Source organism: Streptomyces sp. NPDC048111, assembly GCF_043202815.1.
Lineage (GTDB): Bacteria > Actinomycetota > Actinomycetes > Streptomycetales > Streptomycetaceae > Streptomyces.
In genome coordinates this window covers 1-57,671 of sequence record NZ_JBIDBD010000030.1, presented here as the reverse complement: position 1 = coordinate 57,671, position 57,671 = coordinate 1, and the positions used below count along the sequence as shown (strand labels likewise).

Sequence of the window (57,671 nt, the reverse complement as noted above, 5' to 3'; positions counted from 1 at the left end):
TCCAAGCGGGACTCCAACACCCCTGACCGGCTGGGCCTGTTGGGCGATCTGCGGCGCGCGCTCGACGCGGGGGACGTCGATCTCCACTACCAGCCCAAGGTGCAGTTCGACGGACAGGTCGCCGGACTCGAGGCCCTGGTGCGCTGGGTGCACCCCGAGCGCGGGCAGGTCCCTCCGGACGAGTTCATCGCCATCGCCGAGTCCAGCGGGCTCATGCCGCACCTCACCGAGTACGTCCTGGAGACCGCGCTCGCGCAGGTGGCCCGGTGGCGTGCCCAGGGCCTGAACGTGCCGGTCGCCGTCAACGTCTCGCCGCGCGACGTGCACACCCCGGGGTTCGCGGGGTCCGTCGCGGCCCGGCTCGCCCGGCACGGCGTACCGGCCGGGTCGCTCCAGCTGGAGATAACCGAGCACGTCCTCCTGGAGGACCCGCAGCGCGCCGCGGACACCCTGGCCGGGCTGACCGCGCACGGCGTCAAGATGTCCCTCGACGACTTCGGTACGGGGTACTCCTCGCTGGTCCACCTCCGGCGGCTGCCGGTCAGCGAGCTGAAGATCGACCGGTCGTTCGTGGCGCGGCTCGCCATCGACAACGAGGACGCCGAGATCGTGCGCTGCACGGTCGATCTCGCGCACTCGCTGGGGCTGTTGGTGGTCGCGGAGGGGGTCGAGGACGACGAGACGTGGGAGCGGTTGCGGGATCTGGGGTGTGATGCGGTGCAGGGGTGGCTTGTGGCTGCGGCCATGCCGCCCGCTGAGGCCACGGCCTGGTTGCTTGCCCGGGGGGACACGGGGTGGCATCGGCCTGCCGAGATCGCGGCGGCCGAAGCGGCGGCCCGCCGGGCCTCCAACCAGCCTGTGCAGTAACCCCCCCGGGGCTTCGCCCCGGACCCCGAGGATGCTGCCCACCCGCCCGCCCGTGCAGGGGGTTGAAGGGTTCGGGCCCAGAGGCTGCGCCCCAGACCCGCTGAGGGGCTCCGCCCCTCGGACCCCGGCGGGGGCTGCGCCCCCTGCACCCCCGGGGGGTTTGCCCACCCGCCCGCCCGTGCGGGGGTTGGAGGGTGCCTGGCCCTGGGGCTGCGCCCCAGACCCGCTGAGGGGCTCCGCCCCTCGGACCCCGGCGGGGGCTGCGCCCCCTGCACCCCCGCGCGGGGACTTCGTCCCCTGCACCGCTCTCGGGGGCTCCGCCCCCTGCACCCCCGGGCGGGGACTTCGTCCCCTGCACCGCTCTCGGGGGCTCCGCCCCCTGCACCCCCGGGTCGGTCGGGGCGGTGTCTGGGGTGGTGTTGTGGGGGTGGTCGGGGGTGTGGGGGGAATGCGTTTCGTGGTGGGGGTGTCCCGACCCATAGGATTGGGCCCACACCACACTCACTCACCCCTGAGGATCGCTGCATGCCTGGCATTACGCGCGAGGAGGTCGCCCACCTCGCCCGGCTGGCGCGTCTTGAGCTGAAGGGCGAAGAGCTCGACCACTTCGCCGGACAGCTCGACGACATCATCGGCGCGGTCGCCCGCGTCTCCGAGGTCGCCGACCAAGACGTACCCCCGACCTCCCACCCGCTGCCGCTGACCAACGTCATGCGTGCGGACGAGGTCCGTCCGTCGCTCACCCCCGCGCAGGCGCTCTCCGGCGCCCCGGCCCAGGAGCAGCAGCGTTTCAAGGTGCCGCAGATCCTGGGGGAGGACTAATCACCATGACGGACATCATCAAGCTCACCGCGGCCGACATCGCCGCGAAGATCGCGGCCGGCGAACTGACCGCCGTCGAGGTCACCGAGGCCCACCTGGCGCGCATCGAGGCCGTGGACGAGAAGGTCCACGCCTTCCTGCACGTCGACCGCGAGGGCGCGCTCGCGCAGGCCCGCGCCGTCGACGCCAAGCGCGCGGCCGGCGAGAAGCTCGGCCCGCTGGCCGGTGTGCCCCTGGCGCTGAAGGACATCTTCACCACCGAGGGCATCCCGACCACCGTCGGCTCCAAGATCCTCGAAGGCTGGATCCCGCCGTACGACGCGACGCTCACCAAGCGCCTCAAGGACGCCGACGTCGTCATCCTCGGCAAGACCAACATGGACGAGTTCGCCATGGGGTCGTCGACGGAGAACAGCGCGTACGGGCCGACCGGCAACCCGTGGGACCTGACCCGCATCCCCGGCGGCTCCGGCGGTGGCTCCTCCGCGGCCCTCGCCTCCTACGAGGCCCCGCTCGCCATCGGCACGGACACCGGCGGCTCCATCCGCCAGCCCGCCGCCGTCACCGGCACGGTCGGCGTCAAGCCCACCTACGGCGCGGTCTCCCGCTACGGCATGGTCGCCTTCTCGTCCTCCCTCGACCAGGGCGGGCCCTGCGCCCGTACGGTCCTGGACGCGGCGCTCCTGCACGAGGTCATCGCCGGGCACGACCCGCTGGACTCGACGTCCATCGACGCGCCGGTCCCGCCGGTCGTCGAGGCCGCGCGCAACGGCTCGGTCGCCGGGATGCGCGTCGGCATCGTGAAGCAGTTCGGCGGCGAGGGCTACCAGGCCGGCGTCGTCCAGCGCTTCAACGAGTCGGTCGAGCTGCTCAAGTCGCTCGGCGCCGAGATCGTCGAGCTGGACTGCCCGTCCTTCGACCTGGCGCTCTCCGCGTACTACCTGATCGCGCCGTCGGAGTGCTCCTCCAACCTGGCCCGCTTCGACGCCATGCGCTACGGCCTGCGGGTCGGCGACGACGGCACGAAGTCCGCCGAGGACGTCACCGCGCTGACCCGCGAGGCCGGCTTCGGCGACGAGGTCAAGCGCCGCGTCATCCTCGGTACGTACGCCCTGAGCTCCGGCTACTACGACGCGTACTACGGCTCGGCCCAGAAGGTCCGCACCCTGATCACGCGGGACTTCGAGAAGTCGTTCGAGCAGGTCGACGTGATCGTGTCGCCGACCACGCCCACCACGGCGTTCCCGATCGGGGAGCGCGCCGACGACCCGATGGCGATGTACCTCGCCGACCTGTGCACCATCCCGACCAACATGGCCGGCAACGCCGCCATGTCGCTGCCCTGCGGTCTCGCGCCGGAGGACGGCCTGCCGGTCGGGCTGCAGATCATCGCCCCCGCCATGAAGGACGACCGCCTGTACAAGGTGGGAGCCGCTGTCGAGGCCGCCTTCGTGCAAAAGTGGGGACACCCGCTGCTTGAGGAGGCTCCGTCGCTGTGAGTGCACTGACCAAGGCCAAGGGTTTCAAGAAGTCCAAGGCCGGCACGTACCTGTCCATCGGCACCACCGCGTTCGGCGCGATCAGCGTGGTCAAGCAGGCCAAGAAGGCCCGCACCGACCACGACACGCTGAAGCTGCTCGACGCCGTCGTCTCCGCCGCCGCCATCGCCACCGGCGTCGCCCTCCTGCTGCGCGAGCTCAAGCGCATCGGTGACGACGACGTCCTGTTCGGCTGAGAGGGAAGTTTTTCACCGTGACCGTCACCGATCTGGTCTCGTACGAGGACGCCCTCGCGACGTACGACCCCGTCATGGGCCTTGAGGTCCATGTCGAACTCGGCACCAAGACCAAGATGTTCTGCGGCTGTTCGACCGAGCTGGGCGCCGAGCCCAACTCGCAGACCTGCCCCACCTGCCTCGGCCTGCCCGGCTCACTGCCGGTCGTCAACGCGATCGGCGTCGAGTCGGCCGTCAAGATCGGTCTCGCGCTCAACTGCGAGATCGCCGAGTGGTGCCGCTTCGCCCGGAAGAACTACTTCTACCCGGACATGCCGAAGAACTTCCAGACCTCGCAGTACGACGAGCCGATCGCCTTCAACGGCTACCTGGACGTCCAGCTGGAGGACGGCGAAATCTTCCGCGTGGAGATCGAGCGCGCCCACATGGAGGAGGACACCGGCAAGTCCACGCACGTCGGTGGCGCGACGGGCCGCATCCACGGTGCCTCGCACTCGCTCCTGGACTACAACCGCGCGGGCATCCCGCTCATCGAGATCGTCACCAAGCCGATCGAGGGCGCGGGCGAGCGGGCCCCCGAGGTGGCGAAGGCGTACGTGGCCGAGCTGCGCGAGGTCATCAAGGCGCTCGGCGTCTCCGAGGCCCGGATGGACAAGGGCCAGATGCGCTGCGACGTGAACCTGTCGCTGCGCCCGCACGGCGTGGAGAAGTTCGGCACCCGTTCGGAGACCAAGAACGTCAACTCGCTGCGTTCGGTCGAGCGGGCCGCCCGCTTCGAGATCCAGCGGCACGCGGCCGTGCTGTCCTCGGGCGGCACCATCGTGCAGGAGACCCGTCACTTCCACGAGGAGGACGGGTCCACCACCTCGGGCCGCATCAAGGACAACGCCGAGGACTACCGCTACTTCCCCGAGCCGGACCTGGTACCGGTCGCGCCCGCGCGTGCGTGGGTCGAGGAACTGCGGGGCGCCCTTCCGGAGATGCCGCGTGCGCGGCGCAACCGGCTCCGCGAGGAGTGGGGCGTCTCCGAGCACGACATGCAGTCGATGCTCAACGCCGGTGCGGTCGACCCGATCGTCGCGACGATCTCCGCCGGGGCTGACGCGGCGGGGGCGCGCAAGTGGTGGATGGGCGAGCTCGCCCGCCACGCCAACGAGTCGGGCGTCCCGCTCGACGAGCTGGCGATCACCCCCGAGCAGGTCGCGCGGGTCGTGGCGCTGGTCGCCGCGGGTGACCTCAACGACAAGCTGGCCCGCCAGGTCATCGAGGGCGTCCTCGCGGGTGAGGGCGAGCCGGACGCGGTCGTCGAGAAGCGCGGTCTGAAGGTCGTCTCCGACGAGGGGGCGCTGGGGGCTGCCGTGGACGAGGCGATCGCGGGGAACGCGGGGGTTGCCGAGAAGATCCGGGGCGGGAAGGTTGCGGCTGTCGGGGCGTTGGTCGGGGCGGTCATGAAGACCACCCGGGGGCAGGCTGACGCGGCTCGCGTCAAGGAGCTCATTCTGGAGCGCCTGGGCGTCGAGGCCTAGCCCCACCCCACCCCAGGGCGGCCCCCCACCCGGGGAGGCCGCCCTCCGGCGTCTCCGGGCGGCCCGGCTGAGCCCCGGGGTTCAGCCCCAGACCCCGGGGGCGCTTGCCCACCCGCCCGCCCGTGCGGGGGGTTGGCTGGGCCCGGCTCCCTGGGGCTCCGCCCCAGACCCCGAGGGGTTTGCCCACCCGCCCGCCCGTGCAGGGGGTTGGCTGGGCCCGGCTCCCTGGGGCTCCGCCCCAGACCCCGAGGGGTTTGCCCACCCGCCCGCCCGTGCAAGGGGTTGAAGGGTTCGGCTCCTGGGGCTGCGCCCCAGACCCCCTGAGGGGCTCCGCCCCTCGAGCCCCGGCGGGGGCTCCGCCCCCTGCACCCCTGCGCGGGGACTTCGTCCCCTGCACCCCTTTCGGGGGCTGCGCCCCCGGACCCCCCTTCGCGCCTGAACGGCGCTCGTCCTCAATCGCCGGACGGGCTGAGGATGCGCATGCTGGCCGGCACCGGTGCAGTTAGGGGCGCGGGGAACTGCGCGAGGCATGCCGGGCTACGCATGCGGGCCGACACCAGTGCCGCCAGGGGCGCGGGGAACTGCGCGACCAGCCACGCACGGTCTGCGGACGAACGCGGGTTTGGGGGCGCGGGGAACTGCGCGAGAAGCGACCGCGGCCCGCACATGACCGAGGGGGCCAGGGGCGCGGGGGACCCCCGAAACCCGTCCATCCCCAGCCCTGCCAGGGGCGCGGGGAACCGCGCACACCCCGCCAGCGCCGGGGGCCGCCCCCAAAAAAAGACTCCCCCCTTGGACTTTCCGCAAGCGAAAGTTGGACGTTCATCCGCGAGCCGGGGCGGGGTCTTCTGGGGGACACCCCGGGTCGTTAGCGTGCCCCCGTACCGAGAACGCACCGCACGGGAGGCCCAGTTGCCCACGGACACCACAGACCGCGGCATGTCGCGACGCCGGCTCTTCGCGCTGGGCGGGGGCGCCCTCGGCGCGGCCGCGGCCGGGTCGTTGTTGCCGCCCTCGCTGCAGGCGGCCATGGCCGCCGGGCCGCCCGCCGGCGGGATGGGCGCCGTCAAGCACGTCGTCATCCTCATGCAGGAGAACCGCAGCTTCGACCACTACTTCGGCACCCTCCGCGGCGTCCGCGGCTTCGGCGACCGCAACGCCGTCCAACTCCCGGGCGGCAGGCCGGTGTTCGAGCAGCCGGGCCCGCTGGGCAGCACCGTCCTGCCGTTCCCCGTGCGGGCCGCCGCGGCGGCCCAGCACAAGGACCTGCAGTACATAGGCGCCCTCGACCACTCGTGGAGCGGCGGCGCCAAGGCCTGGAACAACGGCTGGATGGACAACTGGGTCTCCGCCAAGACCTCGGCGACCATGGCGTACTACGACCGCCAGGACATCCCGCTGCACTACGAACTCGCCGACACCTTCACCGTCTGCGACGCCTACCACTCCTCCATCCACAGCTCCACCAGCCCCAACCGCAACCACCTGTGGAGCGGGAAGACGGGCTTCGAGCCCAACGGGCAGCGGGCCGTCGGCAATGACGCGTACGACGAGGGGACGCACCCCGGATACGACTGGGGCACCTACGCCGAGCGGCTGGAGAAGGCCGGGCGCAGCTGGAAGACGTACACCGAGTGGGAGAACTTCACCGACAACCAGATCGAGTTCTTCACCACCTTCAAGGCCGTCGCCCGAAAGGCGCTGGCGAAGACCGGTGGGCACACGTTCATGGAGTCCTTCTACGGCGCCGTGCGCGACGCTTCGGCGGAGGCCGAGCGGCAGCGGCTGCTCGGGCTGCTCGACCAGGGCGTCGCCACCCTCACCAAGGCCGAACGCAGCCTGTTCGAGCGGGGGTTGAGGCGGGTGCCGACCGGCACGCTGGCCGATGCCTTCGGCAAGGACGTCGCCGCCGGGACCCTGCCGGAGGTCTCCTACCTGGTGCCCTCCGCGCTCGACTCGGAGCACCCGAGCGTCTCCTCGCCGGTGCACAGCGCCACGATCGTCTACAAGGTGCTCGACGCGCTCGGCAAGCACCCCGATGTCTGGCGGCACACCGTCGTGCTCATCAACTACGACGAGAACGACGGCTTCTTCGACCACGTCCCGCCGCCCGTCGCCCCGCCCGAGGTGGCCGACGAGCAGTGGCAGGGGCGGCCGACCGGGCTCGGCGCGCGGGTGCCGATGCTCGTCGTGTCGCCGTGGAGCGTGGGCGGATACGTCTGCTCCGAGGTGTTCGACCACACCTCGGTGATCCGCTTCCTGGAGCGCCTGACCGGGGTGCGCGAGCCCAACATCAGCGGGTGGCGGCGCACCGTCGCCGGCGATCTGACCTCCGCCTTCGACTTCAAGCGCGGCCGGCCGCAGCCCGCGGTGTCCCGGCCGGCCCCGATCCCGCCGCTGAGCGGGCGCTGGCGGCCCGAGCCGCCCGCTCAGCAGCGCATGCCCGTCCAGGAGGAGGGCTCGCGGCCGGCCCGGCCGCTGCCCTACCAGCCGGACGCCTGTGTGAAGGTCGCCGACGGCGCGCTCCAGGTGCAGCTCAGCAACAACGGCCCGGCCAGCGCCCACTTCGCGCTCTACCCGTACGCCGGTGAGTTCCCGGCGCCGCAGCACAAGGACGTCCGGGGCAAGGGCCGGTGGAGCGTCCCGCTCGCCGGGCGCGCGGACGGCTACCGGTTCACGGTGACCGGGCCCAACGGGTTCCGGCGCGAGTTCGAGGGCGCGGGCGCCGCCGACACCGCCGAGGTGACCTCGTATCTCGACCACCACGACCGGGACGTCCACCTGACGCTGCGCAACCGCGGCCGCCGCCCCCTCACCTTCGTCGTCCGGCCGCTCGGCTACGCCGACGAGGCCGATCTGCGGGACTGGAGGCGGACCGTCACGGTCAAGCCCGGGCGCAGCCGCACCCTGGTGCACTCCGCCGCCGACGCGCACGGCTGGTACGACCTCGAAGTGACGACCACCGACGGCGCGACCGCGTTCCGGCGCCGCCTGATGGGGCACATCGAGAACGGGCGGCCGAGCGTCTCCGGCTGAGGGGGCGCGAAGTTCCTCGGGCGGGGGGCCTGTGAGGAAGGCCACGAAAGGGACAAACGATCACTATTGACTGCCAGAGTGGCTGAGGCGCATCCTGCGCACCGCCGTTCTTTGCGGGCTGTTCCCGGTCAAAGAGCCAAAGATCAACCGGGAGCACTCCGTTGGCCGCCCTCGCGCGCTGGTGTCTGAGGCACCGCCTCGTCGTCGTACTGCTGTGGCTCCTCGCGCTCGGTGCCACCACCACGGCGGCGGCCGTCGCCGGTTCCGCGTACTCCAACGACTACGAGGTCCCCGGCACCGAGTCCGGCCGTGCGGGCGCCCTGCTCGACGCGGGGTTCCACGGGCGGGGCGGCGACAGCGACGCGATCGTCTGGCACACCCCGTCGGGCTCGGTGCGCGACGACGGCGTCCGGCGGACGATGCGGGGCGTCCTCGCGCAGGTCGCCGGGCTGCCCGGCGTCGCCTCCGTGAGCGGCCCCTACGGACCGGGCGACGGCGGGCGGATCAGCGCCGACGGCCGCACCGCGTACGCGACGGTCACCTTCGACCGGCAGGCCGACGACCTTCCCGCAGGTCAGGCCCGAGCCGTCGTCACCACCGCGAGGGCCGCCGCGTCCAGCTCCCTCGACGTCGAGCTCGGCGGGCCCGCCACCGGGCTCACCGAGGCGCCGTCGGCGCGGCTGAGCGAGGTCGTGGGCGTGGTCGTCGCGGCCGTCGTACTGCTGCTCGCCTTCGGCTCGTTCGCCGCGAGCCTGCTGCCCATCGCCACCGCCCTGACCGGTGTCGGCACCGCGTACGCGGGCATCACGCTGCTCGGCCACCTCATGACCGTCGCCGACTTCGCCCCCATGCTCGGAACCCTCATCGGGCTCGGTGTCGGCATCGACTACGCCCTGTTCATCGTGACCCGGCACCGGCGGGGACTGCGCCGCGGCCTCGGTGTGGAGGAGGCGGCGAGGACCGCCGTCGCGACCACCGGGCGGGCCGTCGTGTTCGCCGGGGCGACGGTGTGCGTCGCGCTGCTCGGCATGCTCGTCCTGCGGCTCGGCTTCCTGAACGGCGTGGCCGTCGCCGCCTCCCTCACCGTCCTGCTGACCGTCGCCGCCTCCGTCACGCTGCTGCCCGCGCTGCTCTCGTTCATCGGGATGCGGGCGCTCGGCCGGCGCGAGCGGCGCGTGCTCGCCACCCACGGTCCGCGGCCCGAACCGCCCGCCGGGTTCGCCGCCCGCTGGGCCGCGTTCGTGGAGCGCCGCCCCAAGCTGCTCGGCGCCGTCGCCGCACTCGTGATGCTGGTCCTCGCGCTGCCCGCGCTCTCCCTCCACCTCGGCACCTCCGACCAGGGCAACAACCCCGCGCAGAGCACCACGCGCAAGGCCTACGACCTCCTCGCGGACGGATTCGGGCCCGGGGTGAACGGGCCGCTCACCCTGGTCGCCGAACTCCAGGGCCCCGGCGACCGACTCGCCCTGCAGCGGCTGCCCGACGTGCTGCGCGCCACCGGCGGGGTCGCCCGGGTGAGCCCCGTGACGTACAACGGCAGCGGCGACACCGCCGTCCTGACGCTCGTGCCCGGCTCGGCGCCGCAGTCACGAGCCACCAGCGAACTCGTGGACCGGCTGCGGAGCGACGTGCTGCCGGCCGCCGAACGCGGCAGCTCGCTGCGGGTGCACGTCGGCGGGGTGACCGCGAGCTACGACGACTTCGCGGAGGTCGTCGTCGGCAAACTCCCCCTGTTCGTCGGCGTGGTGATCGCTCTGGGCTGCGCCCTGCTGCTCGTCGCCTTCCGCTCGATCGGGATCCCGGTCAAGGCGGCCGTGATGAACGTGGCGGCGGTGGCCTCCGCCTTCGGCATCGTCGTCGCCGTCTTCCAATGGGGCTGGGGGAGCGAATCCATGGGCCTGGGGCGGGCCGGGCCGATCGAGCCGTTCCTGCCCGTGATCATGGTGTCGGTGCTCTTCGGGCTGTCCATGGACTACCAGGTCTTCCTGGTCAGCCGCATGTACGAGGAGTGGCTCGAAACGCGCGACAACCGGCGGGCCGTGCGGATCGGGCTCGCCGAGACCAGCCGGGTGATCAACTCCGCTGCCGTGATCATGATCGCGGTCTTCCTCGCGTTCGTGCTCAGCGGGGACCGGGTGATCGCCATGTTCGGCATCGCGCTCGCCGCAGCCGTCGCCCTCGACGCGTTCGTGCTGCGCACCCTGCTCGTGCCGGCCCTGATGCACCTGCTCGGCGGCGCCAACTGGTGGCTGCCCCACTGGCTCGATCGGCGGCTGCCCCGGATCAGCATCGAGCCCCCGGAATGCCGCCGTGCGAAGATTCCGGAGCAGCCGGCGGCCGGACGGGCCGGGCGGCTCGTGCCGTAGAGGGCACGCGTACGCGACCGAGGAGCGGGATGTTCGCAGTAGCGCTGGGTGACGACGGGGCGCGGCTGCGCCCCCTGGAGCCGTGGCAGGCCGAGGAGTTCCTCGCCCACATGGACCGGGGACGCGACTTCATCGGCACCTATGTGGCGCTGCCCGACATCGTGACCGATCCCGCCTCCGCCCGCGCCTACCTCCAGACCTACGCCGACAAGACCGCGGCGGACACCGGGCGTCTGTACGGCATCTGGCTGGACGACACCCTGGTCGGAGGGGTCATGTTCCGGCTCTTCGACGCGGCGCAGGGCACCTGCGAGGTCGGCTGCTGGCTGGAGCGGGCGGCGATCGGACGCGGCCTGGTCACCCGGGCCGTCACCGTGCTGATCGACTGGGCCGTGGACGTACGCGGCCTGCACCGCGTGGAGTGGGTGGCCTCCAGCGAGAACACCCCCAGCATCAACGTGGCCAAGCGCCTCGGCATGACCAGGGAGGGGGTGCGCCGCGAGAGCTACCTCTACCGCGGGGCGCGCCACGACAGCGAGATCTGGGCGGTGCTCGCCGACGAGTGGCGGGCCGCGCGCACCGCACGCTGACGGTACGGGCGGGGCGTTGCCGACGGTACGGGAGAGACGTTGCCGACGGTACGGGCGGGGCGTTAAGGAAGCTCTCAGCGGGCTCTCAGAAACGGCCCCTAGCGTGCCGGGCATGAACGCCACCCCCGCCACGACGAAGACCGACGCCGAGCCCGAGACCGATGCCCGGGCCGAGACCGACGCGCAGCCCGAGGCCGGGACCGGGACCGGGAGCCGGTCCGTGACGGACGCCGCTACCGCACCCGCCGCCGAAGCCGCGGACACCACCGGGGCCCCCGAGGGCGGCGCCACCGACCCCGCCCTCGACGAGGACGAACCGGATGCCGAGGCCGCCCCCGCCCGGGCGGGCTTCGGCGCGGGCGCCGCGGCCGTCGTCTCCGGCGCGCTCGGCGCGGTCGCGCTCAGCGGCACCTGGATGGGCAAGACGCTGTCCGAACGGGCCACCCTCGTCGGACAGATCAAGACCTCGCAGAGCGGCACCGCCGCCCAGCAGATCCAGGAGATCTACGGCAACTCCTGGCACACCACGGCCCTGGTCAACGGCGTCTTCGCACTGCTCGCCCTGATCGTCGGCGCGGTGGTGCTGGCCCGGCCCGCCTTCGGGACGCCGGGCCGGGCCGAACAGCCGGTGTGGATCAAGGCAGTTGCCCTGGCCGGTGTCGTGCTCGGCGTGGTCGGCCTGCTGATCTCGGCGGGCATGTACCTCGACCTGTTCGCGGCACTGCCCAGCACCAAGGGCTGAGGCGTCCGGGCGGGGCTCTAAGGCACCCCGCCCCCTGCCTTAGCCGGCCCCGGCCCGCCGCCGGGGCCGCCTAAGGCATCCCCTCCGTACGGATGCGGCACTCTCCCCATGCGCGAGAGGCCCCTGGGAGACGAGAGTTGAGGCATCGCAAGGAGCCCGGAAGACCGGGCCCGAGCGGACCAGAGCCCCACACCTCACTCCCAGGAGCACCGACATGCTGGACTACGAGATGCACAAGACCCACGAGGCCGAGTTGCTGCGCCAGGCCGAGCGGGAGCGCCTGGCCGGCCAGGCCCGCCGGGCCGGACGCCGCTTCGGCCGCCGTGATGGCGGCAACGGGCCGGAAGGGCGGGTGAGTTCACCGAAGCACCGGTTCGTACGGGCCGCCTGAACCGCCCGGCCGCCCGTCATGCACACCACCTCACCCGATCCCGCCACCACCCCGCCGACTCCGTCCCCGGCCCCGGCCCCGACCTCCTCCGGGACCGCCGTTTTGGCCGGGGACGGCCCGCACGGGCCCGGCACCCCGGCGGGCGAAGGACCGTACGGCTCCGCGCTGTCACACCCCTGTGCGATGCTCGGCAGCGTGGAGACCAGGTCAGTCAGCCCCGTGTTCGTAGGCCGCGCCGGTGAACTGCGGGTGCTGAACGAAGCACTAGCCCGTGCCGGCGCCGCCGACGAGCCGCAGGCGCTGCTCGTCGGCGGCGAGGCCGGCGTCGGCAAGAGCCGGCTCGTCGAGGAGTTCACCGCCGCCGCCCGCGCGTCCGGCGCCGTCATCGCCATCGGCGGCTGCGTCGAAGTGGGCGCCGACGGGCTGCCGTTCGCGCCCTTCTCGGCCGCCCTGCGCGCCCTGCACCACCTCCTGCCCGGCGAACTGGCCGCCGCCGCCGACGGCCAGGAGGAGGAGCTGGCCCTGCTCCTGCCCGAGCTGGCCAGAACGAGCCCTCTCGCCTCCCGCGAGGACGGCACCGCGCGCCTCTTCGAGCTCACCGTACGGACGCTGGAGCGGCTCGCCGCCGAGCGCACCGTCGTCCTCGTCCTGGAAGACCTGCACTGGGCGGACGCCTCGACCCGCCATCTGCTCGCCTACCTCTTCCGCACCCTGCGCCGGGGCCGCCTGGTCGTCGTCGCCACCTACCGCGCCGACGACATCCACCGCCGCCACCCGCTGCGCCCCCTGCTCGCCGAGCTGGACCGGCTGCGCAGCGTGCGGCGCATCGAACTGCCCCGCTTCACCCGGGCCGAGGTCCACCACCAGCTGACCGGCATCCTCGCCGCCGAGCCCGAACAGCGCCTGGTGGACGAGATATTCGAGCGGTCCGACGGCAACGCCTTCTTCGTCGAGGAGCTCGTGGTGTGCCGCGACCCCGACGGCAGCTGCCCCGACCTCAGCGACTCGCTGCGCGACCTGCTGCTCGTACGCGTCGAGAGCCTGCCCGAGGACGCCCAGCGGGTGGTGCGGATCGCCGCCGAGGGCGGCTCCACCGTGGAGTACCCGCTGCTCGCCGCCGTCGCCCGGCTCCCCGAGGACAAGCTCATCGAGGCGCTGCGGGCCGCCGTCGGAGCCAACATCCTGCTGCCCGCGGGGGGCGGCGGGGGCTACCGCTTCCGCCACTCCCTGGTCCGCGAGGCGGTCAGCGACGACCTGCTGCCCGGCGAGTGCTCACGCCTCAACCGCCGGTACGCCGAAGCCCTGGAGGCCGACCCGTCGCTGGTCAGGCCGGACGAGCGGACCACCCGGCTCGCCACCTACTGGTACCACGCCAACGACGCCGCCAAGGCGCTCCCCGTGGTGCTGCTGGCCGCCGTGGAGGCCCGCCGTCGGCACGCCTACGCGGAACAACTGCGCCTGCTCTCACGGGCGATGGAGCTGTGGGACACCGTCCCCACCGACATACGCGGGGGGCTCAGACCGCTGGACCACGCCGGCTCCTACCCGGCGTGCGGCTGCGCCCCCGAGACCCCGGCGTCGCTGCGCTACCTCGACCTGCTGGCCGAGTCCGTGGAGGCGGCCCGGCTCTGCGGCGACCGCGAGCGCGCCCTCAAGCTCGCCAGGAGGGCGCTGCGCCTCATCGAGGACGGCGGCGATCAGGCCTCCGGCAGTGATCCGCTGCGGGCCGCCTGGTTCTGGCTCCAGCGCTCCCGCCTGGTGCAGAACCTCGGGCGCGGCGACGGCTGGGCCGAGATCAGCACCGCCCAGGACCTGGTGCGCGGGCTCGCGCCGTCCCCCGTGCACGCCGAGGTCCTCGCCACCGCGGCCGGCTGGAGCATGCTGCACAAGCCCGGCCCCGAATCCCTCGCGGCGGCCGAACAGGCCGTGGAATACGCCCGGTTGGTGCAGACCGAGGACATCGAGCTGAACGTGCGGCTCACCCTCGGCAGCCTCATGGTCGACTCCGGCGCCGTCGACGAGGGCATCGTCACCATGCGCGCGGTCATCGACCGCTCCCTCGAACTCGGCCTGGTCGGCGAGGCCACCCGCGGCCATGTGAACCTCTGCTCGGGGCTCGAAGCCGTCGGCCGCTCCACGGAGGCGGTGCGCGTCGCCGACGACGGGGTGCGCCTGGCCCAGAAGTACGGCCTTCCCGACAACGAGGCCTGGGTGCAGGCCAACCGCGCCGAGTCCCTGTTCGCCCTCGGCCGCTGGGAGGAGGCCGCCGATTCCATCGAGCGGGTCCAGCGCACCGCGGTCAGCACCAAGCCGCTCGGCAACGCCCTGATGCGCCGGGCCGATCTCGCGCTGTTGCGGGGCGAGTTGGAGCCGGCGGCGGCCTCCCTCGCCGACGCCCACGCGGCGTTCGGCACGTACGACCCGATGGCCCAGCACGCCATTCCGCTCGCCCGGATCGCGCTCGGCGTCGAAGCCGCGCGGGGCCACATCGACCGCGCCCGCGCCGAGCTGGCCCGCGCTGTCGAGCCCGGTTTTCCGCCCGGCACCCAGCGCTACGCCTGGCCGCTGCTCGCCGCGGCCGCCGCGATGGAGGCCGATGTGCGCGGGCTGCCCTCGGCCGAGCCCGGCCGCGCCGAAGCCGTCGCGCTGATCCGCACGGCGGCCAAGCGCCTGCCGACCGGAGCCCCCACCTGCGAGGCCCTCGCCCTGGTGGTCGCCGCCGAACTGGAGCGCGCCGAGGGCCGCGACGAGGCGGCCCGCTGGGAGGCGGCCGTCCAGGCCCTGAGCGAGGTGGAACGCCCCTACGAGCTGGCCCTGGCCTGCCACCGCTGGGCCTCGGCGCTGCTCGCCGAGGGCGGCGACCGCGAGACCGTCGCCACACTGCTGCGCCAGGCCTACGCCGAGACCGGCCGGCTCGGCGCCCGTCCCCTGCGCGAGCAACTGGAACTCCTGGCCCGCCGGGCCCGTCTCTCGCCCACCGCACCTGACCCGGTCGCCACCGATGCCCCGGCGGACCCCGCCGAGGCGCTCGGCCTCACCAGCCGCGAACGCGACGTACTGCGGCTGGTCGCGGCCGGCCTCAGCAACCGCAAAATAGCCGAGGAGCTGTACATCTCACCCAAGACGGCAAGCGTCCACGTCTCCAACATCCTGGCCAAACTGGGCGTGGCGGGCCGAGGAGAAGCAGCGGCCCTGACCCACCGCCTGAACCTGTTCCCCACCAACTGAGGGACGACGGGCGAGAGTTGACCTTACGGACGGCCATGCCCACGGGGGGTTGAGGGGCGCGGGGAACGGCGTGAGAAGCGCCCGCGACGGACGGACGACAGGGGGTTGGGGGCGCGGGGAACGGCGCGAGTAGCGCCCACGGCGGGCAGCCGACAGGGGGGTTGGGGGCGCGGGGAACTGCGCAACAAGGCCCCGCGCACAACGGCCCCGAGCCCAGCCCGCATCACGTGACGGCGAGCTCCAGCACGCGATCGTCCCCCGGCTTGGGCACCCCCCGGGAATCCGTGTTGTCAGTGAGCACCCACAGCTTCCCCGCCCCCGCCCCCAGCACCGTACGCAACCGCCCGAACTCCCCACCCAGAAACCCCTCCGGCGCCCCCAGCGGAGCAGCCCCGTCCAGCGGGATCCGCCACAGCCGTTCGCCCCGCAGCGCGGCCATCCACACCGAACCGCCCGCGATAGCGATCCCGCTGGGCGAGGCCTCGGAGGTCTTCCACTGGGCGACCGGATCCACGTACCCGGCCTTGCCGGCCCGGCCCTCCACCGCGGGCCAGCCGTAGTTCCCGCCCGGCTCGATCAGGTTGAGCTCGTCCCAGGTGTCCTGGCCGAACTCGGAGGCCCAGAGCCGGTTCTGGGCGTCCCAGGCCAGGCCCTGTACGTTGCGGTGCCCGAGGGAGTACACCAGCGAGTCCGCCTCCGGATTGCCGTACGCGGGCTGTCCGTCGGGCGTCATCCGCAGGATCTTCCCGCCGAGCGACTTCCTGTCCTGCGCGAGCCCGGTCTGCCCCGTCTCGCCGGTGCCGGCGTACAGCATCCGGTCGGGACCGAACGCGATCCGGCCCCCGTTGTGGATGCTGCCCTTGGGGATGCCGCGCAGAATCGTGTCCGGCGCACCGAGCTGCTGGCCCTCGGGCCGCTGCGGATCGTAGATCATCCGGGCGATGCGGTTGTCGGACTCGGTGGTGAAGTACGCGTACACGAGGTGGTCCGAGGCGTACGAAGGCGAGAGGGCGAGGCCGAGGAGTCCCGCCTCGCCCTGGTGGGCGACCCCGGGCACGCTGCCCACGGCGGTCTTCTTGCCGGTCGTCGTGTCGACGCGGACGACGGAGCCGTCGTCACGGGAGCCGATGAGGAGCCCGCCCTCGGGCAGGGCCGCCATGCCCCACGGCGACGTGAGGCCGTCGGTCACGGTCCGCACGACCTTCACCGAGCCCTTGACGGGCGGGAGTTGGGCCGCGGGCGCGGACGCCGAGGGCGCCCGGCTGCCGGCGGCGGAGCCGGCGCCCTGTCCCTGCGGCCGCGCGGGTCCCGAGGAGCAGCCGGCCGCGAGCACGAGCGCGGCTGCGGCCAGAGCGGTTGCCGCGGTGGTTCGTCGCACGGTTCGGGCTCCCTTCGGGTGGGTCGATGAGCCGGGTCCATTCTGCGGCCTGCGCGGCGTCCCGAGCGGGTCCAACTCGGCCCGGGGGCACGGTTCGTGGCCCGCAGCCCGGCCCGGCCCGGTCCACCCGCCCCGACCCGCGCCCGGCCGCGAAGCCCGCGCTCAGTCCCGGGCCGGCGGCAGTGCGGCCAGTTCCGCGAGGTCCCGCGGGGTCAGGGCCAGGCCGGCCGCGGCGGCGTTCTCGCGGACCCACTCCGGCCGCTTGGCGCCCGGCACCGGCACCACCTGCTCGCCGAGGCGCAGCAGCCAGGCGAGGGCCACCTGGCCCGGCGTCGCGCCGTGCCGCTCGGCCACCCGGCGCAGGCCCACCACCACGGGCTGGTTGGCCGCCATCATCTCCGCCGTGAACCGGGGGTGGCGGGCCCGGATGTCGTCCGGCTCGAAGCCCTGGCCCGGCGTGAGCGTGCCCGTGAGGAACCCGTTGCCCAGCGGCATCGCGGCCAGCAGGCCCACGGCCCGGGCCCGGCACCAGGGCAGCAGCGTCCGCAGCGCCTCGCGCGACCACAGCGAGAGTTCGGCCTGCACGGCGGCGACCGGGAACACCTGCTGGACGCGGTCGAGCAGCCGCACCGTCTCCTCGTACCGCTCCACGTCGAGGCCGTGCACCCCGGCCGGCTGCGCGGTCCTGCGCACCGCCCTGGCCCCCATGGCGCTGAGCCCCAGCGCCCGCACCTTGCCCGCGGTGACGAGGTCGGCCATCGCCCCCCAGGTCTCCTCGACGGGGACCTCGGGGTCGGCGCGGTGCAGCAGATAGAGGTCGATGACGTCGGTGCCCAGGCGTCGCAGCGACGCGTCGCAGGCCCTGCGCACGTAGCCGGGGCGCCCGTTGGCGACGACGTGCTGGTCGACGCCGACGAGCAGCCCGCACTTGGTCGCGACGAACGCCTCGTCCCGCCGCTCCTTGAGCACCCGCCCGATCAGCAGCTCGTTGGTGAACGGGCCGTACATGTCGGCGGTGTCCAGCAGGTTCGCGCCGGTGTCCAGAGCGGCGTGCACGGCCCGCAGGGAGCGTTCCAGGTCCTGCTGCGAGCGGGTGTAGCCCCAGCTCATCGGCATGCAGCCGAGTCCTATCGCACCCGCCCGCAGGGCCCCCGCCCCGATTGTCCTGCGCTCCACCTGGCCGGATCCCTCCCTCGTCGCTCCCCAAACTAACCTCTGGCCCCCGCGGCCCTTCGCATAGCCTCCTGACCATGACTGCCGACGTGTGGATCCCCTTCGACCCGGCCGACGTCCCGGGTCTGCCCGCCTCGCTCGACTACCGGTTCTGGGACGGCGGTCCGGACTTTCCGGCCGACCCCGCCGACTGCGCGTTCTACGTCGTCCCGTACATGAAGCCGTCCGAGACCGCGGTGCGCCCGCTGGCCGGCATGACGGGCGTCCGGGTCGTGCAGACCCTGACCGCGGGCATCGACCACGTGCAGCCCGGGCTCGGTCTGCTGCCGCCGGGCGTACGGCTGTGCAACGCCCGCGGGGTCCACGAGGCGTCCACCGCGGAGCTGACGCTCGCCCTGGTCCTCGCCTCGCTGCGCGGGATCCCGGGGTTCGTACAGGGCCAGGAGCGCCAGGAGTGGCGGGCGGGCTTCTACCCGGCGCTCGCCGACAAGTCGGTCCTGATCGTGGGGTACGGATCGATCGGCGCCGCCATCGAGGACCGGCTCGTGCCCTTCGAGTGCGCGCGGGTGGCGCGCGTCGCGCGCTCCTGGCGCACCACGGAGCGCGGTGAAGTGCGCGCGTGGACCGATCTGCCCGCGCTGCTTCCCGAGGCGGACGTCGTCATCGTCTGCACGCCGCTCACCGAGCAGACGAAAGGCCTGGTGGACGCCGCGTTCCTGGCCCGCCTCAAGGACGGGGCGCTCCTGGTGAACGTCGCGCGCGGGCCCGTCGTGGACACCAAGGCCCTGCTCACCGAACTGGAGTCGGGACGCCTGCGCGCGGCGCTGGACGTCACGGACCCGGAACCGTTGCCGGTGGGGCATCCGTTGTGGCATGCGCCGAATGTCCTCATCAGCCCGCATGTGGGCGGTTCGAGCTCCGCCTTCCTGCCCCGCGCCAAGCGGCTCCTCGCCGCTCAGCTGACCCGCTTCGCGGCCCAACAGCCGCTCGCCAACGTGGTTCTGACGACGGATCAGTAACGCTCCGGAGTGGTTCGGGTGCGCCGGGTGCCCTCGCGGTTGCGGGCTGTCACTGAGCGTATAAGGACTATGTCCCTGAGTGACGAGACTGGTGTATCGTCCCGACCGGGGGGCCGGCGCCGTGCGTCTACGGCGCGGGGGAGCGATCACTGCGAGGGGGGCGACGGGCGATGCACGGCCAATGGACGAACGATCCGACGCGGTGGAGCCGGCGGCGGCAGCCCCGCGGCGCGCATCGCGCGACGATGCACCGCGGTGGCGTGGCGACCACCGGGGCGATAAGTGGAACAACGACGAACGGCGCCCGTCGGCACGGCCCGCGGGCCGTCGATCGGGGCCACCTGCCCCGGCCGGGCGCGATCGTGTGGCGGGCCCGGTGGCGCGGAGCGGTCCGGTGAGCGCCCCGGGTGCGGTCCTGACCAGGCCCCCCCTGACCGGAAGTGGCGGGACCGGCATGGTTTCCCAACTCGTGCTCGCAGTCGTCTGGGCCGGATATGCCACCGGCGCATTCTTCGGCTGGGGATCCCAGCGACTGGCCCAGATCATGGGCGACTTCGGGCTCTCCGTCGCCGCCCTGATCGCCGCGGTCTCCTGCTTCCGCTACGCGCGCGGCGGTGCGACCGGCAGCGAGAGCAGTTTCCGTCCCGCCTGGCTGCTGTTCTCCTTCTCCTCCGCCATGGCCGCCTGCGGCAACGGCGTCTGGGGCTGGTACGAGGTGGTGCTCGGGCGCGGAGTGCCCCCCACCCCGTCCTTCGCGGACTTCTTCTTCCTGTGCTTCGCGCCGCCCGCCATCGTGGGCCTGCTGGTCCTCGCCAAGCGCCCCGTCACCAAGGCGGGCTGGGTCTGTCTGGCGCTCGACTCCTGGCTCATCGGCGGCTCGCTGCTCACCCTGTCCTGGAGCCTCGCGCTGGCCCGCACGGCCCGCGAGGGCGAGCAGGAGGGCCTCGCCAACGCCACCCTCACGCTCGCCTATCCGCTCCTCGACATCGTCCTCGTGAGCATGGTCCTCGCACTGCACTTCCGGCGCTCGTCGGCCAACCGGTCGGCGGTGAACACCGCCATCGCGGCGCTGGCCCTCACCGTCCTGTGCGACGCCCTGTTCACCTCGCCGCTGCTGCGCGAGCACTACCACTCCGGGCGCCTCCTCGACGCGGGCTGGTTCGCCGGCTCCCTGCTGCTCGCCTACGCCCCGTGGGGGGCCCGCAGGCTCTCCGCGCCGCCGCCGCGCAGGCCCGCCGTCGCGCCGCGGGGCGCCGCCCGGCCGGCGGGCGGCGGGCCCCGCCCGCAGCCGGTGCCGGCCACCCGGCCGCTCGCCAGCTCGCTGGCCGCGCTCACGCCGTACCTGGCGGCGGCCGTCTGCACCCTCGGCATCCTCTACAGCGTCATCGAGGGCCACCGGGTCGACCGCATGGTCGTGTTCACCGGCTGCACGGTGGTGCTCGCCCTGGTGATCCGCCAGGGCATCATGCTGCTCGACAACATCGCGCTCACCCATGAACTGGCCCAGAAGGAGAACCACTTCCGGTCCCTGGTGCAGGGTTCGAGCGACGTCATCATGATCGCCGCGCCCACCGGCATACTGCGCTACGTCAGCCCGGCCGCGGCCGGCGTCTACGGGCGGGACGCCGAGGAGCTGGTCGGCTCCGAACTGGCCTCGCTCATCCATCCCGAGGACCTGGGCCGGGTGGTGCACGAGGTGCGCCGGTTTCTGGCGGCGCCGCCCGCCGAGGAGCCCACGACGCGGATCGAGTGCCGCTTCAAGTCGGGGACCGGCGAGTGGCTCAATGTGGAGTCCACCGTCAACCGCCACCAGGGCGGGCTGATCCTCAACAGCCGCGACGTGACCGAACGGGTGCGCCTGCAGGCCCAGTTGGAGCACAACGCCGAACACGACCCGCTCACCGACCTGCCCAACCGCGCCCTGTTCACCAAGCGGGTGCGCAAGGCGCTCGGCGGCCGTCGCGTCACCGACCCCGGCACCGCCGTGCTCTTCATCGACCTCGACGGCTTCAAGCAGGTCAACGACACCATCGGTCACCAGGCCGGGGACGAACTCCTCATCCAGGCCGCCCGCAGGCTCCACGAATCGGTGCGGGCCGGCGACACCGCGGCCCGGCTCGGCGGCGACGAGTTCGCCGCCCTGATCCTCGGCGACGGCACCCGCGACCCGGCGGCCCGCGAGTACCACGTCCGCGAGATCGCCGACCGGCTGCGCCTGACCCTGTCCCAGCCGTACCTGATCGACGGCAACGATGTCCGGGTCGCCGCCTCCATCGGCGTCGCCTTCGCCGAGCCGGGCATCGGCGCGGGCGAACTGCTGCGCAACGCCGACCTGGCGATGTACCGGGCGAAGAAGGGCGGCAAGAACCGGGTCGAGCTGTACGCACCGCAGATGCAGGCCGAGGTGGTGCGCAAGTCGGAGCTCGCCGCCCGGCTGCGCACCGCGCTCAACGACGGCGAGTTCGCGGTGCTGCACCAGCCGGTCGTCGACCTGGCCACCGGTGAGGTCGCCGCGGTCGCCGCGCAGGCCAGGTGGAGGTCGGCCCAGGGCATCCTGTTCACGCCGGCCGAGTTCCTCCGGGCGGCCGACGAGAGCGAGCGGGCCGCCGAGCTCGGCCGCTGGCTGCTCGAAGAGGCGGTGGTCCTGGCGGCCGAACGGATGCGGGCCGGCCATGTCGTGCCCGTCTCCGTGCGCCTGTCGGCCCGCAGGCTGCTCGACAGGTCGATGCCGCTCGGCTCCCTGGAGGCGCTGCTCGTGCGGCACGGGCTGCCCTCCGGCGCACTGATCATCGAGCTCGCGGACAGCGACCCGAGGATCTCCTTCGACGAGCTGGAACGGCGCCTGGTGGGGCTGCGCAGGCTCGGCGTGCGGATCGCGCTCGACGGCTTCGGCAGCGGCTACGCGGCGATCAACGCGCTGCGCCGGCTCCCCATCGACCTGCTGAAACTGGACCGGGGCCTGGTCGAGGGCGTCGTGGAGTCGGCCCGGCTGCACAAGATCACCGCCGGTCTGCTCCGGATCGCCGGCGACCTCGGCATGCAGTCCGTCGCCGACGGGGTGGACGTGCCGGAGCAGGTCCTGGCCCTGCGCGCCATGGGGTGCACGCACGGCCAGGGCATGGCGTTCTCCGGAGCGCTGGACGAGTACCGGCTGCGCCGCGCCCTGCTGCGGGGCGAATATCCGGTGCCGGGCGGGGTCGCGCTGCCCGTGCTCAGTGGCGGAAGCCGTCCGCTGCTCGGCTCACATAATGAGACGCCCGTCCCACCTACTTGACACCACCTGCGCGCCGGGGGGAGGGTCAATGCCATGCGCACCCGAATTCTCGTACTTGGAAAGCGCGTCGGCTGAAGCGGAGCCCCACGAGGCTCCGCAGACCCCACCCGACGCGCTCCCCTCGCCTGCCTCACGGCACGAGGGGTTTTTTGTTGCACTGGCACCCCTCAAGCACCACCGCGATCTCGACTAAACCACCGCAAAAACCCTCAGCTTCGAGAAGAGAATGCCGATGACCGAGCAGGCCACCGGGGCCCACCATCCGCAGCCGCGGCCCCGTAACGGCGGACACCAGTCCGCGACCGTTGAGCACGTCACGGGCGCGAAGTCCCTCATCCGCTCTCTCGAGGAAGTCGGGGCGGAGGTCGTGTTCGGGATCCCCGGCGGCGCCATCCTCCCGGCGTACGACCCGATGATGGACTCCACCCGGGTCCGTCACGTCCTGGTCCGCCACGAGCAGGGCGCGGGCCACGCCGCCACCGGATACGCGCAGGCCACCGGCAAGGTCGGGGTGTGCATGGCGACCTCGGGGCCCGGCGCCACCAACCTGGTCACCCCGATCGCCGACGCCCACATGGACTCGGTGCCGCTGGTCGCCATCACCGGCCAGGTCTCCTCCAAGGCGATCGGCACGGACGCCTTCCAGGAGGCGGACATCGTCGGCATCACGATGCCGATCACCAAGCACAACTTCCTGGTCACCAAGGCCGAGGACATCCCGCGCACCATCGCCGAGGCCTTCCACATCGCCTCCACCGGCCGCCCGGGCCCGGTCCTGGTGGACATCGCCAAGGACGCCCTCCAGGCGCAGACCACCTTCGCCTGGCCGCCGGCCACCGACCTGCCGGGCTACCGCCCGGTCACCAAGCCGCACGCCAAGCAGATCCGCGAGGCCGCCAAGCTGATCGTGGCGGCCAAGCGCCCGGTCCTGTACGTCGGCGGCGGCGTCCTGAAGGCCGGCGCCACCGCCGAGCTGAAGGTCCTCGCGGAGCTGACCGGAGCGCCCGTCACCACCACCCTGATGGCGCTCGGCGCCTTCCCCGACAGCCACCCGCTGCACGTGGGGATGCCCGGCATGCACGGTGCGGTCACCGCCGTCACCGCCCTGCAGAAGTCGGACCTGCTCATCGCGCTCGGCACCCGCTTCGACGACCGCGTCACCGGCAAGCTGGACAGCTTCGCGCCGTTCGCCAAGGTCATCCACGCGGACATCGACCCGGCCGAGATCGGCAAGAACCGCGAGGTCGACGTCCCCATCGTGGGTGACGCGCGCGAGGTCATCGCCGATCTGGTCCAGGCCGTCCAGGCGGAGTACTCCGAGGGTCACACCAGCGACTACACCGCCTGGTGGAAGGACCTCAACCGCTGGCGCGAGACCTACCCGCTGGGCTACGACGAGCCGAACGACGGCACGCTGTCCCCGCAGCGCGTCATCCAGCGCATCGGCGAACTCGCGGACGCGGACACCATCTACGCGGCCGGCGTCGGCCAGCACCAGATGTGGGCCGCCCACTTCGTCAACTACGAACTGCCCTCCACCTGGCTCAACTCGGGCGGCGCCGGAACCATGGGCTACGCGGTGCCGGCCGCCATGGGCGCCAAGGCCGGTCAGCCGGACCGGATGGTCTGGGCGATCGACGGCGACGGCTGCTTCCAGATGACCAACCAGGAACTGACCACCTGCGCACTCAACAACATCCCGATCAAGGTCGCCATCATCAACAACGGCGCCCTCGGGATGGTCCGCCAGTGGCAGACCCTGTTCTACAACCAGCGCTACTCCAACACCGTCCTGCACTCCGGTCCCGGGGACGGCATCGCCGAGGAGGGCCGCCCCAGCGGCGGCACCCGCGTCCCGGACTTCGTCAAACTGTCCGAGGCGATGGGCTGTTACGCGATCCGCTGCGAGCGCCCCGAGGACCTGGACAAGGCGATCCAGGAGGCCAACTCGATCAACGACCGCCCGGTCGTGATCGACTTCATCGTCCACGAGGACGCCCAGGTGTGGCCGATGGTCGCCGCCGGCACCTCCAACGACGAGGTCATGGCCGCCCGCGGAGTCCGTCCCGACTTCGGCGACAACGAAGACGACTGAGAGCTGTAGGAAGAGGTAAGAGGCTCATGTCCACCAAGCACACGCTCTCGGTCCTGGTCGAGAACACCCCCGGCATCCTGGCCCGGATCGCCGCCCTGTTCTCCCGCCGCGGCTTCAACATCGACTCGCTCGCGGTCGGTGTCACCGAACACCCCGACATCTCCCGCATCACCATCGTGGTCAGTGTCGAGGACCTGCCCCTCGAGCAGGTGACCAAGCAGCTCAACAAGCTGGTCAACGTCCTGAAGATCGTCGAACTCGAGCCCAGCGCCGCGATCCAGCGCGAGCTCGTCCTGGTGAAGGTGCGTGCCGACAACGAAACGCGCTCCCAGATCGTCGAGATCGTCCAGCTGTTCCGCGCCAAGACCGTGGACGTCTCGCCCGAGGCCGTGACGATCGAGGCCACCGGCGGCGCCGACAAGCTGGAGGCGATGCTGAAGATGCTGGAGCAGTTCGGCATCAAGGAGCTCGTCCAGTCCGGCACGATCGCCATAGGGCGTGGCGCCCGGTCCATCACGGACCGCTCGCTGCGCGCCCTGGACCGCAGCGCCTGAGCCCGCCGGCAGGGGCCTGACCCGCCCGTATCGCGAGACTCACCCGTTCCTTACTCATTCCCACCGATACGGTGGGCGCACCACCAGCACACCAAGGAGATATCCCAGTGGCCGAGCTGTTCTACGACGACGATGCCGACCTGTCCATCATCCAGGGCCGCAAGGTCGCGGTGATCGGGTACGGCAGTCAGGGCCACGCCCACGCGCTGTCGCTCCGTGACTCGGGTGTCGACGTCCGCGTCGGTCTGCACGAGGGCTCCAAGTCCAAGGCGAAGGCCGAGGAGCAGGGCCTGCGCGTGGTGACGCCGTCCGAGGCCGCCGCCGAGGCCGACGTCATCATGATCCTGGTCCCGGACCCGATCCAGGCCCAGGTCTACGAGGAGTCCATCAAGGACAACCTGAAGGACGGCGACGCGCTGTTCTTCGGCCACGGCCTCAACATCCGCTTCGGCTTCATCAAGCCCCCGGCCAATGTGACCGTCGCGATGGTCGCGCCCAAGGGCCCCGGTCACCTGGTGCGCCGCCAGTACGAAGAGGGCCGCGGCGTGCCGTGCATCGTGGCCGTCGAGCAGGACCCGCAGGGCAACGGCCTGGCGCTGGCGCTCTCGTACGCCAAGGGCATCGGCGGCACCCGCGCGGGCGTCATCAAGACGACCTTCACCGAGGAGACCGAGACCGACCTGTTCGGCGAGCAGGCCGTGCTCTGCGGCGGCACCGCCGCGCTGGTCAAGGCCGGCTTCGAGACGCTGACCGAGGCGGGCTACCAGCCGGAGATCGCGTACTTCGAGTGCCTGCACGAGCTGAAGCTCATCGTGGACCTCATGTACGAGGGCGGCCTGGAGAAGATGCGCTGGTCGATCTCCGAGACCGCCGAGTGGGGCGACTACGTCACCGGCCCGCGGATCATCACCGCCGACACCAAGGCCGAGATGAAGAAGGTCCTCGCCGAGATCCAGGACGGCACCTTCGCCAAGAACTGGATGGACGAGTACCACGGCGGTCTGAAGAAGTACAACGAGTACAAGACCCAGGACTCCGAGCACCTCCTGGAGACCACCGGCAAGGAGCTGCGCAAGCTCATGAGCTGGGTGCAGAACGACGAGGCGTAAGCCGTACGTCAGCGGGGTCGGGCACGGTGGCCGTGTCCGACCCCGCTGGTTGCGCACGACCCTGGACACCACGTCCAACCCCCATCGGGTGATCCTGCCTTCGCGGCGGAGACCCGGCGGGGGAGCGGCACTACACTGCTCAGCAACACCTACGCGTCAGGCCCACAGCGTCGTGCGTCTACCACGCGGCTACTCCACCGCCTGCGGCCGTCGGGACGGCCGTCCGCAAAGGATTCAGTGAGGACCCACGTGAGCTCGAAACCTGTCGTACTCATCGCTGAAGAGCTGTCGCCCGCCACCGTCGACGCCCTCGGGCCGGACTTCGAGATCCGGCACTGCAACGGCGCCGACCGCGCGGAACTGCTGCCCGCCATCGCCGGCGTCGACGCGATCCTGATCCGCTCGGCCACCAAGGTCGACGCGGAGGCCATCGCGGCCGCCAAGAAGCTGAAGGTCGTCGCCCGCGCCGGCGTCGGTCTCGACAACGTCGACGTCTCCGCCGCCACCAAGGCCGGCGTGATGGTCGTGAACGCCCCGACCTCCAACATCGTCACCGCCGCCGAGCTCGCCTGCGGCCTCCTCGTCGCCACCGCGCGCAACATTCCGCAGGCCAACACCGCGCTCAAGAACGGCGAGTGGAAGCGGAACAAGTACACCGGCGTCGAGCTGAGCGAGAAGACCCTCGGCGTCGTCGGCCTCGGCCGCATCGGCGTCCTGGTCGCGCAGCGCATGTCCGCCTTCGGCATGAAGATCGTCGCGTACGACCCCTATGTGCAGCCCGCCCGCGCCGCGCAGATGGGCGTCAAGCTCCTCTCCCTGGACGAGCTGCTCGAAGTCTCCGACTTCATCACCGTGCACCTGCCCAAGACCCCCGAGACGCTCGGCCTGATCGGCGACGAGGCGCTGCACAAGGTGCAGCCGCACGTGCGGATCGTGAACGCGGCGCGCGGCGGCATCGTGGACGAGGCCGCGCTGTACTCCGCCCTCAAGGAGGGCCGGGTCGCCGGCGCCGGTCTCGACGTGTACGCGAAGGAGCCCTGCACGGACTCCCCGCTCTTCGAGCTCGACCAGGTCGTGTGCACCCCGCACCTCGGCGCGTCCACCGACGAGGCCCAGGAGAAGGCGGGCATCGCCGTCGCCAAGTCCGTACGCCTCGCCCTCGCGGGCGAGTTGGTGCCGGACGCGGTCAACGTGCAGGGCGGTGTGATCGCCGAGGACGTCAAGCCGGGCCTGCCGCTCGCCGAGCGCCTCGGCCGCATCTTCACCGCGCTGGCCGGCGAGGTCGCGGTCCGTCTCGACGTCGAGGTGTACGGCGAGATCACCCAGCACGACGTCAAGGTGCTCGAACTCAGCGCGCTCAAGGGCGTGTTCGAGGACGTCGTGGACGAGACGGTGTCCTATGTGAACGCCCCGCTGTTCGCGCAGGAGCGCGGCGTCGAGGTCCGGCTGACCACGTCGAGCGAGTCGCCCAACCACCGCAACGTGGTGACGGTGCGCGGCACCCTCTCGGACGGCGAGGAGGTGTCGGTCTCGGGCACCCTGGCCGGCCCCAAGCACCTCCAGAAGGTCGTCGCGATCGGCGAGTTCGACGTGGACCTGGCGCTCGCGGACCACATGATCGTGCTGCGCTACGAGGACCGCCCGGGCATCGTGGGCACCGTCGGCCGGGTCCTCGGCGAGGCCGGGCTCAACATCGCCGGGATGCAGGTCGCCCGTGCGGAGGAGGGCGGCGAGGCGCTCGCCGTGCTCACCGTGGACGACACCATTCCGCAGAACGTGCTCGCCGAGGTCGCCGCCGAGATCGGCGCCAACTCGGCCCGCTCGGTGAACCTGACCGACTGATCCACCCCGCTCCGGCGGCTCCCGTACCCGGCCCGCGGATGTCCCTAGACGCTTGTCTTAGACGGATGTCTGTATGCCGGGTACGCTGCTGTCATGGGACACCGTGAGGATCTTCTCGAAGGCGCCAAGCGCTGCCTGCTGGACAAGGGGTTCGTGCGCACCACGTCCCGCGACATCGTCAAGGAGTCGGGCACCAACCTCGCCTCCATCGGCTACCACTACGGGTCGAAGGACGGGCTCCTCGCGGAGGCGTACATCTCGCTGGTCGAGGGCGTCTCCGACGACTTCGACGCCACACCCGCGTCGACCGAGACGGCCGCGGGCTCGCTCGAACGCTTCCAGGAAGTCTGGACGAACGTCATCGCCACCATGGCGCAGCCGGGCTCGCTCTGGCGGCTCAGCATGGAGATCGTCGTCATGGGCGATCAGGTCCCGGGCGTGCGCGACCACTTGGCGCAGGCGCAGCGCGAGGGCGCGCGCGGCATCATCCCGATGCTCATGGGGGGCGAGGAGTCCGAGGTCGAGGAGGAGACCGTCGACACCCTCGGAAAGTTCTACATGACGCTGATGATGGGGCTCATCGCCCAGTGGACCTTCGACCCGGCGACGGCCACCCGCGCCGAGGAGCTGACCGAGGGGCTGCGCCAGGTGATGGCCGCCGCGCGCGGCGCATCCTGACGTCCGTACCGTCGCCGGGGCGCTAGAGCCGCGCCGCCTTGAGGGCCATGTGCAGCAGGAGGCGGTCCTCGCCCCGGTCCAGGTCGAGGCCGCTGAGGTGCTCCACCCGCGAGAGCCGGTAGTAGAGCGTCTGGCGGTGGATGCCGAGTGCCGCCGCCGCCCGTCCGGCCTGGCCCGCGCAGTCGAGGAACACCTCGGCGGTGCGGGCCAGTTCGGTGTGCGCGGGCCTCAACAGCGCCTGTACGGAGGGGTCTTGAGAACCCGCGGGCAGTGCGGCCAGCATCCGGTACGGCCCGATGTCCGACCACTGGGCGACCGGACCGAGCCGGGGCTCGGCAAGTGCCGCCCGTACGGCGGAGGTTGCCTCGTGGTGGGCACCGGCGAGCTCGCCCAGACCGCGCCGGGCCACCGCCACCCCGGCCGCCGCCCCGCCCCCGGCGTCCCCGCGCAGCCGCTCCGCCGCGGTCCGTGCCGGGGCGAGCGCGTCGGCCGAGCGCAGCCGCACCAGCGCCGCCAGACAGAGCCCGCCGCCCGCCCACGGCACCGTGCACACCGCCGCGGCCCCCGGCACCGCACGCACCGAGGGCGCGTCCTCGGTGGGCCACGGCGCCACGCAGACCAGCGCGTGCAGGCCCTGGGCGTCCGGGCCGAGCGCGGCTTCCAGGGCGGTGGTCGCCGTGTCGCGCGGGCCCCCGGGCCCGGCGGTCAGGACCGCGCGGAAGGCACGGGAGAGGTCGGCGCCGGCCTCCGCCTCGTCGGCGAGCAGCACCCCGATCCGGGCCGCGACCTCCATCGCGGCCGCCAGGCGGTCCTCGGCGGGGCCCGGCTCGGCGTCGAGCAGCCAGACGTAGCCGAGGGCGACGCCGCGGTGGCGGACCGGCAGACAGATCCGGCCGCGGAAGACCCCCGCGTCGGGCGCGGCGGGAATGCGGACCGGTCCGGTGGCGCGGGTGATGCCGAAGCCCTCGAACCAGGCGCGGACGGCGGGCGTCGACTTGCGGGTGAGGATCGAGCGGGTGCGCACCGGGTCCATGGCCAGGTCGTCGTCGGAGTCGTGCGCGCCGAAGGCGATCAGGCCGAAATCCCGGTTCTCCAGCGTCGCGGGGGCGCCGAGCAGCGCCGAGATCTCATCGACCAGGTCCTGGTAGTCGCCCTTCACGAGAGCCATTCTCGCTCATGCCCGGGGCCGCTTCAGACATCTGTATGAGATCTGGGCCACGGATGCGTGACAGCTGTCGATGGCAGAGGGTCGGGGAGATCCATAGGTTTCACGGTGGTTCTCCGTGCCGTCACCGGTTCGCCCCAAGGACGTCAACCGTCCCGAAGTCGCTGGTCACGGTCCTCATCCCGTTCTTTCCGTGGAGGTGCCCCGTGCTGGGTCCCGTGATCCTCGCCGCGTCGCGCAGCGACAGGATGCGCAAGCTTGTTTCCGCCGCTCCGGTGACCAAGCCCGTGGTGAATCGCTTCATCCCCGGCGAGACCGTCGACCAGGTCGTCCCGATCGTCGAGGAGACCGTCGGCAAGGGCCTCGAACTCACCCTCGACGTGGTGGGCGAGGACATCACCACCCCCGAGCAGGCCGCCCACGCCCGCGACGCCTACCTGGCCCTCATCGAGCGCCTCAAGGACCTCGGTCACGGCACCAAGGCCGAGATGTCGGTGAAGCTGTCCATGTTCGGGCAGTCCCTCGAAGGCGGCCACGAGCTGGCCCTCGCCAATGTGCGCCCGGTCGTCGAGGCCGCCGCCGCGATCGGCACCACCGTCACCCTGGACGCCGAGGACCACACCACCCTCGACTCGATGTTCGCCATCCACGACGAGCTGCGGAAGGACTTCCCGCAGACCGGCTGTGTCATCCAGGCCTACCTCTTCCGCACCGAGGCCGACGCCCGCCGCCTGGCCGCCGCGGGCAGCCGGGTGCGCATCGTGAAGGGCGCCTACAAGGAGCCCGCCGAGGTCGCCTACCAGGACAAGCGCGAGATCGACAAGGCGTACGTCCGCGTCCTGCGCATCCTGATGGAGGGCGAGGGGTACCCGATGATCGGGTCCCACGACCCGCGCCTGATCGCCATCGGGCAGGAGCTCGCCCGGCGCGCCGGGCGCAAGCTGGACGAGTACGAGTTCCAGATGCTCTACGGGATCCGGAGCGAGGAGCACCTGCGGCTGGCCGCCGAGGGACACCGGATGCGCGTCTACACGGCGTACGGCACCGACTGGTACGGCTACTTCATGCGGCGCCTCGCGGAGAAGCCGGCCAACCTGCTGTTCTTCGTCCGCTCGATGATCACCAAGAACTAGTCGACCGGACCGGCCGCCGAGCCACCGTTCCCCTCGGAACACTCCTCACGCCCCACGTCTCACGCCCCACGCCACACGAAGGAGTCAAGGAATCATGGACGCTGTGACCCAGGTCCCCGCCCCGGTCAACGAGCCGGTGCACGGCTACGCCCCTGGTTCCCCGGAGCGCGCCCGTCTGGAAGCCAAGCTCAAGGAACTGGCGGAGAACCCCGTCGACCTGCCGATGACCATCAACGGTGAGAAGCGGATGGGCGGCGGCGAGCGCTTCGACGTCGTGCAGCCGCACAACCACCGCGCCGTCATCGGCACCTACGCGAACGCCACCGAGCAGGACGCCCAGGACGCGATCGACGCCGCGCTCGCCGCCGCCCCGGCCTGGCGCGCGATGTCCTTCGACGACCGCGCCGCGATCATCCTGCGCGCCGCCGAGCTGCTCTCCGGCCCCTGGCGCGAGACGCTGGCCGCCTCCACCATGCTCGGCCAGTCCAAGACCGCCCAGCAGGCCGAGATCGACACCCCGTGCGAGCTCGTCGACTTCTGGCGCTTCAACGTCCACTACGCCCGCAACCTGCTCGCCGAGCAGCCCCCGGCGAACTCCCCGGGCGTGTGGAACCGGATGGACCACCGTCCGCTCGAAGGCTTCGTCTACGCGATCACGCCGTTCAACTTCACGGCCATCGCGGGCAACCTGCCCACCGCTCCGGCCCTGATGGGCAACGTCGTGGTGTGGAAGCCGTCCCCGACGCAGACCCACGCCGCCGTGCTGCTCATGCAGCTCCTGGAGGAGGCGGGCCTGCCCAAGGGCGTCATCAACCTCGTCACCGGTGACGGCCTCGCCGTCTCCGAGGTCGCCCTGAACCACCGCGACCTGGCGGGCATCCACTTCACGGGTTCGACCAAGACCTTCCAGCACCTGTGGAAGACCGTCGGCACGAACATCGAGAAGTACCGCACCTACCCGCGCCTGGTCGGCGAGACCGGCGGCAAGGACTTCGTCGTCGCGCACCCCAGCGCCGACCGCGCCGTCCTCAAGACCGCCCTGACCCGCGGCTCCTTCGAGTACCAGGGCCAGAAGTGCTCCGCCTCCTCGCGCGCCTACGTCCCGGCCTCGATCTGGAACGACGGCTTCAAGGAGGAGTTCGCGGCCGAGGTCGACGGCATCTCCATGGGTGACGTCACCGACCTGTCGAACTTCATCGGCGCCGTCATCGACGAGCGCTCGTTCGCCAAGAACAAGGCCGCCATCGACCGCGCCAAGGCCGACGCCTCCTGCACGATCGTCGCCGGCGGCAGCTACGACGACTCGGTGGGCTACTTCGTGCGCCCGACCGTCATCGAGTGCACGGACCCGGAGAACGAGGTCTTCACGACCGAGTACTTCGGCCCGATCCTCGCCGTCCACGTCTACGACGACGCGAAGTACGACGCGATGCTGGAGCAGATGGAGTCGGCCTCCGACTACGCCCTGACCGGCGCCGTCATCTCCAACGACCGTGCGGCGGCGGCCCACACGATGGAGAAGCTCCGCTACGCGGCGGGCAACTTCTACATCAACGACAAGTCGACCGGCGCCGTCGTCGGCCAGCAGCCCTTCGGCGGCGGCCGTGCCTCCGGCACCAACGACAAGGCCGGCGCCCCGCAGAACCTGATGCGCTGGACGCTGACCCGCGCCATCAAGGAGACCCTGGTCCCGCCGACCGACTACTCCTACCCGCACATGGGCTGACCGCAGCCGCCCCCAGTCCCCGCCCCCGTCCTTGGTCCCCCAACCGAGGACGGGGGCGGTTTCCATGCCCGGCCCGGGCGCGGCTCAGACTTCGACGAGCACCTGGTCGAGCGCCTTGCGGACCAGGTCGGGGACCTCGCAGTCCTCGGCCGGGTAGCCGACCGGGACGACGGCGAAGGCCTTCTCGTTCGCGGGCCGCTCCAGGACCTCGGACAGGAAGCGCATCGGGCTCGGTGTGTGCACGAGGGCCGCGAGGCCGCACTGGTGCAGGGCGGAGAGCAGCAGGCCCACCGCAATGCCGACCGACTCGTCCACGTAGTAGTGCTTGTGCTTGGTGCCGTCCTCGGCCAGCCAGTAGCGCTGCTGGAAGACGACGATCAGCGCCGGGGCGTCGGTGAGATGGGTCTTGACCGCGTCCGTGCCGATCGGGCGCAGCGCCGCGAGCCACTCCTCGCCGAGCCGCCCGTCGTAGGAGATCCGCTCCTCCTCCTCGGCCGCCTCGCGGATCCTGCGCCGTACGTCGGCGTCCTTGACCAGGACGAACGTCCAGGGCTGCTGATGGGCGCCGGAGGGGGCGGTCGCGGCGCAGGCGATGGCGTCGCGGACGGCCTGCTCGGGGATCGGGTCGGTGGAGAAGCTGCGCACGGTGCGGCGCTCGTCCATGCGCGCGCGCAACTGGGCGGCGCGCGCCAGGGTTTCGGTGCTCGCCATGCGCTGCGGCCGGTAGGGGACGGGCCGGTAGGGCTCGCCGTGGACGGGGGTCCAGTGCTGCTCAGTGGGTGTGGGCATGCGCAGAGTGTCGCGGCCGGGCTGGTCCGGTCCAAGTCCCTTGGCGCACAAGTGACTTGAATGCGCGGGGAATCGGCGCGCGGGGAAGTGGCAGGGGGTGGGCCGTTGCGGCCCCGGGTCTCGTCGCGGGGAGCGCGTCGGCGCTGCGGGGGGCGGTGGCAGGTGCGGCGGGCGGGTGCGCCGGACGCGGGCGTCAGGCCCAGGACGCCACGATCACGCCGAGCCCCCCGGCGAAGCCGCCCGCGAGCAGCCCGGCGTACACCCCGTACCAACGCCGCCAGCGGCGGGCGAGCAGCGCGGCGCCGCCGAACGCCACGCCCACCGTCAGGGTGCGCGAGCCGCGTGACAGGGCGGCCGAGCCCAGCCAGGGGCCCGTGGCGACGCCGGCCCGGCCGGCCTGCGCCGCGTACACCTTGAACGGGATGCCGTTCCACGGCTGGTGGCGGACGGCCGCGGCGCCCTCGGCCGACAGCTCGTGGCGGACCTCCGTCCTCATCCGCTCCGTGGTCAGCGGCGCGGGTACATGCACGCCGGACGCGGCCAGCTGGAGGGCCAGGACGCTGCCCACCAGGCTGCCCGCGAGGGCGGTGAGGGAGAGCGGGACGGCCCGGCGCGGAGCCGCCGCACACAGCGCGGCCAGCAGGAGTTCCGGCATCAGGGGCCAGCTCAGGGCCTCCGCGAAGGCCCAGGCGAAGGCGAGCGCGAGTCCCCGGCGCGAGCCGGCGAGGCGCGCGGCCCGGCGGCGCAGCGGGGAATCGCGCAGAGCCTCGGCGTTGGTGCGGGCGTGCAGGGCCGCGACCGCCTCGCGCGCCTGCTCCGGGGTGACCGACGGCGGCAGCGGCGCCCCGATGCGCACCCGGATCAGGGCCGAGCGGAACCGGCCGTGCTTGGGCAGCAACCGGTCGGTGCCCGCGATGCCGACCGGCACCACCGGCACGCCCGCGTGCTCGGCGAGGACGAGCGCGCCCCGGTGGAAGGAGCCCACCGTGCCGTCGCCGCCCCGGGTGCCCTCGGGGAACAGGACCACGGCCCGGCCGGCGCGCAGTCCTTCCGCCATGGCGAGCAGGTCGTCCATGCCGCCGCCCGAGCGGCGCACCGGGAAGCCGGACGCCAGCCGGCTGCAGATCCGGCGCCGCCACGGCGAGGCGAACCAGTAGTCGGCCGCGGCTCCGATCGCGGGGGTGTGCCGGGCGTCGAGGGCTGCGAGCAGGGCGGCGGTGTCGGCGTGCGAGGAGTGGTTGGCGACCACCACGCAGCCGCCGCGCGGCAGCCGGCCGCGGCGTTCCACACCGCCGGTCAGGGTGAGGGTGCTCCACCACAGGGCGCGCCGGGCGAGGGCGGCGAGCCGCGGCCGGGTGCGGGTCCTGGTCCGTGTCCGGTGCACCGGGGTCGGGGCCGGGGCCGGGGTCGTCATCGGGTCACCACCGTCGTGAGCAGCAGGGCCGGCAGGAGGGAGTCGACGCGGTCGAGCAGACCGCCGAAGCCCGGCAGCCAGCTGCCCGCGTCCTTCACCCCGGCCTCCCGCTTCACCAGGGATTCGAGCAGGTCGCCCAGGACGCAGCCGACCGTCACCGCCGCCCAGAGCAGTGGGCAAAAGGCCCCAACGGCCAACAGGGCGAGGGCGGTTGCGGCCCCCGCGCCGAGCACGCCGGCCCAGGTCTTGTTCGGGGAGAGCGGCGAGAGCGGACGGGACAGCGCCCCCCGCCGGCCCAGGGACGTGCCCGCGCACCACGCGCCCACATCGCCGAGCGCCACCGCCACGCCCACCGCCGCGGCCGTCTGCCCGAGCGTGACCAGACCCGTCAGCGGGACCGCGATCCACAGCAGGGCGAAGACGGTGCGCGCCGCCTGGGTGAACCCGGTCGCGGCGTTGCCGCCGAGCAGGGCGGGCAGCGCTGCCGCGAGCAGGAGCAGCCCCGCGGTGCGCAGGTCGAGGAGTGCGGGCGCCGTCAGGGCGAGGGCCGGGAGCGCGATGGCCGCCGCGCACAGCACCGCGTGCTCGGCCCGGCCGAGGCCCGCCATCCGCGCGTACTCCGTCATCGCGACGACGCCGAGCGCCGCGGCCAGCGCGCACGCACCGCCGCTGCCGACGAAGAGCGCGCCCAGATACAGCGGCCCGGCGAGGGCCCAGGTCCGCCAGCGTCTGCGGACCTCGGCCCGCAGCCGGATCCGGGCCGGCAGCGCCGCCACCGCGAGCCCGCTCACCGCGAGCACCCCGGCGCCGACCAGGGCCGTACGGCCGTAGGTGCTCATGCGCCGAGCTCCCGCCACAGCCGGGCGCAGCGGAACACCGCCGTGAGCGCCGAGCCCACCGCGACGACCAGCAGCACCGGCGTCACCAGGCCCGAGGCGGCCGCCGCCACCACCACGAGCAGGCAGCGCTCGGTCTTGCCGAGCGGGCCGCCGTTGAGCCGCGGAGCGCCGGCCGCCGCACCGGCGAGGGCGACCCACGACGGCAGCGTCGCGGCCAGCGCGGCCGTCGCCACCAGCCACAGCGGGGCCAGCGGCAGGAATCCGGCCAGCATCGCCAAGTCGGCCGCACGGTCGCCCAGTTCGTTCAGGAGGGCGCCGCGCCGTGTGGTGCGTCCGGCGTCGCGGGCCAGCGCGCCGTCGAGGTTCGCGCAGGCGAGCCGGGCCGCGAGGAGCACCGCGACCGGCAGGGCGGCGAGCGGTGCGGGCAGCAGGGCGAGCGCCGCGGCGGCGCCCCCCGCGGACACCACGCCCGCCGCGGTCAGGGTGTCGGGCGACACCCCGCGCCGGGCGAGCGCCCCGCGGACGCCCGAGAGGCGGTCCGCGTACCAGGGCTTGAGTGCGTAGAGGCCGTTCATGGCCTCCACTGTCCTTGCGGGGGCCGGCCGCCACATGAGTGCTCGTACTCAGAAGCGGCGCGGGAGCGCTGCCGCCGGGGTGAGTGCCCCGGGGGTGGTCAGCCGGTGACCGAGGGGGCGCCGGTCTCGATGTGCCCGGCGTAGCGGCGCGACCAGGTGGTGTCGCAGTCCGCCGTGATCGTGAAGTCGTACCAGCCGTCCTGGTAGGCCACCGCGTTGAAGAAGTCCTCCGTGGCGGAGCCCGCCGGGACGGTGTACGTCCAGGTGCCGCTGCGGTACTGGTTCGAGGTGATGGTGAACTTCACCGACGCGGCGGAGGTGTTGGTCATCCTGAACCAGACGGCCATCCTGCCGGTACCGGACTCGACGGCGTAGCGCGCCGCCACCTCGACGGACTTGCCCGCCTTGGTGGCATCGCCCACGAAACGGCGGTGGAAGCGGTTCGGGCCGGTCATGGTGAAGTCGTACCTGCCCGCGCCCGCGGCCGTCCCGATCTGGAAGAAGTCGGTGGCGGTGCCGCCCGCGTCGATCGTGTACTGCCACGGCGTGGTGTCGCGGTAGGCGTTGGGGTGGATCGACAGGTGGGCGGCGCTGGTGGCGGGGGCGCCCTGGTTGGCCATGCCGAACCAGGCCAGGATCTGCCCGGCGGCCTTGAACTCGAAGCGGTCGAGGTTGCCGTTGGGCTGGTAGGGCAGCGCGCGGGCGGGCCGGGTGCCGGACTCCTGGGCGGGCAGCGCGTTCGTCTGCGGCGCCGGGTTGGGCAGCGGTCCGCAGGTCGCGATGCCGATCACCTTGGTGGCGGGGAGGCCGGAGGGCATGCCGTAGACGGGGGAGGCGAAGTCGAAGACGCCCGTCAGGTCGCCCGTCACCCTGCGGCGCCAGGCGCTGATGTTCGGGCAGGCGGCCGGGGTGCCGAGGGCGGTCGTCCACCTCTCCAGGAAGCGCAGCACCGAGGTGTGGTCGAAGACCTCGGAGGAGACCCAACCGCCGCGCGTCCAGGGCGACATCACGATCATCGGCACCCGGAAGCCGAGTCCGTACGGGATGCCGTTCAGGAACTCGCCCGCCGTGCCGGCCGGTGGCGACGGCGGGGGCACGTGGTCGAAGAAGCCGTCGTTCTCGTCGTAGTTGAGGAGCAGGACCGTCGAGTCGAAGACCTCGGGGTTCGCGGCGAGCGCCCGGTACACCAGGTCGACGAAGTGCGCGCCGTCGCCGGGCGGGGCGTAGGGGTGCTCGGAGAAGGCCTGGTTGGCCACCACCCAGGACACCTGGGGGAGCGTTCCGTTCAGCGCGTCGGCCCGGATGGCGGCGGCGATGTCGTCGGGGGTCGAGCCCGTGACGGCGGGCACCGAGCCCATGCCGCGGTCGTGCAGCGGGTCGCCCGGTCTGGCGGCGGCGAACTTCGCGAAGTACGCGAGCCCGTTGTCGCCGTAGTTGTCGTTGGCGTTCTGGTAGACCTTCCAGCTCACCCCGGCCCGCTGGAGCGCCTCGGCGTAGGTCTCCCAGGTCAGGCCCGACTCGTCGCCGCCGTCGTTGCTGGTGGCGTCGACCCGGCCGCTCCACAGGAACGTGCGGTTGGGGCCGGTGGCGCTGAGCGTGGAGCTGAAGTAGGCGTCGCAGATGGTGTAGTTGTCGGCCAGCGCGTAGTGGAACGGGATGTCGTCGCGGTCCAGGTACCCGAGCGTGCGGACATTGCCGACGCCCGCGACCCAGCTGTCCATCCGGCCCCTGTTCCAGGCCGCGTGCTGCGAGGTCCAGCTGTGCGGCAGGTCGCCGTCGCACTGGGCGAGGGTCTCGCCGTCGGCGCCGCCCGAGGCCGGGGTCGAGCTGAGCTTCCAGGGGTACTGGCGTCCGAGGCCGCTGGGCTGGTTGAAGACGGACTTCCCGCCGGAGAGCAGGATGCCGCTCCTGTCGCCGAAGCCGCGGACCCCCTTGAGGCGGCCGAAGTAGTGGTCGAAGCTGCGGTTCTCCTGCATGAGGACCACCACGTGCCGGACGTCCTTGAGGGTGCCGGTCGCCGAGGCGGCCGCCGCGCTGGTGGCCGCCGTGCCCGTACCCGTGCCCCGCTGTCCTGCGGCCCCCGCCGCCCCTGCGGGCAGTACCGCACTCGCGGCCGCCCCCGCGCCGAGTGCCACGAAACCCCTACGACTGATCGGTGTCATCGGTCCGCCTCTTCGGTCGCATGTGCCCCGGTGGCACATCGAGCGCAAGAGTGGCGCCGCCCAATGGTCTGGGGCCAGACCTCTACAGAGATGGATTTCTTAACAGTCGGTCAACGGCAGGGGTTCTTAAGGTTGGTTGGGGCCTTCGGGGCGATTCGTGCCCGCCGAGATCCCTGTTTGTCAGCGGCTCTCGGTGCGCCGGGCGATGTCCCGCTTCACGCCGTACCACCCGAACAGCCCGCCCGCCGCGGCGCCGCCCAGGAGGCAACGATCTCCGCGAGGGCGCCGCGCAGCCACCGGTGGGCCGGGTCGGCGTCGAGGCGGATGTGCCAGGCCTGGACGTAGGGGGTGGCCGGCAGGGTGAGCGGGATGTCCAGGACCGCGAGCGGCATCGCGCGGGCGGCCTCGTGTGCGAACTCCCGCGGCACCAGGGCGAGGACGTCCGAGCGCAGGGCGAAGACGCACGCGGCGGTGTAGGTCGGGGCGGTCGCCAACACGTCGCGGGACAGGCCCAGTTCGGCCAGTTGCTCGTCGACCACGCTGAACACCCGGCCGCGCCGTGTGACGGTGACGTGGGGGAGCGCGGCGAACCGTTCGGGAGTGAGCCGCTCGGCGGCGTGGGGCCCGTCGGCGCGCACCACCGCGGCGTAGTGGTACGCGCCGAGCGGCTCGGTGCGCACGTCGTGCGGCAGTCGGCCCATCTGCCCGATGTCGAGGTCGACGCGGTCGCGCAGGTCCGCCGGGTTCTCGTCGCCCTCGGGCAGCATCCGAAGGCGCACCCCGGGTGCCTCCCGCATCACCCGCTCGGTCAGCGCCGGGCCGAAGATGACGGCCGCCGCGTCGTTGGAGCGGAGCCTGAACTCCCGCTCCAGGGCGCCGAGTTCGAGCTTTTGCGGCGGTCGGAGCGCGGCGAGGGCGCCGGCCAGGGCGGCCTCCACGCGCGGCTGGAGCTCGCGGGCGCGCGGTGTCAGGACGAGGCCGCGCCCGCAGGGCACGAGCAGTTCGTCGCCGACCACCCGGCGCAGCCGCCCGAGCGTCCGGCTCATCGCGGACGCCGAGACGCGCATCTCGGCGGCGGCCCCCGCCACGCTCCCGGCCCGCAACAGGGCGTCGAGCGCGGGCAAGAGGTTCATGTCGGGCAGTGGTCGCATGGGCCCAGTATGGATGAATGCTGCATGCGGTGCAGCCCTCGGTTGATGAGGCGGACCTTGTGTGCAGCAGTGGCCGCGGCCAGGCTGGGACGCATGCTCGACACCCGACAGCGCGCCACCGCCCTGCTCGTCGCCGGCTGCTTCTTCATGGAGATGCTCGACGGCACCATCGTGGCCACCGCCGCCCCGCAGATGGCGGCCTCCCTGCACACCACGCCCGCATCGGTCGGCCTGGTGATCACCGTCTATCTGACGACCCTCGCCGTGCTCATACCGCTCAGCGGCTGGCTCACCGCCCGCTTCGGCGCCCGGCGGGTCTTCCTCACCGCGATCGTCCTGTTCACCCTCGCGTCGGCGGCCTGCGCGGCGAGCGACAGCCTCGGACCGCTCGTCGCGATGCGGGCCCTGCAAGGGGCGGGCGGCGCCCTGATGGTGCCGGTCGGACGGCTCCTCGTACTGGCCGGGGCCGCCAGGACCGACCTGCCGAGGATCATGGCGTACATCGTGTGGCCGGGGCTCATGGCACCCGTCGTCGCCCCGCTGCTCGGCGGCCTGCTCGCCACGTACGCCGGCTGGCACTGGCTGTTCCTCGTCAACCTGCCGCTCGGCGCCGTCGCCCTGGTCGCCGCGCGCCGCCTCGTCGTGGCCGGGCCCACCGCGTCCCCGCCGCCGCTCGACGTGCCCGGTGTGCTGCTCAGCTGCACCGGCCTCGGCGCCCTGACCTGGGCGGCCCACCTGGTCGCCGACACCGCGGGCGGCTGGGGGCCGGCCGCTGCCGTCGCCGCGCTCGCCGTCCTCACGCTCGGCGCCGCGACCCGTCATCTGCTGCGCACCGCACACCCGTTGGTGAATCTGCGCACCCTGGACGTGGCGTCGTTCCGGGCCACCGTCACCGGCGGCTCGCTCTTCTGGATCGTCGTCGGTGCCGTGCCCTTCCTGCTGCCCCTGCTGTTCCAGGAGGTCTTCGGCTGGAGCGCGGTGAAGTCCGGCGCCGTGGTGCTCTTCGTCTTCCTCGGCAACATCGGCATCAAGCCCGCCACCACCGGGCTGCTCAACCGCTTCGGATTCCGTCCGCTGCTGCTCGTCGCCACCGTGGGCCTCGCCCTCGCGGTGGCGGGCTGCGCGCTGCTCACCGCGGACACCCCCATCGCCGTGACGGCCGTCCTGGTCATGGCCGGCGGCGCGGCCCGCTCGCTCGGCCTCACCTGCTTCTCGACCATCGCGTTCAGCGAGATGCCGGCCGAGCGGCTGCGCGACGCCAACGCCCTGTCGGCGACGGCGAGCCAGCTCGCGGCCGGGCTCGGGGTGGCGGTCGCCACGGTGGCCCTGCGCCTGGGCGGCGCCCTCGCTCCCGGTGCGGCCGGCCCCTACCGGGTGGCGTTCTGCCTGCTCGGAGCGGTCTGCCTGGCCACCACGGCCGGTGTGCTGCGGCTGAGCCGGGGCGCCGGGGACGCGGTACGGAGCGGGCGCGCGCAGCCCGCCGCGACAGCCGCGCCGGGCGTGGCCGTCTCAGATAGTAGGAAGTCCGAGTAATTGTAGAGACAGACTCCAGGGCAGCGCTTAGCTTTGTAGGAGCCGAACGTCTCGCTGATCCAGCGAAGGGCGGTCGTGAGCGCAGTGCCCCTTGGCAGGCAACCCCTGCGGCCGCGCTCCCCGCCCCTTCCGGCACCTCACTGCATCCGCCGGGGCCTGCCCCCGGACCTCCCAGCAGAGGAGTCGAATCCCCATGGTCAAGCAGCCCGCCCGCCGAGTCCGTCACTCTTCGCGCAGCAGCGAGTCCGACCGCAAGAACGCCGCCGCCGCCCTCCAGCGTGCGCTGGACCGCAGGGACAACGGCGGCGCCACCGGGCACTGAGCCCGGCCGCGTCCGGCTACCGCCCGCGCCGGATCTCGAAGTGGTCGATGCGCTCGCCCGTCTCGGCGAGCGCGCTGACCTTCATGCGCGGGCGGTGCCCCGCCTCGACCTCCACCGCGAGGAACGAGTAGTTGGTGTAGCGGACCCGGGACCACTCCACGGTCTCGGTGACCTTCGCACCGCCCTTGGCCCAGTGGAAGGTGTCCACGCTGTCGCGGTCCGCGACACGGCCCTCGTAGGAGTCGGGCACCGGGAAGCTGTACAGCGAGCGGCCCGCCGCGCCGGCCGTGACGTACACGATGCCGTCGCGCGTCGGGTCGGTGCGCTCGCCGATCGCCACCCGGCGGCCGACCTTGTTGCCCTTGATGGCGTCGGTCCGCTCGTACACGTGGTTGTGGCCGTTGATCACCAGGTCCACCTGGTGCTTCTCGAACAGCGGCACCCACGCGTCGCGCACGCCCCCCTCCGAGGCGTGCGAGCTCGTGGTGGAGAAGGCGCAGTGGTGGAAGAAGACCACGATGAAGTCCACCGAGCGGTCGGCGCGCAGCTCTTCGAGCCGCTTGTCCAGCCACGCCGTCTGCCTGCCGCCGCTGATGCCGAAGTTGGCGGGGATCTCGTACGAGACGTCGTTGGCGTCCAGCGCTACCACGCCCACGTTGCCGTGGACGAACGAGTAGACACCGGGCTGGTTCACCGGATCCGGGCCGTTGGCCGGCAGCGACCAGCGGGCGTTCTGGCCGCCGTAGCCCTGCGGCGAGTACCAGGCCTCCATGTCGTGGTTGCCGGTGGTCACCATCCACGGCACGGTCTTGGCCACCGACTCGGTCTGCGCCAGGAACTGGTCCCAGGTGCGTGCGTCGTACTGGTCCGATGACCGGCCCGAGCCCGACGGGTCGGCGTAGCAGATGTCGCCGGCGTGCAGGTGGAAGGCCGGGTTCTGGCCGAGGATCACCTGGTCGTTGCCCAGTGCGTGGTAGCTGACGCCCTGATCGCCGAAGGCCGTGAAGGTGAAGTTCTCGGCATGCGCCGGAGCGGTGGTGAAGGTGCCGAGCGTGCCCAGGTTGCGGCGGTCGGCCGGGTCGAAGCCGTCGTGGCCGACCCCGTAGTAGTACGTCTGGCCGGGCCGCAGCCGGTCGAGGCCCGCGTGCACGTAGAACTGCTCGGCCGCCGCGATCTTGCCGCCGTTCAGGGCGGGCGTCGTCAGGTGGCGGACCTCGGCGTCGATCTTCCGGCTCAGCGACCAGGGGCTCGTACCGATGCGGATGTACGGCCTCTTCACCGCGAATGGGACCTGCCAGGAGACCCGCATCTGGGTCTTGGGGTCGCCCCCGTACGCGAGGTGGCGGCCGAACGGCGCGGCCAGCGAACCGTCCACGCCGTGGCGCGCGGCGGAGGTCAGGGCGGTGGGGGCCGCGTAGGCGGGCGAGGCCGCGCCCGCGGTGGCCAGGCCGGCCCCGGCGACGGCGGCCGTGGCGGCGGTGGTGCGCAGCACGCCGCGGCGGCTGAGCCGGCTGCGCAGGTACTCGTGCTGCTCGGCCATGCTCATGCGCCCGGCGAGCTGATCGGGGATGCCGAATCGGGGGATGTCCATGGCCGAAAACGTCCTCCGCCCAGGCGACGCGCTTCCCGCCGGAGGGTGAACGCCAGGCGTACAGCTGCCTACACGCTGTGCCCCGGTGCTTCGCCGCGCCGCGCGGGCCGTCCGCGCCTGTCCACACTGTGGACATCGGGTGTCAATGGCTGGGACGACGCGTAGGGTTCCCCCATGTCGGCAAGTTCTCGCAGCATCAATCTCGCAGTGATCCCCGGTGACGGCATCGGCCCGGAGGTCGTGGCCCAGGGCCTGAAGGTTCTCAGCGCCGTCCTTCCGCAGGATGTGAAGCTGGAGACCCGGGAGTTCGACTTCGGCGCGCGGCGCTACCACGCCACCGGTGAGACCCTCACCGACGCCGATGTCGCGGCCCTCAAGCAGCACGACGCGATCCTGCTCGGCGCGATCGGCGATCCCACGGTCCCGTCCGGCGTCCTGGAACGCGGCTTCCTGCTGAAGCTCCGCTTCCTCTTCGACCACTACGTCAACCTCCGCCCCAGCAGGCTGCTCCCCGGCGTCGCCACCCCGCTCGCCGGCCAGCCCGAGATCGACTTCATCGTCGTGCGCGAAGGCACCGAGGGCCCCTACACCGGCAACGGCGGCTCCATCCGCACCGGTACGCCCCACGAGGTCGCCACCGAGGTCTCGGTCAACACCGCCTTCGGTGTCGAGCGCGTGGTGCGCGACGCCTTCGCCCGTGCCCAGGCCCGTCCGCGCAAGAAGCTGACGCTGGTCCACAAGAACAACGTCCTGGCCTACGCCGGTCACCTGTGGAGCAACACCTTCCAGAAGGTGGCCGCGGAGTTCCCCGACGTCACCACCGACTACCTGCACGTGGACGCGGCGACGATCTTCCTCGTCACCGACCCTGCGCGCTTCGACGTGATCGTCACCGACAACCTCTTCGGCGACATCATCACCGACCTCGCCGCGGCCGTCTCCGGCGGCATCGGCGTCGCGGCCTCCGGCAACATCAACCCGAGCGGCGACTTCCCGTCAATGTTCGAGCCGGTCCACGGCTCGGCCCCGGACATCGCCGGCCAGGGCAAGGCCGACCCCTCGGCCACCGTCCTCTCGGTCGCGCTGCTCCTGCGCCACCTCGGTTTCGAGGCCGAGGCGGCCCGGATCGAGAGCGCCGTGGCCGAGGATCTCGCCTCCCGCGGCGACGCGGTCCGCAGCACGGACGAGATCGGTGACGCGCTGGCCGTACGGGTAACCGGCTGACCCCGCGGCACCTCCAGCACGAGCCGCCGGGTCGCGTTTCGCACCCGGCGGCTTTCCGCATGTGGCCACCGGGTGACACCATCAACCTCGGACCGCACATCACACCGTTGTGTCCAAGGCCCCGCCAAGAGCGATAATCGGACGTGGGCCGCGGCATGCGGAGCAGCTCGGACGTCAGCAAGGCAGCGGCGTGAGCGCGGTCCGTCACTATCCACCGGTGAAGGACACAGCACTCATGACGACGCCCACGATCGAGCTCAAGCCCACCTCGCACCCGCTGTCCGACGCGGAGCGCGAGGCGATTCTGGCCAGCCCCGGTTTCGGCCGCCACTTCACCGACAACATGGTGACGGTCCGCTGGACCGAGGGCCGCGGCTGGCACGACGCCCAGCTCGTCCCGTACGCCCCGCTGTCGATGGACCCGGCGAACATGACGCTGCACTACGCGCAGACGATCTTCGAGGGTCTCAAGGCGTACCGCCAGCCCGACGGCACGGTCGCCACCTTCCGGCCCGAGGCCAACGCCGAGCGCTTCCAGGACTCGGCCCGCCGCATCGCGATGCCCGCGCTCCCCACCGAGCTGTTCATCGCCGCCTGCGACGCGCTGGTCCAGCAGGACAAGGCATGGGTCCCGTCCTCCGGCGAGGCCTCCCTCTACCTGCGCCCCTTCATGATCGCGACCGAGGTCGGCCTCGGTGTGAAGCCGGCCAACGAATACCTGTTCATCGTGATCGCCTCCCCGGCCGGCGCCTACTTCTCCGGCGGCGTGAAGCCCGTCTCGGTGTGGCTGTCCGAGGAGTACGTGCGCGCCGTCAAGGGCGGCACCGGCGCCGCCAAGACCGGCGGCAACTACGCGGCCTCCCTGGTCGCCCAGGCCGAGGCCGCCCAGCACGGCTGCGACCAGGTGGTCTGGCTGGACGCGGTCGAGCACCGCTGGATCGAGGAAATGGGCGGGATGAACCTGTACTTCGTGTACGGGGACAAGATCGTCACGCCGGAGCTCACCGGTTCGCTGCTGCCCGGCATCACCCGCGACTCCCTCCTGAAGATCGCCCGCGACCTCGGGTACGACGCGGTCGAGGGCCGGATCTCCACCGAGGACTGGCAGCGGGACAACGAGAACGGCTCGCTCACCGAGGTCTTCGCCTGCGGCACCGCCGCGGTCATCACCCCGGTCGGCTCGGTGAAGTCGACCCGCCACAACTGGACGCAGGGTGACGGTGAGCCGGGCGAGGTCACGATGAAGCTCCGCAAGGCGCTGCTCGACCTCCAGACCGGCGTCGCCCCCGACCCGCACGGCTGGATGCACCCGCTGGGCTAGCGGCCCTCGGGGCTGAAGCGCCCCCGGCGCTCGGCCCCGGCGCTCCGCCCCCGACGCTCAGCTCTCGGCCAGGGCCGCCTCGGACTCCGTGTCCGGGGCGGCCCTTCCGGCTGTGCGGGGGCGCGCCGTCAGGCCCAGGTAGGCCAGGCCGCCCACCACCCCCGACAGCAGGAAGCTGCAGTCCACCCCGCCGGTCCAATTCAGCAGCGGGCCCTGGTGGTTGGGCAGTGACACGCCCAGCAGGCCGACGCCGGCGCCCAGTGCCCAGGAGAGCACGGCGCGCGGGTTCCAGCCCGACCGGTACCAGTAGATCCCGCCCCGGGAGCGGCGGTTGAAGACCTGGAGGGCGTCCGCGTCGTACACCCCGCGACAGCGTACGAAGCCGATCAGCGTGATCACCGCCCACGGGGTGCCGATCGCCGTGAGCAGCAGCACGAACGAGGTCATCGCGGCCTGCGCGTCCCAGGCGAAGTGCCCGGCGAAGACGCACACGGTGGCCACGCCCGCGACCGCGAACGTCGCCTGGGTGCGCGAGGCGCGCGGCAGGATCGCGTCCAGGTCGAGGCCCATCGAGTAGAGCATCAGGCCCGCGTTGCCCACCGAACCCGCGGAGGCCGCGAGCAGCAGCGGCACCAGGTACCAGCCGGGGGCCGCGGCGACCAGCGGCCCCGCGTAGTCGGTGGCGGCGCGGGCCGCGTACGCGGTGAACGTGCCGAAGAGCTGCGGCACGAGCAGACCCGCCGTCAGACCGAGCCAGGTGGCGTGCAGGACGCGGCGCGGGCGGTGGCGGGCCGGGGAGATGTAGCGGGTGTAGTCGCCGAGCAGCGTGATGAAGGCGATCGGGCCGCTGAGCCCGGCCGCGACGAGCGCGAGCAGCCAGGTCGGCCAGAACGAGCCGAGCAGATAGCCGCCCGCCTCCGGCAGCGCCGCGGCGGTGAAGTGCGGTGCGTAGGCGACGACTCCGAGCGCGAGCAGCGCGGTCATGCCCACCGCCAGGATGCGCGAGAGCCGCAGCAGCACCCGGTAGCCGTAGACCGCGCCGACGACGGTGGCCGCGGCGAGCAGCGCGTACACGATCCCGTACGAGACGCCGCCGGTCGGCAGCCCGACGAGGCGGTGCAGGACGCCGGTCATCGCGTCGCCGCCGATCCACACCGTCAGCGCGGTGTAGCCGAGCGAGAGCAGCAGTCCCACCACCGAGCCCACCAGGCGTCCCCGCACGCCGAATTGGGCGCCCGACGACGTCGACAGATTGGTGGCCGTCCGCAGCGAGACGAGGGCGAGCGGGGCCGTCAGGAGGGTGCCGAGCGCGGTGCCCGCCACCACCGCGCCGACCGAGGCCCACCAGCCGAGGCCGAAGGAGACCGGCAGCCAGCCGAAGACGATCACTCCGAGGCACAGGTTCGAGCCGAGCAGGATCGACACGAGGTCCCGGGGCCCGCTGGTGCGTTCCGCCTCCGGGACCGTATCGACTCCGCGCTGTTCTATGGGCATGCCGGGGCCTCTCACGCTGGGGGTGTTTGAGTGCCGCTCAATGTGACTCATGCCGCCCGGCGCCGTCAATGCTTCCCGTCAGTGAAATCTCTGGTTAGAGTGACGTTCAAACAGGAGGTGTGGTGGCGTGCGACTGACCCCGACGGAACGTGACCGGCTGCTTTTGTTCGGCGCGGCGGAGCTGGCCCGGGCCCGCAGGGCCCGCGGGCTGCGGCTCAATGTGCCGGAGGCGACCGCGCTGATCGCGGACACCGTGTGCGAGGCGGCCCGTGACGGGCGGCGCCTGGCCGAGGCCATCGAGGCGGCCCGCTCGGTGCTCGGCCCCGACGACGTACTGCCCGGCGTGTCCGACGTGGTCACCGAGGTCCATGTGGAGGCCGTCTTCGACGACGGCTCCCGGCTCGCGGTGGTCCCCGACCCCATCGGCGGCACCGCGGGCCAGGATGCCCCCGGCGCCCTGCTGCCCGGCGAGGGCTATGCGGAGGCCGGCCCCGAAGTCCGGCTCACCGTGACCAACACCGCCACCGTGCCGATCAGCGTCACCTCGCACTTCCACTTCTTCGAGGCCAACCCGCGCCTCGACTTCGACCGGGCCGCCGCCTACGGCAGGCGCCTGTGCGTGCCCGCCGGATCGTCGGTGCGGTTCGGGCCCGGCGAGAGCGAGGAGGTCGGGCTGGTGTCCATCGGCGGCGACCGGGTCGCGATCGGCTTCGCGGGCCTCGTCGACGGGCCGCTGGACGCGCCCGGCGCCCGGGACGAGGCCCTGCGCAGGGCCGCGGCCTGCGGATATCTGGGAACCGGCGACGCGCGTGAGGGAGACGAGTGATGGACCCGTACGAGTACGCATCCGTGCACGGCCCCCGCACCGGGGACCGGGTCCGGCTCGGGGATTCCGGCCTGACGGTGCGCGTGGAGTCCGATGCCCAGCGCCCCGGTGACGAGTTCCTGGCCGGGTTCGGCAAGACGGCCCGGGACGGGCTGCACCTGAAGGCCGCGGCGGTCCGTGACACCTGCGACGTGGTGATCAGCAATGTGCTGGTGATCGACGCGGTGCAGGGCATCCGCAAGGTGTCGATCGGCATCCGGGAGGGCCGGATCTGCTCGATCGGGCGGGCCGGCAACCCCGACACCCTCGACGGGGTGGACGTGGTCGTCGGCACGGGCACCTCGATCGTCTCGGGCGAGGGGCTGATCGCCACGGCGGGCGCCATCGACACCCACGTCCACCTGCTGTCGCCCCGCATCATGGAGGCCTCCCTCGCCTCCGGCGTCACCACGATCATCGGCCAGGAGTTCGGGCCGGTGTGGGGCGTGGGCGTCAACTCGCCCTGGGCGCTGCGGGGCGCGTTCGCCGCGTTCGACGCCTGGCCGGTCAACATCGGTTTCCTCGGCCGGGGTTCGTCGTCCGACGGCGCCCCCCTGGTGGAGGCGCTGGCCGAGGGCGGGGCGTGCGGCTTCAAGGTCCACGAGGACATGGGCGCCCACACCCGGGCGCTCGACACGGCGCTGCGCGTGGCCGAGGAGCACGACGTCCAAGTCGCCCTGCACAGCGACGGGTTGAACGAGTGCCTGACCGTCGAGGACACCCTGAAGGTGCTGGAGGGCCGCACCATCCACGCCTTCCACATCGAGGGCTGTGGCGGCGGCCATGTGCCGAACGTCCTCAAGATGGCCGGCGTCCCGAACGTCATCGGCTCCTCCACCAACCCGACGCTGCCGTTCGGCCGGGACGCGGTCGCCGAGCACTACGGCATGATCGTCTCTGTCCACGACCTGAAGACGGATCTGCCCGGCGACGCGGCGATGGCCCGCGACCGCATCCGCGCCGGGACCATGGGGGCCGAGGACGTGCTGCACGACCTGGGCGCGATCGGTATCACCTCCTCCGACGCACAGGGCATGGGCCGGGCCGGCGAGACCGTGCGCCGCACCTTCGCGATGGCGGGCAAGATGAAGGCGGAGCTGGGCCCGCTGGAGGGCGACGGGGACGGCGACGACAACGCGCGCGTCCTGCGCTACATGGCGAAGCTGACCATCAACCCGGCCATCGCGCACGGCCTCGCGCACGAGGTCGGCTCCATCGAGGTCGGCAAGATGGCCGACATCGTGCTGTGGCGCCCGGCCTACTTCGGGGCCAAGCCGCAGATGGTCCTCAAGTCCGGATTCCCCGCCTGGGGCGTGACGGGCGATCCGAACGCGGCGACCGACACCTGCGAACCGCTGGTGCTCGGCCCGCTGTTCGGGGCCCACGGGGGCACGGCCGCCGAGCTGTCCGTCGCCTTCGTGGCCAGGGCCGCCCTCGACCAGGGCGGCGACCGGCTGCCCACCCGGCGCCGCCGGGTCGCGGTCCGCGGCACCCGGGGCATCGGCCCGGCCGACCTCCTCCTCAACTCCCGCACCGGAGCGGTCGGCGTGGACGGCCGCACCGGACTCGTCACCCTCGACGGCGACCCGCTGCGCTCCGAACCGGCCGACTCCGTCTCCCTCAACCGTCTCTACTTCCTCTAAGGACACCCTGATGTCTGCTGCCGCCGACGGCTTCCGCATGCCCGCCGAGTGGACCCCGCACGAGCGGACCTGGATGGCGTGGCCGGGCCCCAACGTGACGTTCCCGAACGAGGCCGAGCTCGCCGCCTCCCGCGCCGCCTGGGCCACGGTCGCCCGCGCGGTACGCCGCTTCGAACCGGTCACCATGGTGGTCGGCCCCGGCCAGTCGCAGGACGCCCGCGCACTGCTCGGCCCCGGCATCGACCTCGTCGAGCGCGAACTGGACGACGCGTGGATGCGGGACATCGGCCCCACCTTCCTCACCGACGGCAAGGGCCAACTGGCCGCCGTGGACTGGACGTTCAACGGCTGGGGTGCCCAGGACTGGGCCACCTGGGAGCACGACGCGAAGATCGGCGCCCATGTCTCCGACCTCGCCGGTGCGCGCACCTACACCTCGCGCCTGGTCAACGAGGGCGGCGCGATCCACGTGGACGGCGAGGGCACGGTGCTGCTCACCGAGACCGTCCAGCTCGGCCCCGAGCGCAACCCCGACTGGACCCGCGAGGAGGTCGAGACGGAGATCCACGCCATGCTCGGCACCCGCAAGGCGATCTGGCTGCGGCGCGGCCTCACCGCCGACTACCCCCCGCACGGGTACGGCACGCTGGGCCACGTCGACATCGTCGCCGCCTTCGCCCGCCCCGGCGTGGTCGTCGTCCACACCCAGCCCGACCCGTCCCACCCCGACCACGAGCCGTGCAAGGAGAACGTGGCACTGCTCCGCTCCCAGACGGACGCCCGGGGCCGCTCGCTGGAGGTCGTCGAGGTCCCGGCCCCCACGGTGCTCAAGGACGACCACGGCTGGGTGGACTACTCCTACATCAACCACTACCTGTGCAACGGCGGCGTGGTCCTGTGCGCCTTCGACGACCCCCGCGACGAGAACGCGGCGGGCATCTTCCGCCGGCTGTTCCCCGAGCGCACAGTGACCCTGGTGGACGCGCGGGCGATCTTCGCGGGCGGCGGGGGGATCCACTGCATCACGCAGCAGCAGCCGAGGGTGTGAACGCGGGACCACGACGGGCCGGCCCCGCCTCCGCCCTGCCATGTCACCGGCCCGGCGGCCGGGGTGTGACCGGGAGGCTCCCGTGGGCGGGGCGGCCCCGGGGATCGGGTAGAACATACGGGTGAACGCACCGCGCCGCCGCAACACCGCCCCGCCCCGCGAGGAACTGCTCGCCGCCGCCATGGCCACCATCGCCGAGCGCGGGCTCGACGGCCTCACGATGGCCGGGCTCGGCCGCGAGGTCGGGATGTCCAGCGGGCACCTCCTCTACTACTTCCGCACCAAGGACGAGCTGCTGCTCCAGACCCTGGAGTGGAGCGAGGGCCGGCTCGGCGAGGAGCGGCGCGCCCTGCTGGCCCGGCCGGGCGCGGTGCGCGAGCGCCTGGACGCCTACATCGACCTGTACGTTCCCGACGGCCCGCGCGACCCGCACTGGATCCTGTGGCTGGAGGTCTGGAACCGCTCGCAGAACGCCGACGGCGCGGCCCGCTCGCGCCAGGCCGCCATCGAAGGAGCCTGGCACCGCGACCTGGTCGCCCTCATCGCCGAAGGCGTCTCGCGCGGCGAGTTCCGGCTGGTGGACGCCGACCGCTTCGCGACCCGGACGCGCGCCCTGCTCGACGGGTTCAGCGTGCACGTCGCGGTCGGCCTGCCCGGCACCGGGCGGGCTCAAGTCCTGGGCCACGTAAGGGAGTTCGTGGACCAGGACCTGGTGCGGGGAACGCAACGCACGTAAGTAGGCCCGATCGTTGCGCCCGCACGGCTTGCCGGTCGCCCGGCCCTGCGCCACCGTGGGCGACCATGGGACGAGAGCACTGGAAGAAGATCTGGGTCGGCTCGGCCGGCAACATGGTCGAGTGGTTCGACTGGTTCGTGTACGCCACGTTCGCCGTGTACTTCGCGGACGCGTTCTTCCCGAAGGGCAACGAGACCGCCAACCTCATGAACACCATGGGGATCTTCGCGGTCGGCTTCTTCATGCGGCCGGTCGGCGGCTGGCTGCTGGGGCGGATCGGCGACCGCAAGGGGCGCAAGGCCGCCCTCACCCTGACCGTCACCCTGATGTCCGCCTCCGCGATCCTGATCGCCGTCGCCCCGACGTACGCCGTCGCCGGGTACGGGGGAGTGGCCGTCCTCCTGGTCGCCCGGCTCCTGCAAGGGCTCTCCGTCGGCGGTGAGTACGCGGCCAGCGCCACCTACCTCACCGAGGCATCCGACCCCAAGAAGCGCGGGTTCGCCTCCAGCTTCCAGTACGTGTCGATGACCGCCGGCCAGCTCATCGGCCTCGGCCTTCAGATCGTCATGCAGCGCAACCTCTCGGACGCGGCCCTGCACAGCTGGGGCTGGCGCGTCCCCTTCATCGTGGGCGCGCTCGGCGCGGCCGTCGTCTTCTATCTGCGCCGCTCCATGCTGGAGACGGAGGTGTACGCCGAGTCGGAGGCGGCCCACGACTCCGACCGGGGCACCCTGAAGGCGCTGTGGGCGCACAAGCGCGAGGCGCTGCTCGTCATGGCGCTCACCATGGGCGGCACCGTGGCGTACTACACGTACACGACGTACCTGACGAAGTTCCTGTCCAAGAGCGCCGGCATGGAGAAGTCGACCGCCTCGCTCGTCAGCTTCTGCGCGCTGTTCGTGTTCATGTGCCTCCAGCCACTGGCCGGCGCGCTCTCCGACCGGATCGGGCGCCGGCCGCTCCTGATCACCTTCGCGGTCGGCTCCACGTTCCTGACCGTGCCGATCATGACCATGCTCAAGCACGCGGGCACCTTCTGGCCGGCCTTCGGGCTCGCCCTGCTCGCCCTCGTCGTGGTCACCGGCTACACCTCGATCAACGCCTGTGTGAAGGCCGAGCTGTTCCCGACCGGCATCCGCGCCCTCGGCGTCGCCCTGCCGTACGCCATCGCCAACGCGCTGTTCGGCGGGACCGCCGAGTACGTGGCGCTCTGGTTCAAGAAGGCCGGCGTCGAGTCCGGCTTCTACTGGTACGTCGCCGGTTGCGCGGCCGTCTCGCTGGTGGTGTACCTGACCATGCGCGAGACCCGGGACATCGATCTCAACCGGACCCAGAACGCGCCCCGGCGCGCGGAACCCGAGCCGGTCGCGTATCAATAGCGCAGGTCGCGGGGGCGCCCGGATGGTGAGACCGCACCGCCGGGCGCGGCACCCGTATGGCAGACTGCGAGCGTGCTCGCTTTCTGCATGATTATGGACAGCAGCGCGCCGGTCCGCAGTGATCGCTGAACCGTGGCACCACCCGCGGCGGCGGCCATCGTGCCCCAGACCCGCGCGCAGACCTCTCGCACCCGCGAGGGGTCTTTTCGTTTACCGGCCCCACCACGGCCGGGGCGAGGAGCGCGGCGGCGGGGGCAAGTGGAGCCATGAGTTCGGAGCCACTCACCCGACAGGAGTCAGATCAGCATGACGACCAACGAGGCGAACGGAGCCGCCGAGGAGCCCCTCCTCGACGGCCCCCGGGTCGACGACAGCTTCCACGTCTTCGACACCACGCTGCGCGACGGCGCGCAGCGCGAGGGCATCAACCTCACCGTCGCGGACAAGCTGACGATCGCCCGGCACCTGGACGAGTTCGGGGTGGGCTTCATCGAGGGCGGCTGGCCCGGCGCGAACCCGCGGGACACCGAGTTCTTCGCCCGCGCGCAGCAGGAGATCAGCTTCAAGAACGCCCAGCTGGTGGCGTTCGGGGCGACCCGCCGCGCGGGCGGCAAGGCCGCCGACGACCCGCAGGTGCGGGCCCTTCTGGAGTCCGGCGCCCCGGTGATCACGCTGGTCGCCAAGTCGCACGACCGCCATGTCGAACTGGCCCTGCGCACGACCCTGGACGAGAACCTGGAGATGGTCCGCGACACCGTCTCCCACCTGCGTGAGCAGGGCCGCCGGGTCTTCGTGGACTGCGAGCACTTCTTCGACGGGTACAGGGCCAACCCCGAGTACGCCAAGGCCGTGGTGCGGGCCGCGAGCGAGGCCGGCGCCGACGTCGTCATCCTGTGCGACACCAACGGCGGGATGCTCCCCGCCCAGGTCCAGGCCGTCGTCTCCACGGTGCTCGCCGACACGGGCGCCCGGCTCGGCATCCACGCCCAGGACGACACCGGCTGCGCGGTCGCCAACACCCTGGCCGCCGTCGACGCGGGCGCCACCCACGTGCAGTGCACCGCCAACGGCTACGGCGAGCGGGTCGGCAACGCCAACCTGTTCCCGGTCGTGGCGGCCCTTGAGCTCAAGTACGGCAAGACCGTGCTGCCCCGGGGCGCGCTCGCCGAGATGACCCGCATCTCGCACGCCATCGCCGAGGTCGTCAACCTCGCGCCCTCCACGCACCAGCCGTACGTCGGTGTCTCCGCCTTCGCGCACAAGGCGGGCCTGCACGCCTCCGCGATCAAGGTCGACCCCGACCTGTACCAGCACATCGACCCGAGCCTGGTCGGCAACCACATCCGCATGCTGGTCTCCGACATGGCGGGCCGCGCCTCCATCGAGCTCAAGGGCAAGGAACTCGGCGTCGACCTCGGCGACGACCGCGAACTCGTGGCCCGCGTCGTGGAGCGGGTCAAGGCCCGCGAACTCCAGGGGTACACCTACGAGGCCGCCGACGCCTCCTTCGAGCTGCTGCTGCGCGACGAGGTCGAGGGCGGCCCGCGCGACTACTTCCGCATCGAGTCCTACCGGGCGATCATCGAGACGCTCAAGGACGGCACCCACGCCAACGGCGCCACGGTGAAGTTCTGGGTCGGCGAGGAGCGCATCATCGTCTCCGCCGAGGGCAACGGCCCGGTCAACGCGCTGGACTCGGCGCTCCTCGAAGGCCTGGAGCGGTTCTACCCGCAGGTCGCCAAGTTCGAGCTGGTCGACTACAAGGTCCGCACCCTGGAGGGCAAGCACGGCACCGCCTCCACCACCCGCGTCCTGATCACCACCACGGACGGCACGGGCGAGTGGACGACGGTCGGCGCCGGCCCCAACGTGATCGAGGCGTCCTGGGAGGCGCTCCAGGACGCGTACACCTACGGCCTGCTCCGGGCCGGCACCGAGCCCTCGCGCTAGCGGAGCGGGGGTCCGGGACATGGCCCGGGGGAGCGGGGTGGACGGAACCCGGCTCGACGGAGCGGGGTGGACGGGCCCGGCCGCTCCACCCCGTATGTCCGTTTCCGCGCGGGCTCGGGTAGCGTCGGGAGCATGAGGCTCAGGGTTTTCTCCGCACTCTCCGCCGTAGCGCTCGCCGCGCTGGTCGCGGCGGCCCCCGCCATGGCCGCCACCGGCGCGTCCGACGTGGCCGACCAGCTCAAGAAGGGGCCGGTCTACGTGGATCCCGGAGCCGCGGGCCAGCTCAGCCCGGCCCAGGCCGACGCCCTGGCCAAGAAGATCAAGGACGCGGACAAGCCGCTGTTCGTGGCCGTGCTGCCCAACAGCGCCGCGTTCCCCAAGGACTCGATCCTGGGGAACCTGCGGACGGACACCGGGGTCACCGGTCTGTACGCGATCCGGCTCGGCGACGCCTTCACCTCCGGCGCCGACCGCCAGGTCATGCCGCGGCAGGCCGTGCAGAACCTGAACAGCGCCGTACGCGCCCCCGGCACCGGCGGCGACGCCGTCACCCAGCTGAACGCCTTCGTGGACAAGGCGCTCCCGCAGATGAAGGGGCACGCCCCCGCGTCCTGGGGCGGCGGATCCGGCTCCGGCTCGGGCGGCGGGGTGAACAGCGGCGCGCTCATCGGGGTCGGCGCGGTGGTCGTGGCGGGCGGGGCCGGCGCGTACGCACTGGTGCGGCGCAACCGCAGGAAGAAGGCGGAGGAGGAGCGGGCTGCGCTCCAGCGCCTCCAGGTCGTGGTGGACGAGGACATCACCGCGTTCGGCGAGGAACTCGACCGGCTCGACTTCCACCCCGCCGAGGCGGGCGCCGACGACGCGATGCGCGCCGACTACGAGCGCGCCCTCGACGCGTACGAGACCTCCAAGTCCCTGATGGCCAAGGCGGAAAGGCCCGCCGATGTGACGGGCGTGACCCAGGCCCTCGAGGACGGCCGGTTCTCGCTGGCCACCCTCGCCGCCCGCCGCGAGCACCGCCCGCTGCCCGAGCGCCGCGCCCCCTGCTTCTTCGACCCGCGCCACGGTCCCTCCGTCGAGGACGCCACCTGGACGCCGGCCGGCGGCGCCCCGCGCCAGGTGCCGGTCTGCCAGGCGGACGCGACGCGGCTGCGCGACGGCCAGGACCCGATGGTCCGCGAGGTCGACACCGATCAGGGCCGCCGCCCCTACTACGACGCGGGCCCGGCCTACGGCCCCTGGGCGGGCGGCTACTTCGGCGGCGGCATGCTGCCCGGCCTCCTGATGGGCACCATGCTCGGCTCGATGCTCTCGACACCGGCGTACGCCTCCGACTACGGCGCGGGGGCGTACGGCCCCGGTTCCTACGACGCGGGCTCCGGCTTCGACGGCGGTGACGTGTCGGGCTCGAACTTCGACCCGTCCGACTTCGGCGGGGGCTGGGGCGACGGGGGCGGGGGCGGTGACGGCGGAGGGTTCGGCGGCGGCGACTGGTGACCCCGCCTGACCTGCCCGGCCGCTGTTGACCTGCCCCTCGGCGACGGGTGATAGTTGCGAGCCGCACAACCAGGGTTGGGGACACATTGCACGCCGGGCACGAAGACGTCAGGGCGGCCTGCGCCGACGCGGAGGCGCTGCTGCGGGCGGGCCGCACCAGCGCCGCCCGCAAGGCGGCACGGGCCGCGCTCTACACGGACGGGCCCGACCCCTGTCTGTACGCCGTACTCGGCCGCGCCCACGCGGCGGAGGGCGCGGGGGACCACGCCGACCGCGCCGAAGCGGTCTTCCAGGAGGGCCTTGCCGCCTTCCCCGACGACCTGGGCCTGCTCACCGCGTACTGCGCGCTGTGCGGCACGGACGACGACGCGGGGCGCACCGGCCGCGTACCCGAACTCACCGCCCGCATACGGGAGTTGACCCCACCCGGGACGGGCCCGGTACCGCCCGCACCGGTGCTGCCCGTGCCGGTGCCCGCCCCGGTGGAGTCGCCCGTGCCGGTGGCGTCGCCCGTGCCGCCGGAGCCGGTGCCGACCGGTCCGGCGCCCGCATCATCTGCGCCGGTGCCGTCTGCCTCGACCGGTCCGGCGCCCGCGCCAGCTGCGCCGGCGACGCCTGCCTCGACCGGTCCGGCGCCCGCACCATCTGCGCCGGTGCCGCCTGCGCCGCCGGAGCCTCCCGCATCGGTGGTGTCGTCTGGTCCGGTGCCGCCTGCTCCGGTGACTCCGGCCTGGGCTGTCCGTCCGGCGCCCCGCGAGGTTTCAGGGACCCCGGCGAACTCGGCCCCCTCTGCGCCCTCGACACCCCAAGCGCCGGCGCTCGCGCCCGGGCCCGGGCCCGTGGTCACGGCGCAGGAGCTGCCGTCCGCCAACCGCGTGCAGCGGCATGACGCACGGCTGGTGCTCACCGTCATCGGGCACCCGGCCGGTGCCGCGCAACGGGCGTGGGAGCAGACGCGGGCGCGGCCGGGCGACGACCGGGTCGCCGTCCTGGCCGAGACCCTCTCCGCGCTGGCGCGCCGGGGCCGGGCACCGCTGCGGCTGCTGATCACGTCTCCGCTGACCGGGGTCGTCGGGTGCTGGGCCTGGTTCGTCGTGCTGCTCCTCGCGGTGGCCGTGCTGCACCTGCCTGCCTGGACGGGGCTGGCCGCACTGCTGGGGCCTGCTTTGTTCCCCGTCCTGTACGGGGTGCTGCGGGGCGCCCGGCACAGGGCGGCCCGCCGCCTCCCGACGGACCCGGGCCCGGAGCCGCTGCGGGGGGCGTTTCCGGCGCTGCCGGTGGTGCCGCCGTATACGGGGCGGGAGAAGGGGGCGGCTGTGGGGGTGCTGGTGGTGGTGGGGGTGACGCTCGGGGTGGTAGCGAGGGACTTCCCCTGGGGCTAGCCCCGCTTTTCGCGCAGTTCCCCGCGCCCCTGGGGGTTGGGGCCGGCCGGGTTTGCGCAGTTCCCCGCGCCCCTGGCAGGGCTGGACCGGCCCGGGGTTTGCGCAGGTCCCCGCGCCCCTCAACCTCTCGGTCGTGTGCGGGCCGTGGTCGCTGCTCGCGCAGTTCCCCGCGCCCCTAACCCCCCGGTCGTGTGCGGACCGTGCGTGGCTGGTCGCGCAGTTCCCCGCGCCCCTAACCGCACCGGTGCCGGCCAGCATGCGCATCCTCAGCCCGTCCGGCGTTTGAGGACGAGCGCCGTTCAGGCGC

General features: G+C 72.5%; 43 protein-coding genes (1 of these 43 running past the window's edge). 32 read left to right on the top strand and 11 right to left on the bottom strand.

Going from position 1 to position 57,671, the window contains the following annotated elements:
• From ACGF3I_RS30200 to ACGF3I_RS30150, 11 genes are all read left to right on the top strand, one after another.
• Positions 1–867 carry the 3' end of a putative bifunctional diguanylate cyclase/phosphodiesterase gene (locus ACGF3I_RS30200; protein WP_393137533.1) on the top strand. Its footprint begins 1,239 nt before the window's first position, so the window shows 867 of its 2,106 coding nt (coding positions 1,240–2,106); its start codon lies beyond the left edge, outside the window; its stop codon occupies positions 865–867.
• Positions 868–1,392: 525 nt separating this feature from the next.
• On the top strand, positions 1,393–1,689 hold the full coding sequence (gene gatC / locus ACGF3I_RS30195) for an Asp-tRNA(Asn)/Glu-tRNA(Gln) amidotransferase subunit GatC (RefSeq protein ID WP_003966094.1): 297 nt from the start codon (positions 1,393–1,395) through the stop codon (positions 1,687–1,689).
• 5 nt (positions 1,690–1,694) lie between these two features.
• Positions 1,695–3,188 carry an Asp-tRNA(Asn)/Glu-tRNA(Gln) amidotransferase subunit GatA gene (gene gatA, locus ACGF3I_RS30190; protein WP_393137530.1) on the top strand — a complete coding sequence of 498 codons (1,494 nt, stop codon included), beginning with the start codon at positions 1,695–1,697 and terminating at the stop codon, positions 3,186–3,188.
• Positions 3,185–3,424, top strand: a complete 240-nt coding sequence (locus tag ACGF3I_RS30185; RefSeq protein WP_393137528.1) for a hypothetical protein — start codon at positions 3,185–3,187, stop codon at positions 3,422–3,424. Before gatA ends, ACGF3I_RS30185 begins: the two co-directional genes overlap by 4 nt.
• 17 nt (positions 3,425–3,441) lie before the next feature.
• Positions 3,442–4,950 (top strand): Asp-tRNA(Asn)/Glu-tRNA(Gln) amidotransferase subunit GatB, encoded by a 1,509-nt coding sequence (gene gatB / locus ACGF3I_RS30180; RefSeq protein ID WP_393137526.1) that lies wholly within the window; start codon positions 3,442–3,444, stop codon positions 4,948–4,950.
• Between the two features lie 939 nt (positions 4,951–5,889).
• Positions 5,890–7,986, top strand: a complete 2,097-nt coding sequence (locus ACGF3I_RS30175) for a phosphocholine-specific phospholipase C (RefSeq protein WP_393137523.1) — start codon at positions 5,890–5,892, stop codon at positions 7,984–7,986.
• Positions 7,987–8,147: 161 nt separating this feature from the next.
• Positions 8,148–10,352: an MMPL family transporter gene (locus tag ACGF3I_RS30170; RefSeq protein ID WP_393137521.1), complete on the top strand. Its 2,205-nt coding sequence runs from the start codon at positions 8,148–8,150 to the stop codon at positions 10,350–10,352.
• 29 nt (positions 10,353–10,381) lie between these two features.
• Positions 10,382–10,942, top strand: coding sequence for a GNAT family N-acetyltransferase (locus ACGF3I_RS30165; RefSeq protein ID WP_393137519.1), 561 nt, complete (start codon positions 10,382–10,384; stop codon positions 10,940–10,942).
• A gap of 112 nt (positions 10,943–11,054) precedes the next feature.
• Positions 11,055–11,684: a hypothetical protein gene (locus ACGF3I_RS30160; RefSeq protein ID WP_393137517.1), complete on the top strand. Its 630-nt coding sequence runs from the start codon at positions 11,055–11,057 to the stop codon at positions 11,682–11,684.
• 214 nt (positions 11,685–11,898) lie between these two features.
• The gene (locus tag ACGF3I_RS30155) at positions 11,899–12,075 is read left to right on the top strand and encodes a hypothetical protein (protein WP_393137515.1); all 177 of its coding nucleotides are present in this window, start codon (positions 11,899–11,901) and stop codon (positions 12,073–12,075) included.
• Positions 12,076–12,258: 183 nt separating this feature from the next.
• On the top strand, positions 12,259–15,303 hold the full coding sequence (locus ACGF3I_RS30150) for an AAA family ATPase (RefSeq protein WP_393137513.1): 3,045 nt from the start codon (positions 12,259–12,261) through the stop codon (positions 15,301–15,303).
• A 223-nt stretch (positions 15,304–15,526) separates the two neighbouring features.
• Here the strand turns inward: ACGF3I_RS30150 and ACGF3I_RS30145 are convergent, their stop codons facing one another.
• Both ACGF3I_RS30145 and ACGF3I_RS30140 read right to left on the bottom strand, forming a co-directional pair.
• On the bottom strand, positions 15,527–16,681 hold the full coding sequence (locus ACGF3I_RS30145) for a PQQ-dependent sugar dehydrogenase (RefSeq protein ID WP_393137511.1): 1,155 nt from the start codon (positions 16,679–16,681) through the stop codon (positions 15,527–15,529).
• A gap of 162 nt (positions 16,682–16,843) precedes the next feature.
• Positions 16,844–17,857 carry an aldo/keto reductase gene (locus tag ACGF3I_RS30140; protein WP_393137508.1) on the bottom strand — a complete coding sequence of 338 codons (1,014 nt, stop codon included), beginning with the start codon at positions 17,855–17,857 and terminating at the stop codon, positions 16,844–16,846.
• Between the two features lie 74 nt (positions 17,858–17,931).
• Here ACGF3I_RS30140 and ACGF3I_RS30135 point away from each other — a divergent pair, with 74 nt between their 5' ends.
• From ACGF3I_RS30135 to ACGF3I_RS30105, 7 genes are all read left to right on the top strand, one after another.
• On the top strand, positions 17,932–18,873 hold the full coding sequence (locus tag ACGF3I_RS30135; RefSeq protein ID WP_393137506.1) for a 2-hydroxyacid dehydrogenase: 942 nt from the start codon (positions 17,932–17,934) through the stop codon (positions 18,871–18,873).
• A 394-nt stretch (positions 18,874–19,267) separates the two neighbouring features.
• Positions 19,268–22,147, top strand: a complete 2,880-nt coding sequence (locus tag ACGF3I_RS30130; RefSeq protein ID WP_393137504.1) for a putative bifunctional diguanylate cyclase/phosphodiesterase — start codon at positions 19,268–19,270, stop codon at positions 22,145–22,147.
• A gap of 226 nt (positions 22,148–22,373) precedes the next feature.
• The gene (locus tag ACGF3I_RS30125) at positions 22,374–24,242 is read left to right on the top strand and encodes an acetolactate synthase large subunit (RefSeq protein WP_393137502.1); all 1,869 of its coding nucleotides are present in this window, start codon (positions 22,374–22,376) and stop codon (positions 24,240–24,242) included.
• A 26-nt stretch (positions 24,243–24,268) separates the two neighbouring features.
• Positions 24,269–24,796: an acetolactate synthase small subunit gene (gene ilvN / locus ACGF3I_RS30120; RefSeq protein WP_100577584.1), complete on the top strand. Its 528-nt coding sequence runs from the start codon at positions 24,269–24,271 to the stop codon at positions 24,794–24,796.
• 107 nt (positions 24,797–24,903) lie between these two features.
• Positions 24,904–25,905: a ketol-acid reductoisomerase gene (gene ilvC / locus ACGF3I_RS30115; RefSeq protein ID WP_100577585.1), complete on the top strand. Its 1,002-nt coding sequence runs from the start codon at positions 24,904–24,906 to the stop codon at positions 25,903–25,905.
• A gap of 249 nt (positions 25,906–26,154) precedes the next feature.
• Positions 26,155–27,747, top strand: a complete 1,593-nt coding sequence (serA, locus tag ACGF3I_RS30110; protein WP_393137500.1) for a phosphoglycerate dehydrogenase — start codon at positions 26,155–26,157, stop codon at positions 27,745–27,747.
• A gap of 93 nt (positions 27,748–27,840) precedes the next feature.
• The gene (locus tag ACGF3I_RS30105) at positions 27,841–28,425 is read left to right on the top strand and encodes a TetR/AcrR family transcriptional regulator (RefSeq protein WP_393137498.1); all 585 of its coding nucleotides are present in this window, start codon (positions 27,841–27,843) and stop codon (positions 28,423–28,425) included.
• A 22-nt stretch (positions 28,426–28,447) separates the two neighbouring features.
• Here the strand turns inward: ACGF3I_RS30105 and ACGF3I_RS30100 are convergent, their stop codons facing one another.
• Positions 28,448–29,584: a PucR family transcriptional regulator gene (locus ACGF3I_RS30100; RefSeq protein WP_393137561.1), complete on the bottom strand. Its 1,137-nt coding sequence runs from the start codon at positions 29,582–29,584 to the stop codon at positions 28,448–28,450.
• A 212-nt stretch (positions 29,585–29,796) separates the two neighbouring features.
• On the opposite strand from ACGF3I_RS30100, the gene ACGF3I_RS30095 reads away from it, so the two are divergent.
• Both ACGF3I_RS30095 and pruA read left to right on the top strand, forming a co-directional pair.
• Complete coding sequence (locus ACGF3I_RS30095) at positions 29,797–30,723, top strand: proline dehydrogenase family protein (protein ID WP_393137496.1); 927 nt, start codon at positions 29,797–29,799, stop codon at positions 30,721–30,723.
• Between the two features lie 94 nt (positions 30,724–30,817).
• Positions 30,818–32,449, top strand: coding sequence for an L-glutamate gamma-semialdehyde dehydrogenase (gene pruA / locus ACGF3I_RS30090; RefSeq protein WP_393137494.1), 1,632 nt, complete (start codon positions 30,818–30,820; stop codon positions 32,447–32,449).
• A gap of 84 nt (positions 32,450–32,533) precedes the next feature.
• On the opposite strand, the gene ACGF3I_RS30085 is transcribed toward pruA, so the two are convergent.
• The 6 genes from ACGF3I_RS30085 to ACGF3I_RS30060 all read right to left on the bottom strand — a co-directional run bounded on the left by ACGF3I_RS30085 (position 32,534) and on the right by ACGF3I_RS30060 (position 39,379).
• Entirely contained in the window at positions 32,534–33,238 is a 705-nt protein-coding gene (locus tag ACGF3I_RS30085; protein WP_393137493.1) for a nitroreductase family protein, read from the bottom strand.
• 193 nt (positions 33,239–33,431) lie between these two features.
• Positions 33,432–34,652: a lysophospholipid acyltransferase family protein gene (locus ACGF3I_RS30080; protein ID WP_393137491.1), complete on the bottom strand. Its 1,221-nt coding sequence runs from the start codon at positions 34,650–34,652 to the stop codon at positions 33,432–33,434.
• Positions 34,649–35,491 carry a phosphatidate cytidylyltransferase gene (locus tag ACGF3I_RS30075; RefSeq protein WP_393137489.1) on the bottom strand — a complete coding sequence of 281 codons (843 nt, stop codon included), beginning with the start codon at positions 35,489–35,491 and terminating at the stop codon, positions 34,649–34,651. Before ACGF3I_RS30075 ends, ACGF3I_RS30080 begins: the two co-directional genes overlap by 4 nt.
• On the bottom strand, positions 35,488–36,066 hold the full coding sequence (locus ACGF3I_RS30070; RefSeq protein WP_393137487.1) for a CDP-alcohol phosphatidyltransferase family protein: 579 nt from the start codon (positions 36,064–36,066) through the stop codon (positions 35,488–35,490). Before ACGF3I_RS30070 ends, ACGF3I_RS30075 begins: the two co-directional genes overlap by 4 nt.
• 98 nt (positions 36,067–36,164) lie before the next feature.
• Complete coding sequence (locus ACGF3I_RS30065) at positions 36,165–38,228, bottom strand: phosphocholine-specific phospholipase C (protein WP_393137485.1); 2,064 nt, start codon at positions 38,226–38,228, stop codon at positions 36,165–36,167.
• Positions 38,229–38,443: 215 nt separating this feature from the next.
• A complete protein-coding gene (locus tag ACGF3I_RS30060; RefSeq protein WP_393137483.1) occupies positions 38,444–39,379 on the bottom strand; it encodes a LysR family transcriptional regulator in 936 nt (311 codons plus the stop codon).
• Positions 39,380–39,472: 93 nt separating this feature from the next.
• On the opposite strand from ACGF3I_RS30060, the gene ACGF3I_RS30055 reads away from it, so the two are divergent.
• Both ACGF3I_RS30055 and ACGF3I_RS30050 read left to right on the top strand, forming a co-directional pair.
• Positions 39,473–40,912: an MFS transporter gene (locus tag ACGF3I_RS30055; RefSeq protein WP_393137481.1), complete on the top strand. Its 1,440-nt coding sequence runs from the start codon at positions 39,473–39,475 to the stop codon at positions 40,910–40,912.
• Between the two features lie 193 nt (positions 40,913–41,105).
• Positions 41,106–41,234, top strand: a complete 129-nt coding sequence (locus tag ACGF3I_RS30050) for a hypothetical protein (protein ID WP_267056578.1) — start codon at positions 41,106–41,108, stop codon at positions 41,232–41,234.
• A gap of 16 nt (positions 41,235–41,250) precedes the next feature.
• Here ACGF3I_RS30050 and ACGF3I_RS30045 read toward each other — a convergent pair whose 3' ends face one another.
• Positions 41,251–42,825: a purple acid phosphatase family protein gene (locus ACGF3I_RS30045; protein WP_393137480.1), complete on the bottom strand. Its 1,575-nt coding sequence runs from the start codon at positions 42,823–42,825 to the stop codon at positions 41,251–41,253.
• Positions 42,826–42,999: 174 nt separating this feature from the next.
• Between ACGF3I_RS30045 and ACGF3I_RS30040 the strand changes: the two genes are divergently transcribed.
• A complete protein-coding gene (locus tag ACGF3I_RS30040) occupies positions 43,000–44,049 on the top strand; it encodes a 3-isopropylmalate dehydrogenase (RefSeq protein ID WP_393137478.1) in 1,050 nt (349 codons plus the stop codon).
• A 235-nt stretch (positions 44,050–44,284) separates the two neighbouring features.
• A complete protein-coding gene (locus tag ACGF3I_RS30035) occupies positions 44,285–45,370 on the top strand; it encodes a branched-chain amino acid aminotransferase (protein WP_393137476.1) in 1,086 nt (361 codons plus the stop codon).
• A gap of 57 nt (positions 45,371–45,427) precedes the next feature.
• On the opposite strand, the gene ACGF3I_RS30030 is transcribed toward ACGF3I_RS30035, so the two are convergent.
• Complete coding sequence (locus tag ACGF3I_RS30030) at positions 45,428–46,864, bottom strand: cytosine permease (RefSeq protein ID WP_393137474.1); 1,437 nt, start codon at positions 46,862–46,864, stop codon at positions 45,428–45,430.
• 127 nt (positions 46,865–46,991) lie between these two features.
• On the opposite strand from ACGF3I_RS30030, the gene ureA reads away from it, so the two are divergent.
• The 8 genes from ureA (at position 46,992) to ACGF3I_RS29990 (ending at position 57,364) form a co-directional block, all read left to right on the top strand.
• Positions 46,992–47,690 carry an urease subunit gamma gene (gene ureA / locus ACGF3I_RS30025; protein WP_393137472.1) on the top strand — a complete coding sequence of 233 codons (699 nt, stop codon included), beginning with the start codon at positions 46,992–46,994 and terminating at the stop codon, positions 47,688–47,690.
• Positions 47,690–49,372: an urease subunit alpha gene (locus ACGF3I_RS30020; protein WP_393137470.1), complete on the top strand. Its 1,683-nt coding sequence runs from the start codon at positions 47,690–47,692 to the stop codon at positions 49,370–49,372. Before ureA ends, ACGF3I_RS30020 begins: the two co-directional genes overlap by 1 nt.
• 10 nt (positions 49,373–49,382) lie before the next feature.
• On the top strand, positions 49,383–50,420 hold the full coding sequence (locus ACGF3I_RS30015; RefSeq protein ID WP_393137468.1) for an agmatine/peptidylarginine deiminase: 1,038 nt from the start codon (positions 49,383–49,385) through the stop codon (positions 50,418–50,420).
• 121 nt (positions 50,421–50,541) lie between these two features.
• Complete coding sequence (locus ACGF3I_RS30010; protein ID WP_393137466.1) at positions 50,542–51,156, top strand: TetR/AcrR family transcriptional regulator; 615 nt, start codon at positions 50,542–50,544, stop codon at positions 51,154–51,156.
• 65 nt (positions 51,157–51,221) lie between these two features.
• Positions 51,222–52,535 carry an MFS transporter gene (locus tag ACGF3I_RS30005; protein ID WP_393137464.1) on the top strand — a complete coding sequence of 438 codons (1,314 nt, stop codon included), beginning with the start codon at positions 51,222–51,224 and terminating at the stop codon, positions 52,533–52,535.
• A gap of 306 nt (positions 52,536–52,841) precedes the next feature.
• Entirely contained in the window at positions 52,842–54,485 is a 1,644-nt protein-coding gene (gene cimA, locus ACGF3I_RS30000) for a citramalate synthase (RefSeq protein WP_393137462.1), read from the top strand.
• Positions 54,486–54,617: 132 nt separating this feature from the next.
• Entirely contained in the window at positions 54,618–55,982 is a 1,365-nt protein-coding gene (locus tag ACGF3I_RS29995) for a hypothetical protein (RefSeq protein ID WP_393137460.1), read from the top strand.
• 86 nt (positions 55,983–56,068) lie between these two features.
• Entirely contained in the window at positions 56,069–57,364 is a 1,296-nt protein-coding gene (locus tag ACGF3I_RS29990) for a hypothetical protein (protein WP_393137458.1), read from the top strand.
• The last annotated feature ends 307 nt before the right edge of the window (positions 57,365–57,671 follow it).

Excerpts from the sequence above, each read along its gene's own strand:
- gatC (WP_003966094.1), top strand. The coding sequence starts at position 1,393 with ATGCCTGGCATTACGCGCGAGGAGGTCGCCCACCTCGCCCGGCTGGCG.
- gatA (WP_393137530.1), top strand. The coding sequence starts at position 1,695 with ATGACGGACATCATCAAGCTCACCGCGGCCGACATCGCCGCGAAGATC.
- ACGF3I_RS30175 (WP_393137523.1), top strand. The coding sequence starts at position 5,890 with ATGTCGCGACGCCGGCTCTTCGCGCTGGGCGGGGGCGCCCTCGGCGCG.
- ACGF3I_RS30165 (WP_393137519.1), top strand. The coding sequence starts at position 10,382 with ATGTTCGCAGTAGCGCTGGGTGACGACGGGGCGCGGCTGCGCCCCCTG.
- ACGF3I_RS30160 (WP_393137517.1), top strand. The coding sequence starts at position 11,055 with ATGAACGCCACCCCCGCCACGACGAAGACCGACGCCGAGCCCGAGACC.
- ACGF3I_RS30155 (WP_393137515.1), top strand. The coding sequence starts at position 11,899 with ATGCTGGACTACGAGATGCACAAGACCCACGAGGCCGAGTTGCTGCGC.
- ACGF3I_RS30150 (WP_393137513.1), top strand. The coding sequence starts at position 12,259 with ATGCTCGGCAGCGTGGAGACCAGGTCAGTCAGCCCCGTGTTCGTAGGC.
- ACGF3I_RS30135 (WP_393137506.1), top strand. The coding sequence starts at position 17,932 with ATGACTGCCGACGTGTGGATCCCCTTCGACCCGGCCGACGTCCCGGGT.
- ACGF3I_RS30125 (WP_393137502.1), top strand. The coding sequence starts at position 22,374 with ATGCCGATGACCGAGCAGGCCACCGGGGCCCACCATCCGCAGCCGCGG.
- ilvN (WP_100577584.1), top strand. The coding sequence starts at position 24,269 with ATGTCCACCAAGCACACGCTCTCGGTCCTGGTCGAGAACACCCCCGGC.
- ACGF3I_RS30105 (WP_393137498.1), top strand. The coding sequence starts at position 27,841 with ATGGGACACCGTGAGGATCTTCTCGAAGGCGCCAAGCGCTGCCTGCTG.
- pruA (WP_393137494.1), top strand. The coding sequence starts at position 30,818 with ATGGACGCTGTGACCCAGGTCCCCGCCCCGGTCAACGAGCCGGTGCAC.
- ACGF3I_RS30085 (WP_393137493.1), bottom strand. The coding sequence starts at position 33,238 with ATGCCCACACCCACTGAGCAGCACTGGACCCCCGTCCACGGCGAGCCC.
- ACGF3I_RS30080 (WP_393137491.1), bottom strand. The coding sequence starts at position 34,652 with ATGACGACCCCGGCCCCGGCCCCGACCCCGGTGCACCGGACACGGACC.
- ACGF3I_RS30075 (WP_393137489.1), bottom strand. The coding sequence starts at position 35,491 with ATGAGCACCTACGGCCGTACGGCCCTGGTCGGCGCCGGGGTGCTCGCG.
- ACGF3I_RS30070 (WP_393137487.1), bottom strand. The coding sequence starts at position 36,066 with ATGAACGGCCTCTACGCACTCAAGCCCTGGTACGCGGACCGCCTCTCG.
- ACGF3I_RS30065 (WP_393137485.1), bottom strand. The coding sequence starts at position 38,228 with ATGACACCGATCAGTCGTAGGGGTTTCGTGGCACTCGGCGCGGGGGCG.
- ACGF3I_RS30060 (WP_393137483.1), bottom strand. The coding sequence starts at position 39,379 with ATGCGACCACTGCCCGACATGAACCTCTTGCCCGCGCTCGACGCCCTG.
- ACGF3I_RS30055 (WP_393137481.1), top strand. The coding sequence starts at position 39,473 with ATGCTCGACACCCGACAGCGCGCCACCGCCCTGCTCGTCGCCGGCTGC.
- ACGF3I_RS30050 (WP_267056578.1), top strand. The coding sequence starts at position 41,106 with ATGGTCAAGCAGCCCGCCCGCCGAGTCCGTCACTCTTCGCGCAGCAGC.
- ACGF3I_RS30045 (WP_393137480.1), bottom strand. The coding sequence starts at position 42,825 with ATGGACATCCCCCGATTCGGCATCCCCGATCAGCTCGCCGGGCGCATG.
- ACGF3I_RS30040 (WP_393137478.1), top strand. The coding sequence starts at position 43,000 with ATGTCGGCAAGTTCTCGCAGCATCAATCTCGCAGTGATCCCCGGTGAC.
- ACGF3I_RS30035 (WP_393137476.1), top strand. The coding sequence starts at position 44,285 with ATGACGACGCCCACGATCGAGCTCAAGCCCACCTCGCACCCGCTGTCC.
- ACGF3I_RS30030 (WP_393137474.1), bottom strand. The coding sequence starts at position 46,864 with ATGCCCATAGAACAGCGCGGAGTCGATACGGTCCCGGAGGCGGAACGC.
- ACGF3I_RS30020 (WP_393137470.1), top strand. The coding sequence starts at position 47,690 with ATGGACCCGTACGAGTACGCATCCGTGCACGGCCCCCGCACCGGGGAC.
- ACGF3I_RS30015 (WP_393137468.1), top strand. The coding sequence starts at position 49,383 with ATGTCTGCTGCCGCCGACGGCTTCCGCATGCCCGCCGAGTGGACCCCG.
- ACGF3I_RS30005 (WP_393137464.1), top strand. The coding sequence starts at position 51,222 with ATGGGACGAGAGCACTGGAAGAAGATCTGGGTCGGCTCGGCCGGCAAC.
- cimA (WP_393137462.1), top strand. The coding sequence starts at position 52,842 with ATGACGACCAACGAGGCGAACGGAGCCGCCGAGGAGCCCCTCCTCGAC.
- ACGF3I_RS29995 (WP_393137460.1), top strand. The coding sequence starts at position 54,618 with ATGAGGCTCAGGGTTTTCTCCGCACTCTCCGCCGTAGCGCTCGCCGCG.